This window comes from Paludibacillus litoralis (genome assembly GCF_037646705.1).
GTDB classification, from domain to species: domain Bacteria; phylum Pseudomonadota; class Alphaproteobacteria; order Rhodobacterales; family Rhodobacteraceae; genus Pikeienuella; species Pikeienuella litoralis.
Genome location: NZ_JBBHER010000004.1, coordinates 115344 through 170386, shown reverse-complemented (window position 1 = coordinate 170386; position 55043 = coordinate 115344). Strand labels below are relative to the sequence as shown.

At 66.9% G+C, this 55043-nt stretch carries 55 protein-coding genes (2 of these 55 cut by a window edge); 23 read left to right on the top strand and 32 right to left on the bottom strand.

Annotated elements, in window-relative coordinates:
• Positions 1 to 322 carry the beginning of a TRAP transporter small permease subunit gene (locus tag WG921_RS07680; protein ID WP_340108633.1) on the bottom strand. The gene continues 656 nt to the left of window position 1, outside the view, so 322 of the gene's 978 nt are visible here — the first part of the coding sequence; its start codon is at positions 320 to 322; its stop codon lies beyond the left edge, outside the window.
• Between the two features lie 150 nt (positions 323 to 472).
• Entirely contained in the window at positions 473 to 1558 is a 1086-nt protein-coding gene (locus WG921_RS07675) for a TRAP transporter substrate-binding protein (RefSeq protein WP_340108632.1), read from the bottom strand.
• Positions 1559 to 2020: 462 nt separating this feature from the next.
• Here WG921_RS07675 and WG921_RS07670 point away from each other — a divergent pair, with 462 nt between their 5' ends.
• A complete protein-coding gene (locus WG921_RS07670; RefSeq protein WP_340108631.1) occupies positions 2021 to 3238 on the top strand; it encodes a patatin-like phospholipase family protein in 1218 nt (405 codons plus the stop codon).
• Positions 3239 to 3362: 124 nt separating this feature from the next.
• Here the strand turns inward: WG921_RS07670 and WG921_RS07665 are convergent, their stop codons facing one another.
• Positions 3363 to 4196 carry a universal stress protein gene (locus WG921_RS07665; RefSeq protein WP_340108630.1) on the bottom strand — a complete coding sequence of 278 codons (834 nt, stop codon included), beginning with the start codon at positions 4194 to 4196 and terminating at the stop codon, positions 3363 to 3365.
• 203 nt (positions 4197 to 4399) lie between these two features.
• On the opposite strand from WG921_RS07665, the gene WG921_RS07660 reads away from it, so the two are divergent.
• The 5 genes from WG921_RS07660 (at position 4400) to WG921_RS07640 (ending at position 8367) form a co-directional block, all read left to right on the top strand.
• Complete coding sequence (locus WG921_RS07660) at positions 4400 to 5695, top strand: MFS transporter (protein WP_340108629.1); 1296 nt, start codon at positions 4400 to 4402, stop codon at positions 5693 to 5695.
• Positions 5696 to 5834: 139 nt separating this feature from the next.
• On the top strand, positions 5835 to 6044 hold the full coding sequence (locus WG921_RS07655; protein WP_340108628.1) for a twin-arginine translocase TatA/TatE family subunit: 210 nt from the start codon (positions 5835 to 5837) through the stop codon (positions 6042 to 6044).
• Between the two features lie 33 nt (positions 6045 to 6077).
• Complete coding sequence (gene tatB / locus WG921_RS07650; protein WP_340108627.1) at positions 6078 to 6539, top strand: Sec-independent protein translocase protein TatB; 462 nt, start codon at positions 6078 to 6080, stop codon at positions 6537 to 6539.
• Positions 6540 to 6544: 5 nt separating this feature from the next.
• The gene (gene tatC / locus WG921_RS07645; protein WP_340108626.1) at positions 6545 to 7471 is read left to right on the top strand and encodes a twin-arginine translocase subunit TatC; all 927 of its coding nucleotides are present in this window, start codon (positions 6545 to 6547) and stop codon (positions 7469 to 7471) included.
• Entirely contained in the window at positions 7468 to 8367 is a 900-nt protein-coding gene (locus WG921_RS07640; protein WP_340108625.1) for an ATP-binding protein, read from the top strand. Before tatC ends, WG921_RS07640 begins: the two co-directional genes overlap by 4 nt.
• Before the next feature lie 48 nt (positions 8368 to 8415).
• Here WG921_RS07640 and WG921_RS07635 read toward each other — a convergent pair whose 3' ends face one another.
• From WG921_RS07635 to serS, 4 genes are all read right to left on the bottom strand, one after another.
• Entirely contained in the window at positions 8416 to 9486 is a 1071-nt protein-coding gene (locus WG921_RS07635; RefSeq protein ID WP_340108624.1) for a LysM peptidoglycan-binding domain-containing M23 family metallopeptidase, read from the bottom strand.
• A 2-nt stretch (positions 9487 to 9488) separates the two neighbouring features.
• A complete protein-coding gene (locus WG921_RS07630; protein WP_340108623.1) occupies positions 9489 to 10151 on the bottom strand; it encodes a protein-L-isoaspartate(D-aspartate) O-methyltransferase in 663 nt (220 codons plus the stop codon).
• Positions 10148 to 10924 (bottom strand): 5'/3'-nucleotidase SurE, encoded by a 777-nt coding sequence (gene surE, locus WG921_RS07625; protein WP_340108622.1) that lies wholly within the window; start codon positions 10922 to 10924, stop codon positions 10148 to 10150. Before surE ends, WG921_RS07630 begins: the two co-directional genes overlap by 4 nt.
• A 75-nt stretch (positions 10925 to 10999) precedes the next feature.
• The gene (gene serS / locus WG921_RS07620) at positions 11000 to 12292 is read right to left on the bottom strand and encodes a serine--tRNA ligase (protein ID WP_340108621.1); all 1293 of its coding nucleotides are present in this window, start codon (positions 12290 to 12292) and stop codon (positions 11000 to 11002) included.
• Between the two features lie 175 nt (positions 12293 to 12467).
• Here serS and WG921_RS07615 point away from each other — a divergent pair, with 175 nt between their 5' ends.
• Positions 12468 to 13607, top strand: a complete 1140-nt coding sequence (locus WG921_RS07615) for a polysaccharide biosynthesis/export family protein (protein ID WP_340108620.1) — start codon at positions 12468 to 12470, stop codon at positions 13605 to 13607.
• Positions 13608 to 13635: 28 nt separating this feature from the next.
• On the opposite strand, the gene ribD is transcribed toward WG921_RS07615, so the two are convergent.
• The 3 genes from ribD to glyA form a co-directional block, all read right to left on the bottom strand.
• Positions 13636 to 14763: a bifunctional diaminohydroxyphosphoribosylaminopyrimidine deaminase/5-amino-6-(5-phosphoribosylamino)uracil reductase RibD gene (gene ribD, locus WG921_RS07610; RefSeq protein WP_340108619.1), complete on the bottom strand. Its 1128-nt coding sequence runs from the start codon at positions 14761 to 14763 to the stop codon at positions 13636 to 13638.
• A 1-nt stretch (position 14764) separates the two neighbouring features.
• Entirely contained in the window at positions 14765 to 15232 is a 468-nt protein-coding gene (nrdR, locus tag WG921_RS07605; protein WP_340108618.1) for a transcriptional regulator NrdR, read from the bottom strand.
• A 159-nt stretch (positions 15233 to 15391) separates the two neighbouring features.
• Positions 15392 to 16687 carry a serine hydroxymethyltransferase gene (gene glyA / locus WG921_RS07600; RefSeq protein WP_340108617.1) on the bottom strand — a complete coding sequence of 432 codons (1296 nt, stop codon included), beginning with the start codon at positions 16685 to 16687 and terminating at the stop codon, positions 15392 to 15394.
• Positions 16688 to 16887: 200 nt separating this feature from the next.
• Here glyA and WG921_RS07595 point away from each other — a divergent pair, with 200 nt between their 5' ends.
• From WG921_RS07595 to WG921_RS07575, 5 genes are all read left to right on the top strand, one after another.
• Positions 16888 to 17661, top strand: coding sequence for an NAD kinase (locus tag WG921_RS07595; protein WP_340108616.1), 774 nt, complete (start codon positions 16888 to 16890; stop codon positions 17659 to 17661).
• 46 nt (positions 17662 to 17707) lie between these two features.
• Positions 17708 to 18787, top strand: a complete 1080-nt coding sequence (locus WG921_RS07590; RefSeq protein WP_340108615.1) for an AI-2E family transporter — start codon at positions 17708 to 17710, stop codon at positions 18785 to 18787.
• Complete coding sequence (locus tag WG921_RS07585) at positions 18784 to 19458, top strand: HdaA/DnaA family protein (protein ID WP_340108614.1); 675 nt, start codon at positions 18784 to 18786, stop codon at positions 19456 to 19458. The genes WG921_RS07590 and WG921_RS07585 overlap by 4 nt, the downstream gene beginning before the upstream one ends.
• 64 nt (positions 19459 to 19522) lie before the next feature.
• Positions 19523 to 21703, top strand: a complete 2181-nt coding sequence (locus tag WG921_RS07580) for an RNA degradosome polyphosphate kinase (protein ID WP_340108613.1) — start codon at positions 19523 to 19525, stop codon at positions 21701 to 21703.
• A 78-nt stretch (positions 21704 to 21781) separates the two neighbouring features.
• Positions 21782 to 23275, top strand: coding sequence for a Ppx/GppA phosphatase family protein (locus WG921_RS07575; protein ID WP_340108612.1), 1494 nt, complete (start codon positions 21782 to 21784; stop codon positions 23273 to 23275).
• A 124-nt stretch (positions 23276 to 23399) separates the two neighbouring features.
• Here WG921_RS07575 and WG921_RS07570 read toward each other — a convergent pair whose 3' ends face one another.
• Positions 23400 to 23522 (bottom strand): hypothetical protein, encoded by a 123-nt coding sequence (locus WG921_RS07570; RefSeq protein ID WP_340108611.1) that lies wholly within the window; start codon positions 23520 to 23522, stop codon positions 23400 to 23402.
• A gap of 145 nt (positions 23523 to 23667) precedes the next feature.
• Positions 23668 to 24978 carry an adenylosuccinate lyase gene (gene purB / locus WG921_RS07565; protein WP_340108610.1) on the bottom strand — a complete coding sequence of 437 codons (1311 nt, stop codon included), beginning with the start codon at positions 24976 to 24978 and terminating at the stop codon, positions 23668 to 23670.
• Positions 24979 to 25356: 378 nt separating this feature from the next.
• Here purB and WG921_RS07560 point away from each other — a divergent pair, with 378 nt between their 5' ends.
• The gene (locus WG921_RS07560) at positions 25357 to 27636 is read left to right on the top strand and encodes a M10 family metallopeptidase (RefSeq protein WP_340108609.1); all 2280 of its coding nucleotides are present in this window, start codon (positions 25357 to 25359) and stop codon (positions 27634 to 27636) included.
• A 6-nt stretch (positions 27637 to 27642) separates the two neighbouring features.
• Here the strand turns inward: WG921_RS07560 and WG921_RS07555 are convergent, their stop codons facing one another.
• The 8 genes from WG921_RS07555 to guaA all read right to left on the bottom strand — a co-directional run bounded on the left by WG921_RS07555 (position 27643) and on the right by guaA (position 35339).
• The gene (locus WG921_RS07555; protein WP_340108608.1) at positions 27643 to 28437 is read right to left on the bottom strand and encodes an arginyltransferase; all 795 of its coding nucleotides are present in this window, start codon (positions 28435 to 28437) and stop codon (positions 27643 to 27645) included.
• A 54-nt stretch (positions 28438 to 28491) separates the two neighbouring features.
• Positions 28492 to 28935 (bottom strand): RDD family protein, encoded by a 444-nt coding sequence (locus WG921_RS07550; RefSeq protein WP_340108607.1) that lies wholly within the window; start codon positions 28933 to 28935, stop codon positions 28492 to 28494.
• A 68-nt stretch (positions 28936 to 29003) separates the two neighbouring features.
• A complete protein-coding gene (ppk2, locus tag WG921_RS07545) occupies positions 29004 to 29867 on the bottom strand; it encodes a polyphosphate kinase 2 (RefSeq protein ID WP_340108606.1) in 864 nt (287 codons plus the stop codon).
• A 115-nt stretch (positions 29868 to 29982) separates the two neighbouring features.
• Positions 29983 to 30894 (bottom strand): homoserine O-succinyltransferase, encoded by a 912-nt coding sequence (locus WG921_RS07540; RefSeq protein ID WP_340108605.1) that lies wholly within the window; start codon positions 30892 to 30894, stop codon positions 29983 to 29985.
• Between the two features lie 65 nt (positions 30895 to 30959).
• On the bottom strand, positions 30960 to 31829 hold the full coding sequence (locus WG921_RS07535) for an ATPase (RefSeq protein WP_340108604.1): 870 nt from the start codon (positions 31827 to 31829) through the stop codon (positions 30960 to 30962).
• Between the two features lie 35 nt (positions 31830 to 31864).
• The gene (locus WG921_RS07530) at positions 31865 to 33070 is read right to left on the bottom strand and encodes an MFS transporter (RefSeq protein WP_340108603.1); all 1206 of its coding nucleotides are present in this window, start codon (positions 33068 to 33070) and stop codon (positions 31865 to 31867) included.
• Positions 33071 to 33145: 75 nt separating this feature from the next.
• Positions 33146 to 33682 (bottom strand): inorganic diphosphatase, encoded by a 537-nt coding sequence (gene ppa / locus WG921_RS07525; protein ID WP_340108602.1) that lies wholly within the window; start codon positions 33680 to 33682, stop codon positions 33146 to 33148.
• 94 nt (positions 33683 to 33776) lie between these two features.
• A complete protein-coding gene (gene guaA / locus WG921_RS07520) occupies positions 33777 to 35339 on the bottom strand; it encodes a glutamine-hydrolyzing GMP synthase (protein ID WP_340108601.1) in 1563 nt (520 codons plus the stop codon).
• Between the two features lie 161 nt (positions 35340 to 35500).
• Between guaA and WG921_RS07515 the strand changes: the two genes are divergently transcribed.
• Entirely contained in the window at positions 35501 to 37051 is a 1551-nt protein-coding gene (locus WG921_RS07515; RefSeq protein ID WP_340108600.1) for a trimethylamine methyltransferase family protein, read from the top strand.
• 12 nt (positions 37052 to 37063) lie between these two features.
• On the opposite strand, the gene WG921_RS07510 is transcribed toward WG921_RS07515, so the two are convergent.
• Entirely contained in the window at positions 37064 to 37324 is a 261-nt protein-coding gene (locus WG921_RS07510; protein ID WP_340108599.1) for a DUF6477 family protein, read from the bottom strand.
• A 199-nt stretch (positions 37325 to 37523) separates the two neighbouring features.
• On the opposite strand from WG921_RS07510, the gene WG921_RS07505 reads away from it, so the two are divergent.
• A complete protein-coding gene (locus WG921_RS07505; RefSeq protein ID WP_340108598.1) occupies positions 37524 to 38648 on the top strand; it encodes a DUF6456 domain-containing protein in 1125 nt (374 codons plus the stop codon).
• On the opposite strand, the gene tpiA is transcribed toward WG921_RS07505, so the two are convergent.
• From tpiA to WG921_RS07490, 3 genes are all read right to left on the bottom strand, one after another.
• The gene (tpiA, locus tag WG921_RS07500) at positions 38621 to 39364 is read right to left on the bottom strand and encodes a triose-phosphate isomerase (RefSeq protein WP_340108597.1); all 744 of its coding nucleotides are present in this window, start codon (positions 39362 to 39364) and stop codon (positions 38621 to 38623) included. The genes WG921_RS07505 and tpiA overlap by 28 nt on opposite strands.
• 129 nt (positions 39365 to 39493) lie before the next feature.
• The gene (locus tag WG921_RS07495) at positions 39494 to 39859 is read right to left on the bottom strand and encodes a HesB/IscA family protein (protein WP_340108596.1); all 366 of its coding nucleotides are present in this window, start codon (positions 39857 to 39859) and stop codon (positions 39494 to 39496) included.
• 349 nt (positions 39860 to 40208) lie between these two features.
• Positions 40209 to 40559 carry a DUF59 domain-containing protein gene (locus WG921_RS07490; RefSeq protein ID WP_340108595.1) on the bottom strand — a complete coding sequence of 117 codons (351 nt, stop codon included), beginning with the start codon at positions 40557 to 40559 and terminating at the stop codon, positions 40209 to 40211.
• 69 nt (positions 40560 to 40628) lie between these two features.
• Between WG921_RS07490 and tgt the strand changes: the two genes are divergently transcribed.
• From tgt to WG921_RS07465, 5 genes are all read left to right on the top strand, one after another.
• Positions 40629 to 41756, top strand: a complete 1128-nt coding sequence (tgt, locus tag WG921_RS07485) for a tRNA guanosine(34) transglycosylase Tgt (RefSeq protein WP_340108594.1) — start codon at positions 40629 to 40631, stop codon at positions 41754 to 41756.
• 71 nt (positions 41757 to 41827) lie between these two features.
• Positions 41828 to 42217 carry an NADH:ubiquinone oxidoreductase subunit NDUFA12 gene (locus WG921_RS07480; RefSeq protein ID WP_340108923.1) on the top strand — a complete coding sequence of 130 codons (390 nt, stop codon included), beginning with the start codon at positions 41828 to 41830 and terminating at the stop codon, positions 42215 to 42217.
• A 1-nt stretch (position 42218) separates the two neighbouring features.
• A complete protein-coding gene (mlaD, locus tag WG921_RS07475; RefSeq protein ID WP_340108593.1) occupies positions 42219 to 42662 on the top strand; it encodes an outer membrane lipid asymmetry maintenance protein MlaD in 444 nt (147 codons plus the stop codon).
• A 2-nt stretch (positions 42663 to 42664) separates the two neighbouring features.
• Complete coding sequence (locus WG921_RS07470; RefSeq protein WP_340108592.1) at positions 42665 to 43414, top strand: class I SAM-dependent methyltransferase; 750 nt, start codon at positions 42665 to 42667, stop codon at positions 43412 to 43414.
• A complete protein-coding gene (locus WG921_RS07465) occupies positions 43411 to 43881 on the top strand; it encodes a DUF2155 domain-containing protein (protein WP_340108591.1) in 471 nt (156 codons plus the stop codon). Before WG921_RS07470 ends, WG921_RS07465 begins: the two co-directional genes overlap by 4 nt.
• Here the strand turns inward: WG921_RS07465 and aat are convergent.
• The 6 genes from aat to WG921_RS07435 all read right to left on the bottom strand — a co-directional run bounded on the left by aat (position 43839) and on the right by WG921_RS07435 (position 49536).
• Positions 43839 to 44501 carry a leucyl/phenylalanyl-tRNA--protein transferase gene (gene aat, locus WG921_RS07460; RefSeq protein WP_340108590.1) on the bottom strand — a complete coding sequence of 221 codons (663 nt, stop codon included), beginning with the start codon at positions 44499 to 44501 and terminating at the stop codon, positions 43839 to 43841. The genes WG921_RS07465 and aat overlap by 43 nt on opposite strands.
• A 43-nt stretch (positions 44502 to 44544) precedes the next feature.
• Positions 44545 to 45882, bottom strand: coding sequence for an acetyl-CoA carboxylase biotin carboxylase subunit (accC, locus tag WG921_RS07455; RefSeq protein WP_340108589.1), 1338 nt, complete (start codon positions 45880 to 45882; stop codon positions 44545 to 44547).
• Between the two features lie 16 nt (positions 45883 to 45898).
• Complete coding sequence (accB, locus tag WG921_RS07450) at positions 45899 to 46387, bottom strand: acetyl-CoA carboxylase biotin carboxyl carrier protein (RefSeq protein WP_340108922.1); 489 nt, start codon at positions 46385 to 46387, stop codon at positions 45899 to 45901.
• A 126-nt stretch (positions 46388 to 46513) separates the two neighbouring features.
• The gene (locus WG921_RS07445; protein ID WP_340108588.1) at positions 46514 to 47260 is read right to left on the bottom strand and encodes a DsbA family protein; all 747 of its coding nucleotides are present in this window, start codon (positions 47258 to 47260) and stop codon (positions 46514 to 46516) included.
• A gap of 25 nt (positions 47261 to 47285) precedes the next feature.
• Entirely contained in the window at positions 47286 to 48641 is a 1356-nt protein-coding gene (locus tag WG921_RS07440) for a M48 family metalloprotease (RefSeq protein ID WP_340108587.1), read from the bottom strand.
• 145 nt (positions 48642 to 48786) lie between these two features.
• Positions 48787 to 49536, bottom strand: coding sequence for a sterol desaturase family protein (locus tag WG921_RS07435; protein ID WP_340108586.1), 750 nt, complete (start codon positions 49534 to 49536; stop codon positions 48787 to 48789).
• A gap of 97 nt (positions 49537 to 49633) precedes the next feature.
• Here WG921_RS07435 and dnaE point away from each other — a divergent pair, with 97 nt between their 5' ends.
• The 3 genes from dnaE to WG921_RS07420 all read left to right on the top strand — a co-directional run bounded on the left by dnaE (position 49634) and on the right by WG921_RS07420 (position 53819).
• A complete protein-coding gene (dnaE, locus tag WG921_RS07430) occupies positions 49634 to 53065 on the top strand; it encodes a DNA polymerase III subunit alpha (protein WP_340108585.1) in 3432 nt (1143 codons plus the stop codon).
• Between the two features lie 83 nt (positions 53066 to 53148).
• The gene (gene mce, locus WG921_RS07425; RefSeq protein WP_340108584.1) at positions 53149 to 53553 is read left to right on the top strand and encodes a methylmalonyl-CoA epimerase; all 405 of its coding nucleotides are present in this window, start codon (positions 53149 to 53151) and stop codon (positions 53551 to 53553) included.
• Positions 53550 to 53819, top strand: a complete 270-nt coding sequence (locus WG921_RS07420) for a DUF1467 family protein (RefSeq protein WP_340108583.1) — start codon at positions 53550 to 53552, stop codon at positions 53817 to 53819. Before mce ends, WG921_RS07420 begins: the two co-directional genes overlap by 4 nt.
• A 17-nt stretch (positions 53820 to 53836) precedes the next feature.
• On the opposite strand, the gene WG921_RS07415 is transcribed toward WG921_RS07420, so the two are convergent.
• Positions 53837 to 54538 carry an EI24 domain-containing protein gene (locus tag WG921_RS07415; protein ID WP_340108582.1) on the bottom strand — a complete coding sequence of 234 codons (702 nt, stop codon included), beginning with the start codon at positions 54536 to 54538 and terminating at the stop codon, positions 53837 to 53839.
• Positions 54538 to 55043, bottom strand: the 3' portion of a protein-coding gene (locus tag WG921_RS07410) for a nitroreductase family protein (RefSeq protein WP_340108581.1). The gene runs 73 nt beyond the window's last position; only the last 506 of its 579 coding nucleotides appear in the window; the start codon falls outside the window, past its right edge; its stop codon occupies positions 54538 to 54540. The genes WG921_RS07415 and WG921_RS07410 overlap by 1 nt, the downstream gene beginning before the upstream one ends.

Below are 55043 nucleotides of genomic sequence, written 5' to 3'. Positions count from 1 at the left end.
CCAGGCCGACCATCAGCACCGCCCAGAACAGGGAGCGCACGAGATAGGCGTTGAAGGCGGTGATCCGCGCCGCGTCGCGCCTCAGCGACCGGGACGGCCCGATGAGGACATAGCCGAACGCCGCGGCGACGCAGACGACGTAAAGCGCGGTCGAGGCCTTGCCGCCGCCATGCAGGATGGCGCGGGCGCCCTCGAACTGGAACCAGACGACGAGCACGTTCTCGATCAGGAACGCGGCGAGGACGCCAAGCATCCCCCAACCGAAAAGCCGCAGCAAAGGCGCCGGCTCGCCAGCGTCGATCGGATTCGCATTCATGTTCATGGTTGACATGACGCTCCCTGTTTCAGCGCGCATGATGGCGTCTGACGTCTTTTTGTTTGTTGCGTCCGCGCCGCGTTCCGGCGCCGACCGGGAGTTTCAATCGGGCGGCGCAGAAGCGCCGCCCGCAGATGCGCCTGGGTGCTCGCCGCCTTACGTGAGGCCGAGAACCCGGTTGCGCTGACGCACGAATGTGTATTCGAACTTGTCCATGAAGCCGCCGATCTGCCGGAGATAGGACTGGTAGGCGTCGTCGATCCGCGCGGCGATCTCGGAATGCTCCCGGACTTCTTCGAACGCTTCCTCCGCCGCGTCGCCGAACGCGTCCCAGGTGTCGTCGTTGAAGTCGCGGACCTGAACGCCGTGTTCCTCGATCAGCTTCTTCAGGTAGACGCCGTTGTTCGCCTGGGTCTCCTCGTAGGAGTTGGCGTTCTCCTCCGTGCACGCGGCGCGGATGACGTTCTTCTCCCACTCGCTCAGCGAGCCGTACCAAGAGGCGTTCATGCCGAGGCAGGCCGAGGCGTTCGGCTCGTGCATGCCGGCGGTGTAGTAGTATTTCGCCGCCTCGTGGAACTTCATGAAGTAGTCATTGTAGGGGCCGATCCATTCGGCCGCGTCGATCGTGCCGGAGACGAGGTTCTCGTAGATCTGCCCGCCCGGCAGGACGACGGTGGAGGCGCCGAGCTTCGACAGCGCCACGCCGCCGAGGCCGGCGATGCGCATCTTGAGGCCCTTGAAGTCGTCGGCGGAATTGATCTCCTTGTTGAACCAGCCGCCGGCCTGGGTGCCGGTGTTGCTGCAGAGGATGCTCTTGATTCCGAACTGGCCCGCGAGCTCGTCCCAGAGCTCCTGACCGCCGCCGAACTTGATCCACGCGTTCGATTCCGTCGTCGTCATGCCGAACGGGACCACGGTGAAATAGGCGTAGGCCGGGTGCTTGCCGGTGAAATAGTATTCGCTGGCGCAATAGGCCTGGCTGTTGCCGGAGGCGACTTCATCGAAGACGTCGAACGCGCCGACGCGCTCGCCCGCGGCGTAATATTCGGTTGCGATCTTGCCGTCGGAGATCTCTCCGATCCGCTGCACCAGCCGCTGGATGGAGATCCCGACACCCGGGAAATCGCGCGGATAGGCCGAGACGATCGTCATCTGCCGGCGCTGCTGCGCGATCGCCGGCGCGGCCAGAGCGCCGCCGGCCCCGACAAGAGCCGCGCTGGAAAGGAATGTGCGTCGTTTCATTTCAAACTCCCTGTAATGTGCGCTTTGGATATGCGCCGTCACGTTGGCGCACCGCGCCGTCTGCAGGTAAAAGCATAGCGACGCCAAAGCCAAGCGGGAACAGTCGGATTGCCGCCGTTCCGGGGCGATAACCTCATAATCGGGGATTCGAGAAGGCGCGGCGCGAGCGCAGGGCGAGTTGGGGGAATACGTTTCGCGCAATGGTGGTGGGGCGCCGGCCAGACCAGGCGAGCCGAGGCTCACGATCCCGCCGGGCGGGGTCGACGGCCGCCTCTTGAGCTCGCAGGCGATGAACCCGAGAGGCCGCTCACGCACGAATGGCGCGCCAACGCCTCGCGGTTCTGGTATACGCGCAAGTGGTGAGGGCTTGGGAGCGCCGCTCAGGCGCGTCGGCGTCGGCGCAGGGCCGTCTCCGGACGATCGAATGACGCGATACAACCGAACGAGAAAGACGTGAACCCCATGCGACCATGCTCATATCGCCGACGCTCGCTGGTCCTGGCGCTGGCGGTCCTGCTCAGCGCCTGCGCGCCGAGCCTTGTCCGCAACCCGGCGCCCGAGGCCATGCTCGGCCAGGCGCACCCGCTCGGCGTTCCGGGCCTGCGGTCCTGGGGGGACGCGCTCAGCCCGGAGGATGTGGACGCCTTCGTCGAGAGACGGGGCGCCATCATGAAGGCCGCCTACGGACCGGAGATCGCGGCGGGGCGGACGCCCACGCTCAATTATCTCGCGCTTTCCGGCGGCGGGCAGTGGGGCGCTTTCGGCGCCGGCGTTCTGCGCGCCTGGTCCGACAGCGGCGCGCGGCCCGTGTTCGCCGGCGTGTCCGGCATCTCGACCGGCGCCATCATCGCGCCTTTCGCCTTTCTCGGGCCGAAATACGACCATGTCCTCGAGGAGATATACACCGGCTACAGCACCGAGGACCTGATCGAGCCGACGATCTTTTCGGGCCTGGTTTCAGGCGCTTCGCTCGCGGACACATCGAAGCTCGAGGCGATCATCGCCGAGAAGGTGACGCCGGCGCTGCTGGCCGAGGTCGCCGAGGAGCATCGCAAGGGACGTTTCCTGTTGGTCGGCACGACCAATCTCGACGCGGGCCGGCCGATGATCTGGAACATGGGCGCCATCGCCGCCTCGGGCCTCCCGGGCGCGCCGCATCTTTTCCGGCAGCTCATTCTTGCCTCCGCGTCGATCCCGGTCGCCTTTCCGCCGGCGATCATCAAGGTCGTGGCGCCGGATGGGCGGGTCTACGATGAGCTTCACGTCGACGGCGGCGCGACCTCGCAGGTGACCTTCGTCGCGCCTGACGTGCCGATCCGGGACGTGACCGTCGCCGCGCTCGGCCGAAATCTGGACCGGCGCCTCTATCTGATAATGAACAACGATCTTGCGCCGCCATATGCCCCGGTCCGGCCGCGCATCGGCGACATCGGAGGCGCGGCCGTCAGCGCGCTTATCCGCGGCAGCGGGACCGGCGACCTCTACAAGATCTATCTGATCGCCGAGCGCGACGAGATCGCCTTCAAGGCCGGCTGGATTCCCGCCGAACTGCCCTGTTCGGACCCGCAGGAAGCGTTCGACAAGGTGTTCATGAGTTGCCTCTACAAGGTCGGCGCCGATCTCTTCCGCTCGGGCGAATTGTGGCGTGATCTGCCGCCGAATTTCGTGCTTGAGCCCTGAGGATCCGCAGAGAGGAACGCATGAGGCGCGGGTTCGGGGCGGGCGCCGCCGTCGACGCTATCGACGGCTGACGCCGGATGGAGGTCTCAGCCCCATCAGCCCCGGACCTGGCCGCGCGGGGTGGTTAGCGCCGCGCGATCAGAAGGTCGCAGGGCGGATCCCGCAGAAGTTCTTCGGTGAAGCTTCCGAGCCGGGTCGGCGACAGCGCGGCGCGGCCATGCGCGCCCAGCGCGAGGAAATCAGGCTTCTCGCGCGCGATCGCGGCGCGCAACGCTTCGCCGACGGCGGCTTCGACCAGGTCGACGTCGCCCAGATCCTCGGGCAGGTGGGTGCGCGCCTTCCATTCCTCCAGCTCCGCCTGGGCGGCCGCACGAAAGAGGCCTCGCCCGCCCTCGGACGGATGATCGCCGCCGATGAAGCCCCTGAACGGAACCGAATAGGCGTGAAAGGCGTGGATCTTCGCCTTCGGAGCCACCAGCCGCGCGATCCGGAGCGCCGCGGCGGAAGCGGGCGAGAGGTCGACCGCCGACACCGCTCGCTCATAGGGCCGATCGGCGAGGCCGCAGGTCAGCAGCACGGGCACGGACGCGACGCGCACGATCTTCTCGACCGTGGTGGAGACGAAAAGGTCCATGAACGGCCGCAGCCGGTGCCGCCCGACCACGATCAGGTCCGCGCCGACTTCGTCCGCGACGCGGTTGATGTCCCGGATCGGATCGCCGAAGACGACCATCTCCTCATGGGCGACGTCGTTGTTCTGGCGCAGCGTCTCGCAAAGCGCGGAGAGCCGCTCGCGGGTCTTCTCCATCACCGTTTCGGCTAACGGCTCCGGCAGATCCTCGTCGACGACGGCCAGCGCGATCAGCCGCGCGCCGGTTTCCGCCGCAATCAGGAACGCGCGGGCCATCGCGCGGTCGGAGCGATGCGACAGGTCGGTCGCGACAAGGATGGCGTGCATAAATTTGCGCCTCTCTGGACTCTGCGATGTCGGCCGCCAGAAGTAGCGTTGGCGCGGGCGCTTTGCAACATGGGCGCGCGCGGGAAAGGGGCGCCGCCGAATGCTCAGGCGCCATCCGGCGTTTCCTGATAGCGTCCCGGCGGATCCGAGAGGGGGACGGAGAAATGGCGGCGAGGGGCGGGCGAAGGGCGGTCTTGGGCTGGATGTTCTACGATTGGGCGTCGCAACCCTTTCACACCCTGATCCTCACCTTCGTCTTCGCGCCCTATTTTGTCGCCATGGTGGCGGAGACGCCGGCGAAAGGGCAGGAGATCTGGGGCTACGCCGTCGCGATCGGCTCGGTGCTGATCGCGGTCTCGGCGCCGGTTCTCGGCGCGATCGCGGATTCGGCCGGGCCGCGCCGCCCCTGGATTCTGAGCTTTTCTGCGCTTTATGTCATCGGCGTCTCCGGGCTCTGGTTTGCGGCGCCGGGGGCGCAGAATCCGGCGGCGATTCTGATCTTCTTCGTGATCGGGCTGATCGGGGTGGAGTTCACGGCCGTCTTCACCAACTCGCTGTTGCCGATGCTGGCGCCGAAGGCGGATCTCGGCCGGATCTCCGGCTCCGGCTGGGCGCTGGGATATTGGGGCGGGCTTCTGGCGCTCGCCCTCGTTCTGGGCTTCCTGGTGCCGGGCCCGGGGGGCGAGCTGACGCTGTTCGGCCTGCGACCGGCCTTCGGGCTGGATCCGGCGCTGGGGGAGGGGGCCCGGGCCACCGGCCCACTCAGCGCGCTCTGGTATGTCGTTTTCATGATCCCGTTCTTCCTCTGGGCGCCGGACGCGCCTCGAAAGGCGGGCAGGGCGATGGACGGCCTCCGCCAGCTTCGCCAGACCCTCGCCAGCCTGCCGCGCGAGCCGAGCTTCTTCGCCTTTCTCGGCGCGTCGATGTTCTATCGCGACGCGTTGAACGGGCTCTATGTGTTCGGCGGCGTCTTCGCCGCCGGCGTTCTCGGCTGGGGCGCGTTCCAGCTTGGCGTGTTCGGGATCGTCGCCGCGCTGGCCGGCGCCGTCGGGGCCTGGGCCGGAGGGCGGGCGGATTGGCGCTTCGGGCCGAAGCCGGTGATCGTCGGCGGGGTCGTCGCGCTCATCCTTGTGTCCTGCGCCGTCGTCGCGACCGGGCGGAACGAGGTGTTCTTCATCGGCGTCGGCGCGCCCGACGCGCCGTCGAGCCTGCCATCGGTCGTGCTTTATGTCAGCGGCGCGGTGATCGGCGCGGCGGGCGGCGCGCTGCAATCGGCGTCCCGGACCATGCTGGTGCGTCAGGCCGCGTCGGGGCGGGTGACGGAGGCGTTCGGCGTCTACGCGCTGGCGGGAAAAGCCACCAGTTTCCTCGCGCCGTTCTTCATCGCGCTCGCGACCGGCGCCACCGGAAGCCAGCGGGCCGGCGTCGCTCCGGTGATCCTGTTGTTCATCATCGGCCTCGCATTGATGGCGCTGGTGACGCGAAACGGGCGGGAGTGAGCGCGGCGCGCGGCGCCGGCCAGAGGGCCTCCGCGTAAAAAACCCCGCGATCCGCTCTTTCCGCGCCGCATCTATTCCCATATGAGAGAGAGGAAGAGCGTGCGCTCAAGCCGCGCGCGACCAGATAAGGGAGAGTGCCATGGTTCCCGGTTGGATGCAGATCGCCCTCGTCGTGCTGCTCGCCGTCCTGCTGTTCGGCGGCCGCGGAAAGATCTCGTCGATCATGGGTGACTTCGCGAAGGGAATAAAATCCTTCAAGAAGGGCATGAAGGACGAGGACGAAGTCCAGCGTGTCGAGCGCGGCGACGGAGACCCGATCGACGTGACGCCACGGAAAGAGAAGGTCTGATCCCGGCGCGCCCGCGCGTGAGCGGATGACACCATGCTCGACATCGGTTTCATGGAGATTCTGGTGATCGGCGCCTTGGCGCTGATCGTCGTCGGCCCGAAGGAGCTTCCGGGCCTGCTTCGGACTGTCGGGCAGTTCATGGCCAAGGCGCGCGCGATGGCGCGCGACTTCCAGCGGACGATGGAGGACGCCGCGCGTGACGCGGATCTTGGCGATGTCGCCGACGTGGTGAAGAAGGGCGGCAAGCTGAACAAGCTGCCTTTTGACAATCAGGTCGTGAACAGCCTCAAGGATTTCGGCCAGACGGTGAAATCCGAGATGAACGCCGTCTCCCGAGCCGGGGAAGGCGCGATGGCCTCCGGCTCCGCGGCCCAGACCAAGACGCCGGCGCCCGCCGCCGCGGCGCCAAAGCCCGAAGCGCCCGCGCCGGCCGCGGCGCCCGCGCCTGAGACGCAGCCGGGGCCCGGCCCGGATACAACAGAAAAAGACGGTTGAGCCCGATGAAGGACGCCGATGGCGACGTCGCCGATGACGACGACGACGAGATGGAGGCGAGCCGCGCGCCGCTGATCACGCATCTCACCGAACTCCGCGATCGCCTGATCAAGGCGCTCATCGTGCTTTCGATCGCCGTGATCGTCTGCTTTTTCTTCGCGACGCAGCTTTTCGATCTTCTCGCCGCGCCGCTGCGCGGGGCGTTGACCGCGCGCGGGCTGGAGTCGAAGCTGATCTACACGGCGTTGCAGGAAAAATTCTTCACCGACATGAAGCTCTCGCTTTTCGGCGGGTTCTTCATCGCCTTCCCGTTCATCGCCATGCAGCTCTGGCGCTTTGTCGCGCCCGGGCTTTACCAGAATGAGAAAAAGGCGTTCTGGCCGTTCCTGCTGGCGACGCCGGTGCTCTTTCTCCTCGGGGCCAGCCTCGTCTACTTTTTCGTCGCGCCGCTCGCTTTCGGGTTCTTCCTCGATTACGGGAACAATACGGCGGGGGAGGTCGGAACCTCGACCCAGTTCCTTGGGCGGGTCCGGGAGTATCTCGGGCTGATGATGACCTTCATCCTGGCGTTCGGGATCTGTTTTCAGCTGCCGGTTCTGTTGACCCTGCTCGGCCGCGCCGGAATCGTCAGCGCCGACGGGCTCGCCCGGAAGCGGAAATACGCCATTGTCGGCATCGCCGCGGTGGCGGCGATCCTGACGCCGCCCGACCCGATCAGCCAGCTCGGGCTCGGCATTCCGATCTATCTGCTCTATGAGATCTCGATCCATCTCGTCCGCGCGTCCGAACGCCGCCGCGAGCGGGAACTGCGGGCCGCCGGGCTTTGGGTCGACGACGACGAGGAAGACGAAGACGACGACGAGGATGAGGAAGACGAGGGCGACCGAGCGGAGGACGAGGGCGCCCGCGAGACCGAACGGGAACCGAAATGAAAGACATGAAGACATCCGAGTTCGATCAGAGCGCCGCTGCGCTGGAGCGGATCGCCGACGCGTTGGAGCGGATCGCCCCGGCGCCGCGCCCCGCGCCGGATTTCGCCGCCGCCGACGCGTATGTCTGGCGCACCGACCCTGACCGGCTCGACCCTGCCCTCCGCGTCTCGCGCGTGCCGATCGGCCTTCTGGTCGGCGTCGACCGGGCGCGCGACACCCTTCTCGACAACACCAGACGGTTCGCCCAGGGGCTGCCGGCGAACAATGCGCTGCTCTGGGGCGCGCGCGGGATGGGCAAATCCTCGCTGGTCAAGGCGGCCCACGCCGCCGTGGCCGCCGAAGCGCCGGGCCGCCTCGCGCTGATCGAGATCCAGCGCGACGACATCCCCTCCCTCGACCGGCTGATGGCGCTACTCCGCGGCGCCGAGCATCGGTTCCTGCTCTTTTGCGACGATCTTTCGTTCGACAAGGATGACAGCCATTACAAATCGTTGAAGGCGGTTCTTGACGGCGGAGTCGAGGGCAGGCCGGAGAATGTGATCTTTTACGCCACCTCGAACCGGCGGCATCTCATGCCGCGCGACATGATCGAGAATGAGCGCTCCTCCGCGATCAACCCGTCGGAGGCGACCGAAGAGAAGGTTTCCCTCTCGGACCGTTTCGGCCTCTGGCTCGGCTTTCATCCCTGCGGGCAGGACGAGTTTCTCGCCATCATCCGCGGCTATTGCGACGCGCTCGGCCTCGACATCGACGATGAGGCGCTCCGCGCCGAGGCCATCGAATGGCGTCAGACCCGCGGGGCGATCTCCGGCCGCGTCGCCTGGCAATTCGTCACCGATCTCGCCGGCCGGATGGGCCGCAAGATCGATTTCGACGAGGCGTCGGCCCGGGCGTAAGCCTTCGGCGGCGTCACGCCCCGGGCGCGCCCGGGGCCGCCTGGCCCCTCAGAGATAAGGTGCGGGGTCGATGCTCTCCGCGCCGCGGCGCACTTCATAATGCAGAGACGGCCCCTGCGGCGGAGCGAGATCGGCGACCTTCGCGATCACCTGACCCTTCTTGATGCGGTCTCCCTTGGCGACGGTGACATCGGCGACCCGGCCGTAAACGGTCAGATAGTCGTTGTCATGCCGGATGAGGATGATGGTCCCAAGGCCGCCCAGCGACTCGGAGATCAGCGCCACCGTTCCATCGCCCGCCGCGCGCACCGGATCGCCCGCCTTGGTCGCGAAATCGACGCCGTCGTTCCGATCCGGTCCCGCCGCGCGCGAGAACGGACGGGAGACCTCGGCGTCCACCGGCCGGACGAAGCCGCTCGGCCCGCTTTTCTTCGCCGCCGCCGCGGGCGCCTGCGCCGGAGTCGGCTGTGTGTTGGCGGCCGTAGTGGCGGTTTCTGGTTTCGGTTCCGGTTCCGGCGCCGGTTTCGCCTCCGGCGGCATGAGCGGCGCGGCTTCGACCTTGGGTTGGGCGGGCTCCTCGCCAATCGCCGCGCGCGCGCGCTCCGCCGACCAGACTTCGCCACTCGCGGCCGCGGCGCCGGGGCGGGCGGGCGCGGACGGCTCGTATCCCGGCGCGGCCGCCTCCACCGTTGGGCTGGCGGAGGCCGTCACCGTCCCCTGATAGCGCCCGGGTTTCGCCGGCAACACCAGTTCGTCGCCCTCGCGCGGGGTGTATTGCGTCGAAAGCCCATTATAGGCGGCCAGTTCGGAGCCGGTGAGGCCGACCCGCGCCGCCATGCTGTCGATGCTGTCCCCGGCCCGGGCGCGTATGGATTCGTAGCCGTCATAATAGACGACCCCCCGCGAATCCGCCTGGCCGGAGGGCACCGGCGAAGGGGCGGCCAGAGGCGCCGCTTGCGAGGGCTGCGCCTCGGGCCGCGCCGTCGGCGACGGCGAGACCGGCGTGCGATAGGTGATCGGCGCCGGCTCGCGCGGCTCGCCCGCGCAGGCGGCGAGGATCAGCGCCGCCGCGGGCAGCAGAAGCGTCGTTGGACGAAGCGTCTTTTGTGTCAACGGCATCTTCAATCTCCTTCATCCTTCGCGACATCGGGCAGAAGGGGTACGAAACGAACGTCGGCCAGTTCCTGATAGTCGAGTCCCGCGTCGGTCTTCACGATTCTGATCAGTTGCTGCATCTCGTCCGATTGGCCGACCGGCAACACCATAACGCCGCCGACGCGGAGCTGGTCAAGAAGCAGCCGCGGCGGATCCTCCGCCGCCGCTGTGACGAGAATGCGGTCGAACGGCGCCTGCTCCGGCCAGCCGAGCGCACCGTCCCCGGTCATGATCGAGACGGTGGAGAGCGCCAGCGCCTCGATCCGCGCCCGCGCCTGGCGCGCCAGCGGGCGATGGCGCTCGATCGCGTAGACCCGCCGCGCCAGCCGCGCCAGCACCGCCGCCTGATAGCCCGAGCCCGCGCCGACCTCCAGCACCTTGCAGCGCGGCGTCACCTGCAGCGCCGCCGTCATCAGGCCGACGACGGACGGCTGGGAGATGGTCTGTCCGCAGGCGATCGGGAGAGGGATGTCCTCGAAGGCGCGGTCGCGGAACGCCCGGTCCAGAAAAAATTCGCGCGGGGTCTTTTCGATCGCGTCCAGGACCCGCGCATCGGTGATCCCCTTCTTGCGGAGCGAAAAGACGAGCCGCATCATGCCTTCGGTTCGCGCCTCCGGGCTGAGGCTCATTCCGTGGCCTTGAGCGAGGCGCGCGCCTCGGCCAGAATCGCGTGGTCGGTGAGATCGGGGCGCATCGGCGTCGCGGTGATCCACCCATTGGCGCAAAGCGTGAAATCCACCCCGAGCCCCGGCTCGGCGTCGCCGCTGGCGCGCGCCAGCCAGAAATAGCGGCGCTGGTTGGGCGCGATCGTCTCCTGAACGTGGAATGCGCCGCCGCGCGTGCCCTGCGCCGCGAGGGTGAACCCCTTCACGTCGGCGGGCGCCAATGGCGGAAAGTTCACGTTGTAGAAGACATGGACATCGACCGGCAGCGTCAGAACCTTGCGCACGGTCTCCGCGCCGTGCGCGCGCGCGGCGGCGAACGGGTCCTTCGGCGCGCTCGGCCCCGTCCCGAAATACTGGCTGAGCGCAACCGCCCTGACGCCCTGTATCGCGGCTTCCTTCGCTCCGGCGATGGTTCCGGAATAGACCGCGTCCTCGGCCACGTTATGGCCCCGGTTGACGCCGGAGAGCACGAGATCCGGCGCGTCCGGCAGGAGCTTCACGATGCCGGCGATGGCGCAGTCGGCGGGATAGCCGTCGATGCAGAAGCGGCGCTCGCCAAGCTGCGTGACCCGCATCGGCGCGGTGTAGGAGACGCAATGCGCGGCGCCCGAGCGCTCGGTCTCCGGCGCGACGACCCAGACCTCGCCGTCCGGCCCCGCGAGTTCGGCCGCGATCTCCTCGGCCACGCGCAAGCCGGGAGCGTTGATGCCGTCGTCATTTACAACAAGAATTCGCATGCCCACCCCGTTCCCGAATTGAGTGGTGTAAAGCGGCGGGCTCTGCGCGTCCACTCCCGTTGCGCTCCGCGCGGATCAGATAAGCGCGCCTTCCGCCGTGATCCGCGCGGCGCCCCGCATGTACGGGCGGAGCTTTTCAGGGATGATGATCCCGCCGTCCGACTCCTGAAAATTCTCCATCACCGCGATCAGCGCCCGCCCGACCGCGAGCCCGGAGCCGTTCAGCGTGTTCACGAATTCCGGCCGCGCCTCCGGGCCGCGCCGGAACCGCGCGTTCATCCGCCGGGCCTGGAAATCGCCGCAGAACGAGCAGGACGAGATCTCCCGATAGGTGTTTTGCCCCGGCAGCCAGACCTCGACGTCATAGGTCTTGCGCGCGCTGAAGCCGGTGTCCCCGGTGCAGAGAAGCAGCGTCCGGTAGGGGATCTCCAGCGCTTCGAGCACGCCTTCGGCGCAGCGGCGCATGCGCTCCAGCTCCGCCTCGCCATCCTCGGGGCGGGTGATGGAGACCATCTCGACCTTCTCGAACTGATGCTGGCGGAGCATGCCGCGCGTGTCCTTGCCGGCGCTGCCGGCTTCGGAGCGGAAACATTGCGTATGCGAGACCATGCGGCGGGGCAGGGCGGAATCCTCGAGAATCTCCCCCGCAACGGTGTTGGTCAGCGTGACCTCGGCGGTGGGGATCAACCACCAGCCGCCGTCGGTGCGGTAGCTGTCCTCCGCGAATTTCGGCAGCTGCCCGGTGCCGACCATCGCCTCGTCCCGGACCAGAACCGGCGTCCAGACCTCGGTGAGGCCGTTGTCGTAGACATGCATGTCGAGCATGAACTGCGCCAGCGCCCGGTGCAGCCGGATCAGCGCGCCGGTGAGGACGACGAACCGGCTGCCGGAGAGTTTCGCCGCCAACCCGAAATCCATGAGGCCCATCGCCTCGCCGATCTCGAAATGCTCTCTCGGCGGAAAGGTGAATTCGCGCGGCGCGCCCCAGCGGGCGATCTCGACGTTCTCGCTCTCGTCGGCGCCGTCGGGCGTGTCGCTGAGCGGCGAATTGGGGAGGGCCATCAGCGCGGTCTGAAGCCGCTGATCCTCCGCCTTCGCCTCTTCCTCGAGCCGCGCGATCTCGTCCTTCTTGGCGGCGACGACGGCGCGAAGCCGCTCGAATTCGGCGTCGTCGCCCTTCGCCTTCGCCGCGCCCACCTGTTTCGAGGCCGCGTTCCGTTCCGCCAGCGCCGACTCGGCCGCGGCGATCTTTTCGCGCCGCGCGGCGTCGAGCGCGAGAATGTCGGCGGAGCGCGGCTCCAGCCCCCGGCGGCGCAGCGCGGCGTCGAACGCTTCGGGATCTTCGCGGATCAGGCGGATATCGTGCATGATGTTTGCCCTCGGTTTTTCGCGGAGCGTTATGCATGAGCGGCGCGGGAGAGGCCAGAGCGCTCTCCGGCCGCTTTTTCGCAACTGGCGGCTGGCGTGGGCGTGTTTTCTGCTTTACGGTTCCTCCCAAGTCGCGCAGGCAAGGTCGACGAACCGAGGGATCGAGGGGACTGGAATGCAGGATCGGCTTCGCAAGGGAGCGCGCCTCGTCGCGATTCTCGCGCTGTCAGGAGTCGTCGCGGCCTGCGGGCTGCCTCGTTCGGGTCCCTATTACGAAGATCTGCGCTACAGTCAGGAGCAGCGGGACAATGTCGATCCCGGCTTCGATCTGATTCCCGTCACCCCCGAGATCGTCGAGACCATCAACGTGGCGGCGCCGCTCGGCTTTTCGCTCAACCTCATCGACGCGCAGCCGGAGAAGACCGCGGTGCTTGGCGTTGGAGACGTGGTGCAGATCACCGTCTGGGAACGGGGCGAGAACGGCCTCTTCTCGCCGATCGGCGGCGCCACCTCGCTCGTCTCCGAGATCGAGGAGAGCGGGAACATCTATCTCCCCTATGTCGGCGACGTCCGCGCCGCCGGGCGCACCGCCGCGGGGCTCCGCAAGCGCATCCGCGAACTTCTCGCCGACAAGACGCTGGATCCGCAGGTCGAGGTCGCGCGCAAGACCGGCGATTCGAAATCCATCACCATCACCGGCACCGCCGGAGTGGCGGGCGTCGTGCCGATCGAGCGGACGACGCGAAGCCTGCTCAGCCTTCTCGCCAAGACCGGGTTCGCCGTTCCCGATCCGGAGGTGATCCGCGTCACCGTGCGCCGCGACGGCGCCGAGGGCTCGATCTGGATGCGGGACCTCTTCGAGAATCCGGAGTTCGACGTGCCGGTCAGGGCCGGCGACGTGATCTTCCTGAACAAGGACACCCGCTATTTCCGCTCGCTCGGCGCGGTCGGGCAGGCGCGCGTGCCGTTCCCGACCCGGGACATTTCGGTGCTTGACGCGATCGCGCTTGTCGGCGGGCTGCAATCCAGCGCCTCGGACCCGTCGGGCGTGTTCGTCTTCCGGAAGGAATCTCCCGCCATCTCGGAGCAGATTTCGGAATTCGCGACCCCGGGCGAGCCGCGCAACATCGCCTATCTCCTCGACCTGACGGAAGGGAGCGGCATGTTCCTCGCGGACCAGATGCTGATGCGCGATGGCGACGTGCTCTATGTGACCGACGCGCCGTTCACCCGCTTCCAGAAGGTCGCCGGCTCCGTCGCGTCGATCATCGGCTTCGCCGGCACCAGCGCCGCCGCGGCGACCATCATCCCCTGAGCCGAGGGCCGCGCCCGGGCGGCGCGGCTCAGCGGGCTCTCGGCCGCCAGATGCTGATCACGTCCTCGCCGGCCCGCTCGACGCCCTGAAGCTCGAAGCGCGGCGCCTCCGACAGCGCCTCGATCTCGAGCGGGCCGAGCGCCGCCGCGCCCGAAGCGCCGATGGCGGCGCCCGCCGTCATCCAGACGATCTCATCCACCAATCCGGCGTTCAGAAGCGCCGCCGCGAGGCGGCCGCCCCCCTCGCAAAGCACGCGCGTAAGCCCCCGCGCGCCAAGCGTCGCCAACATGGCGGCGAGATCGAGCCGGCCATCCGCGCCCGCCGCCACCGGAATCAGGGTTCCCCATTCGGCCGCCGGCGCCGCGCCGGGCAGGTGGAGTCGCCATGTCGGCCCGGCCGGCCCCGGCGCCGCCAGCCGCAAGCCCGCCGGCAGCGAAAGGTCGGGCTCGGCGACGAGCCTGAGCGGCGCGCGGGCCTCAAGTCCGGGCAAGCGGACATCCAGCGCCGGATCGTCGGCGCGCGCCGTCGCCGCGCCCACCAGAACCGCGTCGCTCGACGCGCGGATGAGATGCGCGCGGGCGCGGGCGCCCGGGCCGGTGATCCAGCGGCTTTCGCCGGAGGCGGTCGCGATCCGCCCGTCCAGCGTCGCCGCCATCTTCAGCGTGAGAAACGGGCGCCCCGCGCGCTGGCGGAGCAGAAAGCCCCGATTGACCTCTTCGGCCTCGGCCGCCCCCAGCCCGATCTCGACCGCGACCCCGGCCGCGCGGAGCCGCGCGAATCCGCGCCCGAGAACCCGCGGATCCGGATCCTCCATCGCCGCGACCACCCGGGCGATCCCGGCGTCGATCAGCGCGTCGGCGCAGGGCGGCGTCCGGCCGAAATGCGCGCAGGGCTCCAGGCTGACGAAGGCGGTCGCGCCGCGGACGTCCGCGCCCGCAGCCGCCGCGGAGGCGAGGGCTATGGTCTCCGCATGCGGTCGGCCGCCGGCCTGGGTCCAGCCCCGCCCGAGAAGCCGCCCGCCGCGCGCGATGACGCAGCCGACCGCCGGATTCGGCCAGACCCCGCCGAGCCCCCTCCGGGCAAGCGCGAGCGCCATCTCCATCCAGCGTCGGTCGTCGTCGTCGTCGACCCCGGAGCCGACCCCGGATCCGGCCATCTCATTCCTCGTTCTGAAGGGGCGGGCGCAATTCGGCGACGAAATCCTCGAAATCGTCCGCTTCCTGAAAATTCTTGTAGACGCTGGCGAAGCGGACATAGGCGACGGTGTCGATCCGCGCGAGGCTCTCCATCACGATCTCGCCGATCGCTTCCGAGCGCACGTCGCTCTCTCCCGTGCTCTCCAGCCGGCGCACGATGCCGGAGATCATCTGATCGATCCGGTCCATCTCGATCTGGCGTTTCTGCAGCGCGATCCGGATCGAGCGCGCCAGCTTGTCGCGGTCGAAATCCTCCCGCCGGCCGTTCTTCTTCACGACCGTCAGATCCCGGAGCTGCACCCGCTCATAGGTGGTGAACCGGCCGCCGCACGCCGGGCAGAGCCGGCGCCGCCGAATGGTGACATGGTCTTCCGCAGGGCGGCTGTCCTTCACCTGTGATTCCGTGTCGCCGCAGAATGGACAGCGCATCTTGATCCCTCTCTCCCATTTTCCGGCGCCATTATAGGCGCGCCGCGAAGGGAAGGGTAGGGCGCGCGGCGCGGCGCCAGATATGGCCCGTGCGGCGTTTCGCGCCGGAAGAAGGAGGGGCGGCCGGGGGCGCCTGATCCGGCGCGCCCGGTCAGCCGGTCAAAGCCCGTCGTAGATCGGGAACCGCTCGGTCAGCGTCTTGACGCGGGCCTTCACCCGCGCCTCGACCGCCTCGTCGCCCGTCCCGCCGCTGGCGGCGAGCCCGTCCACGACCTCGACGATCATGTCGCCGATCTCGCGGAATTCCGTCTCGCCAAACCCGCGCGTCGTGCCGGCCGGCGCGCCGAGCCGGACGCCGGAGGTCACCGTCGGCTTCTCCGGATCGAACGGGATGCCGTTCTTGTTGCAGGTGATGTTGGCGCGGCCGAGCGCCTGTTCCGTCGCCGCGCCGGTCACGCCCTTCGGCCGGAGATCGACAAGAAGGAGATGCGTGTCGGTGCCGCCGGTCACGATGTCGAGCCCGCCCTTGATGAGCTGATCCGCGAGGGCCCGCGCGTTGGCGACCACCGCGGTCTGATAGGCGCGGAACTCGGGCGTCAGCGCCTCGCCGAAGGCCACGGCCTTCGCCGCGATCACATGCATCAGCGGCCCGCCCTGAAGCCCCGGGAAGATTGCGGAGTTGAACTTCTTCGCCAGCGCCTCGTCATTGGTCAGGATCAAGCCGCCGCGCGGGCCGCGAAGGGTCTTGTGCGTCGTCGTCGTCGCGACATGCGCGTGCTCCAGCGGATTGGGATGGACCCCCGCCGCCACCAGCCCGGCGAAATGCGCCATGTCCACCATGAGATAGGCGCCGACGCTGTCCGCGATCTCGCGGAATCGCGCGAAGTCGATCCGCCGCGGGACGGCCGAACCGCCCGCGACGATCAGCTTCGGCTTGCGCTCCTCGGCCTTCGCCTGGATCTCGTCGTAATCGATCAGATTGTCCTGCCGACGGACGCCGTAATCAACCGCGTCGAACCATTTCCCGGAGAGGTTCGGCTTTGCGCCATGCGTCAGGTGCCCGCCGGCGGCGAGGCCCATCCCCATGAACGTGTCGCCCGGCCGCAGCAGCGCGAGGAACACCGCCTGATTGGCCTGCGAGCCGGAATTCGGCTGAACGTTGGCGAAGCCGCAATTGAAGAGCCGCTTCGCCCGCTCGATCGCGAGCGTCTCCATCACGTCGACATGCTGGCAGCCGCCGTAATAGCGCCGCCCGGGATAGCCTTCGGCGTATTTGTTGGTGGCGACCGAGCCCTGCGCCTCCATCACCGCGCGGCTGACGATGTTTTCGGAGGCGATCAGCTCGATCTCGTCGCGCTGGCGGGTCAGCTCGGCGCCGATGGCGGCCGCGATCTCCGGGTCGCGCTCGCTGAGCGGTTCTGTGAAAAAGCGCGTGGCGCGTGCGTCGGCGGTCATGGGCGTCCTCTCTCTTCGGCGGCCGGCGTGGCGGGTCGCGGCCCGCCATGGATGGCGTCGCCGCCGCTCATATAGCGCCTAAGCGAGCCGACGGAGAGATTCAACGCCGCGCGGCCGATAAATCAGGCCCGGCGCGCAGTCCTGCGATTGCGCCCCGGCGAAAACCCCGGCAAGGTCCGCGCGAAATAGAGGGCTCTCGCATGACGCCGGACAAGATCCATTTCACCGCATCGAGCGCGCCGGTCGCGCAGGACGCCTTCGCGAAGATGACCGCGCGCTACGGCCAGGTCGCGGCGAGCGAGGCCGACGTCATCGTCGCGCTCGGCGGCGACGGCTTCATGCTTCATACGCTGCACGAGACGCTCCATCTCGCCGCGCCGGTCTATGGGATGAACCGCGGCTCGGTCGGCTTCATGATGAACGAATACGCCGAGGACGATCTTCGCGCCCGGCTGAGCGAGGCGGAGCTGGCGACGATCCATCCTCTGCTGATGAAGGCGACCACTGTTAACGGCATGGTCACCGAATCTCTCGCGATCAACGAGGTCTCGCTCCTCCGGATGACGTTCCAGGCGGCCAAGCTGCGGATCAGCGTCGACGGGCGCGTGCGCCTGCCGGAGTTGATCTGCGACGGCGCGCTGATCGCGACGCCGGCGGGCTCCACCGCCTATAATCTCTCCGCGCACGGGCCGATCCTGCCGATCGAAAGCGGGCTGATGGCGTTGACGCCGATCTCCGCGTTTCGGCCGCGGCGCTGGCGCGGCGCGGTGCTGCCGCATGACGCGACCGTGACGATCGAAGCGCTGGAGGAAACGAAACGCCCGATTCTCGCCGTCGCCGACTCGACCGAGGTCCGTCAGGTCTCGAAGGTCGAAGTGTCCTTCCACCGCGAGATCGAGATCAATCTTCTCTATGACGCCGGCCACGGGTTGAACGAGCGGATATTGAAGGAACAGTTTCTCGGAGACAATTGATGGCCGTTGTTGACCCGCGCGTGAACTCGACGCATCAACCGATCCCATGACGTTCAGCGAACAGGCGCGGTGGTGGGGGGTGGGGCTTTTGCTCCTCATCGGCGCTCTGGTGCTTCTCTCGGATGTTCTGCTTCCCTTCGTGCTGGCGGCGGCGATCGCCTATTTCACCGACCCGCTGGCGGACCGGCTGCAGCGGCTCGGGCTGTCGCGCGTGCTCTCCACGGTCATCATCACCGCCGGCGCGTTCTTCACCATGGCGATGTTCCTGATGGTGCTGATCCCGGTTCTGATCAACCAGATCAGTCTCGCGGTGGACGCGGCGCCGGCGTTGATCGACGCAGCGAGGTCCTTTCTTCAAGCAAGGGTGCTGCCGCTGTTTGGCGAATCCGGCGCGTTCGGCGTCACCGTCACCGAGGCGCTCGGCCAGATGAAGAGCCAGATCAAGGAGATTTCCTCCAGCCTCCTTCAGGGCGCCTGGTCGGTCGGCCTCGCCGGGTTCCAGGTCGTCACGCTGGCGGTGCTGACTCCGGTGGTGGCGTTCTATCTCCTGCTCGACTGGGACCATATGGTCGCGCGGATCGATGAATTGCTGCCGCGCGAACATGCTGACACGATCCGCGGGCTCGCCCGGCGGGTCGACCGCGTTCTGGCCGGCTTCGTGCGCGGGCAGTTGACGGTGTGCCTCATCCTCGGCGGGTTCTACGCGGCGGCGCTGGTCGCCATCCAGCTGCCGTTCGGGCTTCTGGTCGGCATCTTCGCCGGGTTGATCTCCTTCATCCCCTTCGTGGGCTCCACTCTCGGCGGCGCGCTCTCGATCGGCATCGCGCTGGTCTATTTCTGGTCGGATCCGCTCTGGATCGTGGCCACTGCGGCGGTCTTCGCCATCGGGCAGGTCGTGGAGGGCAATTATCTCACTCCGAAACTGGTCGGCGGGTCGGTCGGGCTGCATCCGGTCTGGCTGATCTTCGCCCTGTCGGCGTTCGGGGCGTTGTTCGGATTCACCGGCTTGCTGGTCGCGGTGCCGGCGGCGGCGGTGATCGGAGTCTTCCTCCGCTTCTCGATCGAACAGTACAAGAGCGGCCCGCTCTATCGCGGCGAGGGTGGCGCGGGCGGCGACGGCGCATGAGCGCGCAGCTTCCGCTCGCCCTTCCTCTCGCCGCCCGCCCGGCGCGGGGGCGGAGCGCGTTCCACGTCTCGGCCTCGAACGCCGACGCCGTGGCGCTGATCGACGCCTGGCGGTGCTGGCCCGGCGGGCTCTTCGTCCTGACCGGGCCGGAAGGGGCGGGAAAGACCCATCTCGCGCATGTCTGGTCGGACATGGCGGCGGCGGAGCGCGTCGCGGCGTCGGCGCTCGAGCCGGCGGACGCGCCCGCCATCGTCGCCGCCGGGGCCGCGGCGGTGGAGGACGCGGACCGGATCAGCGGCGACGAGGTGGCGGAGGCCGCGCTCTTTCATCTCATCAACCTTGCGCGGGCCGAGGGCGCCGCGGTGCTCGTCACCGGCCGCGGCGCGCCGTCCGGCTGGGGCGTCGTCACGCCGGATCTCGCGTCGCGCCTGTCGGGCGCGATGACCGCCGCGCTGGAGCCGCCGGACGAGGCGCTTCTGGCCGCGCTCCTCGCCAAGCATTTTCGCGACCGTCGCCTCGTGGTCGGCGACGAAGTCCCGCACTTTCTCAGCCGCCGGATCGAGCGCTCCGCCGCCGCCGCCGCGCGGATGGTCGAGCGGCTGGACGCCGCGGCGCTGGCGGAGCGGCGCGCGATCACGCTGCCCTTCGTGAAGGAGGTCACCGGACTCTGAACGGCGCGGCCTTGCAAGACGGCGCCGCCCGGCGCCATATCGTTTGTTCATGACGGGAGCGACGATGCGCGCGGATTTTCTCAACCTGCCTCTTCAACCATTCGCGCCGGAGCGGATTCCGGAGTTCGACCACGCCGCGCCGGAGCGGTTCTTCAACCGCGAGCTTTCCTGGCTCGCGTTCAACGGCCGTGTGCTCGAGGAGGCGGAGAACCCGCGCCATCCGTTGCTGGAGCGGGTGCGTTTTCTCTCGATCTCCGGCGACAACCTCGACGAATTCTACACCGTGCGCGTCGCCGGCCTCCGCAGCCTGGTGAAGGCCGGCGCGACCCGGCCGAGCGCCGACGGGCGGAGCCCGGCCAACCAGCTGGCCGAGATCGCCGCCGAGGCGCGCCGGCTCATGGCCGCGCAGGACGCCGTCTGGACCGATCTGAAGGCGGAGCTCGAGCGCGAGGGCATCGTCCTCGTGCGGCCCGATCAGCTCACGGACGACGACCACGCCGCGCTGGAGGCCCATTTCTCGGAGAACGTCTTTCCGATCCTCACCCCGCTCGCGGTCGACCCCGCGCATCCGTTCCCGTTCATCCCCAATCTCGGCTACGCGCTGGCGCTGCAGCTGAAGCGGCGCCGCGACGGCGAGTCGCTGGACGCGCTCCTGCCGATCCCGCCGCAGATCGACCGGTTCTTCCGCATGGAGGACCGCGACGGCGAGATCCGCTTCATGCCGCTCGAGACCCTGCTGGAGCTGCACCTCGCGCTGCTCTTTCCCGGCTATGAAGCGGTCGGACGTTGCGAGTTCCGGGTGCTCCGCGACAGCGATCTCGAGATCGAGGAGGAATCCGAGGATCTGGTTCGCGAGTTCGAGACCGCGCTGCGCCGCCGCCGCCGGGGCGAGGCTGTGCGCCTCCAGATCACCACGGACGCGCCGCCGGCGCTTCGGGCGCTGATCGTCGACGCGATGGGCGTGCATGACAACGAGGTGATTCCGGTCGACGGGATCGTCGGCGTCTCCGGCCTCTCCGAGCTCGCGAAGGTGGATCGCTCCGATCTCCTCTGGCCGCATTACCAGCCGCGGATGCCCGAGCGGGTGCGGGACCACAAGGGCGACATCTTCAGCGCGATCCGCCAGAAGGACATGCTGCTGCACCACCCCTACGAGAGCTTCGAGATCGTGGTCCGCTTCATCGAACAGGCCGCGCGCGATCCCGACGTGCTCGCGATCAAGCAGACCCTCTACCGGACCTCCCGCGACAGCCCGATCGTCAAGGCGCTTTGCGTCGCGGCGGACGAGGGCAAGTCGGTCACCGCGCTGGTCGAGCTGAAGGCGCGCTTCGACGAGGAGGCCAATATTCGCCTCGCCCGGCAGCTGGAGCGCGCGGGCGTGCAGGTCGTGTTCGGCTTCGTCGAATGGAAGACCCACGCCAAGGTCTCCTCCGTGATCAGGCAGGAGGGCGGAAAGCTGGCCGCCTACACCCATTTCGGCACCGGGAACTACCACCCGATCACGGCGAGCTATTACACCGACCTCAGCTTCTTCACCTGCGATCCCGCGCTCGGCCGCGACGCGGCGAAGCTTTTCAACTTCATCACCGGCTACGCCGAGCCGCAGGGGCTGGAGCGGCTGGCGCTCGCGCCGCTGACCCTGAAGAAGACCATCCTCGAAAACCTCGAAGCCGAGGCCGCCCATGCGGCGGCGGGGCGCCCCGCGACGGTGTGGATCAAGTGCAACGCCGTGATCGACCCTGTGCTGATCGACGCGCTCTACGCCGCGTCGCAGGCCGGCGTGCGGATCGACATGGTGGTGCGCGGCATCTGCGGCGTCCGGCCCGGCGTGCCGGGGCTTTCCGAGAATATCCGCGTGAAATCGATCATCGGCAGGTTTCTCGAACATTCCCGAGTTCTCTGTTTCGGCGGCGGGGAGCCGATGGGCGGGGCTCGCAATCGCGTCTACATCGCCTCCGCCGACCTGATGGGCCGCAATCTCGACCGCCGCGTGGAGGCGCTGGTCGAGATGGTGAACCCGACGGTGAAGGATCAGATCATCGAACAGGTGATGGCCGCGAACCTCGCGGACGAGGCCCAGAGCTGGGTTCTCGGGCCGGATGGGGTCTACACGCGCGGCGCGCCGCCGACGGACGGCCCAGGCTTCGCCTGCCATGACTTTTTCATGGCGAATCCGTCGCTTTCCGGGCGCGGCCGGGCCGGCATCGGCGATGCGCCCCGCCTGGTGCGACGAAAAACGGCCTGAGATCCGACGATCTCCGCTTGACCCGGCGCTCCGCGGCGAGCTTAAAGCGGGCGGGCCGCGCCGCCACGGAGATCGCTCTTGACTGCGCCAGTTCAGTTTACTCCCTCGCATGCCGGGCTCCACCTCACGCCGGGGCTGGTTGGAGTCGTCGACATCGGCTCGAACTCGATTCGCCTGGTGGTGTTCGAGGACGGGGTGCGAAGCCCGGATTATTTCTTCAACGAGAAGGTCATCTGCGGCCTCGGCCGCGGCCTCGGCGAGACCGGGCGGCTCGACCCGGAGGGAAAGGTCTCCGCGCGGGCGGCGCTCCGCCGGCTCGTCGCGCTCTCGCGCCGGATGGGGGTCTCCGATCTGATCGCCTTCGCCACCGCCGCGCTCCGCGAGGCGGAGGATGGCGCCGAGTTCTGCGCCGGGCTCGCCGCGGAGCTCGGCCTTCCGATCCGCGTCGTCACCGGAGAGGAGGAGGCGCGGCTGGCCGCCGAAGGCGTGCTGTTCGGCTGGCCTTCCGCGCATGGCGTCGTCGCCGACCTCGGCGGCGCGTCGCTGGAGTTGGCCACCGTCGCCGATGGCGCGGTCGGCCGCGTCGCCTCGGTCCAGGCCGGCCATCTTCTGCTGGCGGAGGACGGGCCGCTCGCCCGGCGCGCCATGCAGGCGCTGAGCGCGGCGGCGGCGCCTTTCGCGCATCGCGCATCGCGCCTGATCCTCGTCGGCGGCGCCTGGCGGGCGCTGGCCAAGGCCGGCATGGCGAAGGCCAGGTATCCGTTTCATGTCCTCCAGGGGTTCGAGATGACGCCGGCGGAGGCGCTGAGGCTCTGCGACTGGGCGCTGACGAAGGAGCCGCCGGCGATCAAGAAAACCGCCGACGTCTCCCTCTCGCGCGTCCCCGCCATGGTCGCGGGCGCGCGGGCGCTGAAGCGCCTGCTTGAACATTTGAAACCCGAAAGCGTGGCCATCTCCGCCTTCGGCGCCCGCGAGGGCGTGATCTACGAGCGGATGCCGCAACCGATGCGGAACGAAGAGCCGCTGATCGCCGCGGCGGCGGCGATGGAGGCGCGGGGCGCCCGTTGCCCGGGCTTCGCCGCCGAGCTGATCGCCTGGATGCGCCCGGTTCTCCAGGGGCTCAGCGCCGATCGCGCGCGTCTCGCGGAGGCCGCGTGCCTGCTTCATGACGTGAACTGGCGGGCGCATCCCGATTTTCGCGTCACCGCCTGTTTCGGCACCGTCAGCCGGGCCAATCTCGGCGGCGTCGGCCACCGGGGCCGGCTTTTCCTCGGCGCGGCGCTGATGCATCGCTACAAGGGCTCGCTCCTTGCGGCGGAGGCGGAAGCGGTCGATCTTCTCTCCGCGAGCGCGCGCAGGGAGGCCGAGATCACCGGCCGCGCCATCCGCCTCGGCGCGATGCTCTCCGGTTCGGCGCCCGGGGCGCTGGCCCATTGCCCGCTCCAGGTGGCCGATGGGCGCCTCACGCTCCGCTTCGCCCCTGAAATCGCCGATCTCGCGGGCGAGCGGGTGGGGCGGCGCCTCGACGCGCTCGCCGGTGCGATGAAGCTGAAACCGGAGCTCATCGTCTGAATTCTCATTCCGATCTGGGTCGCCCGCAGAGGCGTGCGCGCGGAAAGGCTCGCGGTGAGCCGGAGGCGATTTTCAATGCTCAGGGGGGCGAGCCGGCGGCCGCGCCGCCGCGCCTTTCACGTCATTAGCCGTTGAACGCCGCGCCCAGCGTCAGCGCGATCCAACCGGCGCCCGCGCCGACGCAAAGCACGACATAGAGCGCGGCGAGGATCGCGGGCGTAGGGCGGAATGGTCCGTTGTCATCCATCATCATCTCCGGCGCCGCGAGGGGCGCGTCATCTGTCTCGATGAAGATTGGATGGACGTGGAGAGGGCCTGGGGCGCGTGATAACGCGAATGTGATGGCCGGCAAGGGAGCGCGCCGCGCTCCCCGGCGAGGGGCGGCGCGCCGGTTACGCCTCTTCCGGCCCGAACACCCGCGCGAAGATCGTATCGACGTGCTTCGTGTGGTGGGCGAGGTCGAAATTCGCTTCGATCTCCGCCTCGCTCATGACGGCGGCGACCTCCGGGTCGGCTTTCAGTTCGGTCATGAAGTCGGCGCCGCGCTCCCAGACCCTCATCGCGTTTCGCTGGACGAGGCGATAGGCGTCTTCCCGGCTCACGCCCTTCTGCGTGAGCGCCAACATCACGCGCTGCGAGTGCACGAGTCCGCGGAACTGGTTCAGGTTCCGCTCCATGTTCTCGGGATGAACGATGAGCTTTTCGATGACGCCGGTGAGCCGGGCCAGCGCGAAATCGAGCGTGATCGTCGCGTCGGGGCCAATCATCCGCTCGACCGAGGAGTGGGAGATGTCGCGCTCATGCCAGAGGGCGACATTCTCCATGGCCGGCAGCGCGTAGGCGCGGACCATCCGCGCGAGGCCGGTCAGATTCTCGCTCAGCACCGGGTTGCGCTTGTGCGGCATCGCCGAGGAGCCCTTCTGCCCCGGGGAGAAATACTCCTCCGCCTCCAGCACTTCGGTTCGCTGAAGATGCCGGATTTCGATCGCCAGCCGCTCGATTGACGAGGCGACGACGCCGAGGACCGCGAAGAACATCGCGTGGCGATCGCGCGGGATCACCTGGGTCGAAACCGGCTCGGACTCCAGCCCGAGTTTCGCGGCGACATGGGCCTCGACCGAAGGGTCGATATTGGCGAATGTGCCGACGGCCCCGGAGATCGCGCAGGTCGCGACCTCCGCCCGCGCCTGAGCGAGCCGGCAGCGATTGCGGTCCATCTCGGCATAGGCCTGCGCGAGCTTGAGGCCGAACGTGGTGGGCTCCGCGTGGATGCCGTGGCTGCGGCCGATGCAGATCGTATCCTTGTGCTCGAGCGCGCGGCGTTTGAGCGCCGCGCAAAGATCGTCCATATCGTCGAGCAGGATGTCGGCGGCGCGCGTCAACTGCACGTTGAAGCAGGTGTCGAGCACGTCGGACGACGTCATGCCCTGGTGGATGAACCGCGCCTCCGGCCCCACGAACTCTGAGAGATGCGTCAGGAAGGCGATGACGTCGTGTTTCACCTCGCGCTCGATCTCGTCGATCCGCTCCACGTCGAAGACCACGTCCTTCGCCTTCCAGGCGGCCTTCGCGGCGCTCTCTGGGATGACGCCAAGCGCGGCCTGCGCATCGCCGGCGTGCGCTTCGATTTCGAACCAGATGCGGAATTTCGTTTCCGGAGACCAGATCGCGGTCATTTCGGGGCGGGAGTAGCGGGGGATCATGGGGCGCCTGCGCTCAGAGGATGGAACGGCGACGTAGCATCGGGCGCCGGGATTGGCAATGTGCGCGAAATTGGCGCGACGCCGTCGAAATGCCATAATTATCGTCTGTACGGGAAAGCGTGCGCGGGTTCGCCCGCATGGAGCGCGAGGGTTGGATCGGGACGGAGGACGGGCCGGGGCGCCGGCGGCGCGGCGCGCGCGCCGGGCTTTCGCATCTGTTCCCAATTTTAGAAGTAAACAACTTTAAGTGTATCAAGTAACATCATGAACAACTTGATATAATCATGACGGTGATGATCCCGGTATTCTCGGTAATTATGGTTTGTCCCTGATCGATCCGCGCTCTATTGAAATGCGTTGTGTGGGGCGGAGTTGTTGATGTTGACGCGAGAGACCAGTCAGATGATTGGCCATGTGAAGGCGGAATCCCGGAGTCATGAACTGCACGCCGGCGCGCCGCATGCGGCGCAGGCCGCTGTCGCGTCAGAGCGGCACGTCGACTCCAATCTCCTTGATCCGGATCAGAACATCGATGCGTTGATGTCGGGGCTGATCTGGACCACGAAAACGTTGAGCTACAGCTTTCCTGACAGCGCCTCCGATTTCAGTTACCGCGGCCATCTGAATGTCCGCGACACCTTCGCGCCAGTGATGGCGGCGCACGCCAATGCGGTTCGGGCCGCGCTTGGCGGGATCGAGGATGTGAGCGGCCTTCGGTTTGTGGAGCTGACCGGCGCCGCCGACCGGTCGGCGGATCTGATGTTCGCGCGGTCGGCCGCGCCCGAGACCGCATTCGCCTATCTTCCGTTCAACGACGACAAGGGCGGCGATGTCTGGTTCGGAATGCAGCATTACAACGCTCCGATCGCCGGCAATTACGCGTGGGCGACCACGCTCCATGAAGTCGGGCACACGATCGGGTTGAGACATGGCCACGAGGGCGGCGGGCCGGGGCCGCTGAACGCGTCATTCGACAGCCATGAATATTCGCTGATGACCTACAGGTCCTATGTCGGCAGCAACGAGAACGCCTTCACCAATGGCCCCGCCAGCGGTCCGCAAACGCTGATGATGTTTGATATCGCGGCGATCCAGGACCTCTACGGCGCGAATTTCGCGCACCGCGCCGGCGACGATGTCTACCGGGTCACGCCGGAGAGCGGCCGGATGGCGATCAACGGAATTTTGCAGGAGCAGACCGCCGGGAACGTCATCCTGCGGACGATCTGGGACGGCGGCGGCGAAGACACTTATGACTTCTCCGCCTATTCCCGAGATCTGGCGGTGGATCTCTCGCCGGGCGGCTATATCGATCTCGATGTGGGCGGGAACGCGCAGCGCGCGTATCTCGGCGGCGGCGTTCACGCGCGGGGGCACATCTTCAACGCGCTTCAATACGAGAATGACGCGCGCTCGCTGATCGAGAATGCGATCGGCGGATCGGGGAACGACTGGATCGGCGGCAACAGCGCCGACAATCACCTTGAAGGCGGCGGCGGGCGCGACACTCTGGAAGGGTTCGCGGGCGACGATGTGCTGATCGGCGGCGCCGGCGCGGACAGATTTGTTTTCGACCTGAGCAATCTTGGCGACGGGGACGCCGATCTGATCCTGGATCTGGACTTCGCCGAAGGCGATCAGATCTGGTTCGAGGGGTTTGGCGTCGGCGTGTTGTCGGATGGTCTTCTGGCCGGGAACGCGCTGTCCACGACCGTCGACGGCGCCCATATCGGCAGCCTGGCCGACCTCAATGAAGTCGGTCGCTCCTCGCAGATCAATCTGGCCGAGGGCCCCGGCCAGGCGGTGGTGCTGAACATCGTCGACGCGTCGGTCACGGCGGCGATCACGCTGGCTTCCATTGGTTGGGATGAGTTGGCCTCATCTTTCGGATTTGCGGCGGACGCGGCCGCGTTGCGCGCGGCCGATCCGCAATCGGCCGATGACGCCCCGCCCGCTCTCACGCGGGTCGGCGGCGGCGGGAACGACGCCTTGGCGGGCGGCCTCGGAAACGACATTCTGCGGGGCGGCGGCGGCGACGATGTCCTGCGGGGCGGCGGCGGCGATGACAGTCTCCATGGCGGCCGGGGCGCCGATATCCTGAGAGGCGGCGGCGGAGACGATCTTCTCGTCGGCGGCGTCGGCGGCGATGTGCTCCGGGGGGGCGGCGGCGATGATCTCCTGAAAGGCGGCGCCGGCGACGATGTGCTCCGGGGCGGCGGCGGAGACGACACCTTGAAAGGCGGCTCCGGCGACGATTCCTTCTTTGGCGGCATGGGAAGCGACCGCCTGTTTGGCAATGCGGGCGATGATCGGCTTTTGGGCGGCGGCGGAGACGATTTTCTGCACGGCGGCCTCATGGACGATGTCCTTGTCGGCATGCGGGGCGCGGACACGTTGTTCGGGGGGCCCGGCGACGACACGTTGAGCGGCGGCCAGGGGCCAGACGTGTTCGTTTTCGGCCGCGGGCACGGCGACGACGTGATCCGCGACTTCGATCATGGCCTCGACAAGATCGAGATCGGCGCCGGCGCGAACAGGTTTTCGGATCTCGATATTCGGGACGCGGGCGCCTCCGCCATGATCCATTTTGCGAATGTGTCGATCCGGGTGAACAACGCCGACGCGTCGGATTTTCATGCGTCGGATTTTCTGTTCTGAGCGTGGTCAGCCCAGTGGAACCGGCGATGTGTCCGGTTTCCGAAGTTCATCGATCGGCAGGGTTTCCGGGGCGTCGGTCCGCCGCCATTCGCCGCCGCGGAAAAACTCGAACGGCGTGAAGCGGGCCTTGTAATCCATTTTCCGGGACCCGGGCACCCAGTACCCCAGATACAGATACGGCAAGCCCGCCTGGCGGGCGATGGCGAGGTGATCGAGGATCATGTAAAGCCCGAGGCTGCGCCGCGCCAGTTCGGGCCTGAAGAAGCTGTAGACCATGGAGAGCCCGTCGGTCATGACATCGGTCAGGCAGGCGGCGACGAGGCTTTCGTCGGGCGCGGCGTCGGGGGCGTGGTATTCGATGATGCGGGTGCGGACCGTGGTCTCCTCGATCATCGAGGCGAATTCGCAGATATCCATCTCCGCCATGCCGCCATCGGCGTGGCGCGACCGGAGATAGGTGCGGAAGACCTCGTATTGCTCCTCCGTCGCCCAGGGGGCGCAGGTGCGCCGCTCCAACCCGGCGTTTCGTTTCATGATCCGGCGTTGTGAATGGGACGGCGTGTGGGCGGCCACAGGGATGCGCACCGAAAGGCAGGCGCCGCAATCGGCGCAGGCCGGGCGGTAGGCCACCGACTGGCTGCGGCGAAAGCCGCGCAGACTGAGCGAGTCGTTCACCTCCCGCGCGTCATGTCCACGCAATGTGGTGAACAGCTTTCGCTCCTGCCGGTCCGGCAGGTAGGGGCAGGGCTGGTTCGCGGTCAGAAAGAACTGCGCTGTGATCTTCTGGTTTAGATGGGTCATCGCAAGCTGGTGGAATATATGATTGCGCGAGCGTAGCAACGCTTCGGCGCGCTGTCACTCGGGAGAATTGATCATCGTTGAGCCGAGCGGGATATCGTGAAGTCCGCGCCCCATCGCGGAGCCCGCCATCAGCACCACCGAGATCAACTGGAGAACGATGAAACTGCATGCGATGTAAAACAGGATCGTATGAGCGAGCGCGTCGCCGAGATTGAATCTCCCGCCATCTCGCCGACGAAGCTCCACGCCGACGAGGCGCATGCCGAGGGTCGCCGACCGGTTGGAGATCGTCGTCACGCGGTAGACGAAGTCCACCGCGAAGATGATGAATCCGAGCATCAGAAACCCGATTCCGAGAGTCAGCACGCCTATGGCCAGCGCCATGCACCATACGAGAACGAAATCGATGATGAAGGCGAAGAGCCGGCGCGCCGGAACCCCGTCGTAAAACTGGGCGTCCCTCTCGGGGTCGGGAAGGGCGCCTGGCGCATGGTTCATGATCATCTCCTGCGGCACTGGCGGGACATGGGCGCCGCGGCGGCTCCCCGCAAGGCGGCGGCGCAAGCTCAGGACAAGGCGAGCGGAACCGTTCCCAGCGGCCCGCAGATCGCCGGATCGGGCGGCGAGGCGGCGTCCTCGCTCCGGTTTTCATAGGGAGTGGCGGACAGGACCGCGCGAATGGCCGCGATCCGCGCGCGCCGCTTGTCGTCGGCGCGGATCACCGTCCAGGGCGCGTGAGGCGTATGGGTGCGGGCGAACATCTCTTCGATCGCCTCCGTATATTCGGACCAGCGGGAGAGCGACTGATCGTCGATCGGGGACAGCTTCCATTGCTTGAGCGGGTCTCGCTTCCGAGCGATGACCCGGCTGATCTGTTCGGAACGCCCGATCGACAGCCAGAACTTGAAGAATCTGATTCCATCATTGACCAGCATGTCTTCGAATTCGGGGGCCTGATGGAAGAAAAGCTCGCGCTCGGAATCCGAGGAGAACCCGAAGACCCGCTCCACCACCGCCCGATTGTACCAGCTCCGGTCGAAGAACACGATTTCTCCGGAGCTGGGCAGGTGTTGGATATAACGCTGAAAATACCATTGGCCACGCTCGACGTCCGAGGGTTTCGCGAGCGCGACGACGCGGGCGCCGCGGGGATTCAGGTGTTCGCGGAATCTCTTGATGGTCCCGCCCTTGCCGGCCGCGTCCCGCCCCTCGAAGACAAGCACGAACCGCTCTCCGGTCTCGCGGACCCAGGACTGGAGCTTGACCAGCTCAATATGAAGCGTCTTCATTTCGGCGTTGTAATCTTTGCCGTTCATGCGTTCGGGGTAGGGATATCCGGGGTCGAGAAAGTTCTCCTTGGGCGTCGTCTCGATCGCCTTCCGCACGTCTTCAAACGTTTTCGATTTCAAAAATGCGGCGATCTCGTCCATTCATCGCCTCCGGGCGTCGCATTTCATCAAGTTGGGTCTCGGCCCGGCCGCGCCCGGCCGGCTCTGCGGCGCGCCTGAAGGGGCTGACCGACAGGGCGCGCCGGCGCTCGGACCCTCAGAGGCCGATCGCATCGAGATCGAACGGAGTGGTCTGGTAAATCTGGTTGATCCAGTTGCCGTAGAGGAGATGGCCATGGCTCCGCCATCGGTTCCGGGGCGCGGCGGCCGGGTCGTCTCTCGGGAAATAGTTCACGGGGAGCATGATCCGCGCCCCGGCGGCCACGTCGCGGTCGTATTCCTGCTTCAGCGTGTCGGCGTCATATTCGAGGTGGTTGAACATGTAGAGCGCGTTCAGCGCCTCGTCCCGCAAGAGGCAGAGGCCGGTCGCGTCCGAGCGGGCCAGAACCTTGACGCCATGCTTCACGACGTCTTCCTCGCGGGTGTCGGTCCACCGGCTGACCGGAGCGACGAAGCGATCCGAGAATCCGGATGTGAACGGGGAGACGGCGGTCAGTCTCTGCTCGAAACAGCCGAAACGCTTGCCGTCCAGCTCGTGTTTCGGAACGCCGTAAAAATGGTGCAGCATCGCTTGCCCGCCCCAGCAGACGGCGATGGTGGAGTGGACATTGGACCGGGTCCACTCGAAAACCTCGGTCAACTCGCCCCAATAGTCCACATCCTCGAACGGCAGATGTTCGATCGGGGCGCCGGTGATGATCAGGCCGTCAAACTTTCGCGTCTTCGCCTTGGCGAAGGGTTGATAGAACGCCTGCATGTGCGCGGGAGGGGTGTGGCGCGTCTCATGCGCCGTCATCCGGATCAGCGTCAACTCGATCTGAAGCGGCCCGGCGCCAATCAACCGCGCGAACTGGGTCTCGGTCTGCACCTTTTTCGGCATCAGATTGAGCATCGCGATCTGGAGCGGCCGGATGTCCTGCCTGAGCGCCGCATCTTCGGTCATCACCATCACGCCTTCGCGCGTCAGGACGTCGTGGGCGGGCAGGGCGGCGGGGATCTTGATCGGCATCGTCTCGTTCCTTTGCGACCCTCCGAACTTAGCGTCGGCGCGGCGGCGCGCAAGCGATGCGCCGTTCAGCGCGCCCCTTGTTCGGCCAGCGCCGCGGCGACAAGGTCGATGAAGTCTTCGCGCGTCTCGACCGCGGCGATATCGGCCGCCTCCACGGTGACGCCCCACTTGTCCGCGATCGCCTGATAGCGGGGGCGGCGATGCGCCAGAAGCCGGACAAAGCCGTAGCGGATGAAGGCGTCCGGATCGACGGTCTCCGCGTCCGCGCCGGTTTCGGCCAGAAAATCGGCCCAGACCGCCTTCAGGAAGGCCTCTTGATAATACATCGGCTTTGGCGCGCGGTCGAAGCGCGCCTTCAGCGCGTCCTCATGCGCTTCGGTCCCGCGGATCAGCACCGGGAGCATGGTCCGGCGCATCGCAGTCAGCACCGGATCGTCCGGGTCGTCCGGGTCAACCACCTCGCAGATCGAGCCCGAGGTGTCGCAGATGAAATTATTGTAGCGATAAAGTGTACGCGCCTTGCCGATGAATATGCGCGCGTCCAGCATCGCGGCGATCTCCGCCGCCCGGTGCAGGCGCTGCCGTTCGATATAGGCGTCGAAGGGAATGCCTCCCTTCGCCGGGTCGCCCGGCTTGCCGAGCCATGTGGAGAGCGGCGTCAGGTTGTGAAAGGACAGGTTGGAGGAGATGGAGATGGAATCCGATAGAAGAAGGTCCCGCAGGTAGGGGTTTTTCATCGCCTCGTGCTTGAAATCGTCGGTGATCTCTTCATTCAGGTATCGCGTGCCGATCCGGTAGTCGACCGAGTAATGGAACCAGTCGCCCGCTTCACGCAAAAGGGCGCTGATCCGGGTCTTGCCCACGCCGGACATCCCGATCAGGGCCACCGCCCTGCGGGGCGCGTTCACCCAGTCTTGCGCTGTTTCGTAAATCATGGTCGCGCTCCTGCCTTGCGGCGCTGCGGTTAGCGTCAATGCGGGCCGGTTTCAATCCATGCGGCGCTGCGGCGCGCGGCGGCGAGCAGGAAAAGCCCCGCGACAACCATGCTGACCGCGGCCGCCAGCATCAGGTCATAGCCCCCGGCGCGCCAGAAGAGCGCGGCGAGAAAAGGCGCGGCGGCGAAGCCGGAGATATAAGGCACGGCGAGCGCGCCCGATATGCTCCCGAACCCCGTGCGGCCGAGAAGCTCCGCGATCGCCACCGGCCGCGCGATCGAGTTGATCCCGTTCGCCGCTCCGATGGCGATGATCGCGGCGAAAAGGCCCCAGTTTGGCCCGCCGATGAACAGGAGGGCGAGATAAGCCGCCCCGGTGACGGCGTAGGCCATCAGGATCAGCGTCGCTCCGCTGGCGCGCCGGGCGATGACCATGATGAAGACGCGCCCGAACACCTGCGCCGGCCCGATCAGCGACGCCGCCAGAATGGCGGACCGCCCGATGGCGCCGCGGGTTTCGAGGATCGGCATCAAATGGCTGAGCAGCATCCCGTGGGTCAGCGCGGTGAGCGGAAGCGCGGCCGCCAGAAGCCAGAACGCCGGGCGCCGGCGGGCGGCGCGGGCGGCGCGGCGTTCGGCGTCGCCCGCCTCCCGCGTCGGTCGCCGCGGCCCGCTCGCCGTGAGCCGGCGCGCCGACCAGAAGAACAGCGGCGCGGCGATGAAAATCGCTCCCGCCGCGAACACCCTGAGCGCGGCGCGCCAGCCCGCTTCGTCGGCGACAAGATCGGCGAGCGGGAAGGCGATGGTCGAGGCGAATCCGGCGATAAGGGTGACGAGCGTGATCGCGCTTCGGGCGCCGCCGCCCTGGGCGCGCGTGATGAAAGCGAAACAGGGTTCGTACAGGCAGAATGCGGACGCGGCGCCGATCACCGCCCAGAGCGCGAAAAACGCGGGGCGCGCATCGACGAGCGACAATCCGAGCAGCCCGAGGCCGCCCGCCGCCGCCGCCAGCGGCAACATCGCCGCGCCATACCCCGTGTCGATGATTCTGCCCGCCAGAGGCGCGAAGAGAGCGGACGCGGCCAGAGAGATGGTGAAGGCGAGCGCGATCACGTCGCGGCCCCAGCCGAAGTCGCTCTCCCAGCGCAGCAGGAGGACCGGGAAAGTATAAAACAACCCGGCCCAGACGATGGTCTCGGCGACCGCAAGCGCGATCATCGGCGGATAATCGGCTCGCTTCACCCGCGCGGCGCCGCGCGGGCGGACCTCCGCAGAGGCGAGGCCGCCGGCGCGTCGATGTTCAGCCGGCGGCGCGACTCACTTCGCGGCGGCGTCAATCGAGTTCTGGAGGATCGCCTCCGCCTCCGCCTTGTCGCCCCAGCCGATCACCTTCACCCATTTGCCGTCTTCGAGATCCTTGTAGTGCTCGAAGAAATGTTTGATCCGGTCGCGGGTCTTGGGCTCGATGTCGTCCAGTTCCTGGACATGCGCCTGAAACGGGTCGGTCTTTTCATGCGGGACGGCGATCAGCTTGTCGTCCATGCCGCCGTCGTCCTCCATCTTCAGGACGCCGACCGGGCGGCAACGGATCACGACGCCGGGTTGAAGCGTGAAATCGCAGATGACGAGCACGTCGGTCGGGTCTCCGTCGGCATGGAGACTGTTCGGGACGAAGCCGTAATTGCAGGGGTAGAACATCGCCGTGTTGACGATCCGGTCGACGAAGACGGCGCCGGAGGCCTTGTCGATTTCGTATTTGATAGGCTGCGCGCCGTTGGCGCCGCCGGTGATTTCAATCACGACGTTGATATCCGAAGGTGGATTCTTCCCGGCGGGAATCGCCTCGATGTTCATTAGCTGTCTCCTTGAAAATCAGCGCCGCCTTAGCACCGGCGGAGATGGCGGGAAAGAGCGCCATGCGTGGCCGCGTCGTCGGCCCGCGTGTCGATCATTCCCACTCGATTGTGCCGGGCGGTTTTGATGTGATATCGTAAGTAACCCTGTTGATACCTTTGACTTCATTTATAATTCTTGTCGATGTCTCGCCGAGAAACTCATGCGAGAACGGGTAGTAGTCCGCCGTCATCCCGTCGACCGAGGTCACGGCCCGGAGCGCGCACGCGTAATCATAGGTGCGCCCGTCCCCCATTACGCCGACGGTGCGGACCGGAAGCAGCGCGACAAAAGCCTGCCAGATTTCATCGTAAAGGCCGTGTTTTCGGATCTGGTCGATGAAAACGGCGTCGGCCTGACGCAGAATCGCCAGCTTTTCCGGAGTGATCGCGCCGGGGCAGCGAATCGCCAGGCCCGGACCCGGAAAGGGATGGCGGCCGACGAAACTCGCGGGAAGGCCGAGCTCCTCGCCGAGGGCGCGCACCTCGTCCTTGAACAATTCGCGCAGCGGTTCGATCAGCTTCATGCCCATCCGCTCGGGCAGACCGCCGACATTGTGGTGGCTCTTGATCGTGACCGATGGCCCGCCGGAGAAGCTGACACTCTCGATCACATCCGGATAAAGCGTCCCCTGCGCCAGAAATTTGGCCCCGCCGACGGACTTGGCGTGTTTCTCGAAGACTTCAATGAAAAGCCGGCCGATGGTCTTGCGTTTGATCTCGGGGTCGGAGACGCCGGTCAACGCGCCGACGAAAAGATCCTGCTCATCGGCGTGAATCAGCGGAATATTGTAATTGTCGCGGAACATGCTGACGACTTCATCGGCCTCGCCGGCGCGCATCAGGCCGGTGTCGACGAATACGCAGGTCAACTGATCCCCGATCGCCTCATGGACCAGCACCGCCGTGACGGAGGAATCGACGCCCCCGGACAGGCCGCAGATCACCTTCTGATCTCCAACCCGCTCGCGGATCGCGGCGACGGCCTGATCGCGATAGGCGGCCATGGTCCAGTCGCCGGTGAACCCCGCGATGCGGATGAAATTCTCGAGGAGGCGCCGGCCGTTCGGCGTGTGATGAACCTCCGGGTGGAACTGGACCGCGTAAAAGCGGCGCTCGGTGTCGGCGGTGACCGCGTAAGGCGCGCTCGGCGACGCGCCATAGACCGCGAATCCCGGGGCCAGCCGGGAGACGTGATCGCCATGGCTCATCCACACCTGCTCGCGCTCGCCCTCGAACCACCCTTGCAGAAGGTCGAGCGGCGCGCCGGCCCGGCTGACGAAGGCGCGGCCGAACTCCGCCGTGCCGGCCCCCTGTTCGACGAGGCCGCCAAGCATCCGCATCATGACCTGCTGGCCGTAACAGATGCCGAGAACCGGAACGCCGAGCGTGAACACCGTCTCCGGCGGCTGGGGAGCGTCGGCCTCGGTCACGCTGGCGGGGCCGCCGGAGAGAATCACCGCTTTTGGCGCGAAGGCGGCCAGAAACGCGTCATCGACCTTCTGAAAGGGATGAATCTCGCAATAGACGTTCAACTCCCGCAGCCGCCGCGCGATCAATTGAGTGACCTGGCTGCCGAAGTCGATGATGAGAAGACGGTCGTGAATATCGGTGCTCATGGGGAGCGTGATTAGGGGGGAGGGTGGATTCGCGCAAGCGGGCGCATGACGGCGCGCGGCGGATGTCGCTCATCGCCCCTGCGGCGCCGATAACGACCGCACCGTCCTGGCCGCCGGGCTCTATCGTTGCTCGCAGACTTGGCGGAATGCGGGAGGTGGCGATGCCTGATGTCGCGCAAACGGGAGCGCGCCGGCGGGCGCGGGGCGGGGGCGCCGCGCGGCGCGCGGAGAGAACCGCGGTCCGGTTCGAGACCGCGCGTTTCATCGAGCGGAAGATCCCGACGATGGAGATTCTTTCCGAGGAAGCGCTCCAACTGATCGAACACAACGCCGAGACCGTCCTGGAGGAGATCGGAGTCGCCTTCACCGACAATCCCGGCGCGCTCGCGCTCTGGCGGGAAGCCGGCGCGGATGTCCAGGACGAACGGGTGCGTATTCCGCGCGGGTTGGCGCGGCGGCTCTGCGCCACGGCGCCGTCCAGATTCACCCAGCATGCGCGCAACCCGGACCGCAGCGTGGAGATCGGCGGCAAGAGCACGGTCTTCGCGCCGGTGTACGGCCCGCCCTTCGTCCGCGACGCGGAAGGCGGGCGCCGCTATGCGACGATGGCGGATTTCGAGGCGTTCGTGAAGCTCGGCTACATGTCGAAATGGCTTCACCATTCCGGAGGCACGGTGTGCGAGCCGACCGATGTCGCGGTCAACAAGCGCCATCTGGACATGATCCACGCGCATATGCGCCTGTCGGACAAGCCGTTCATGGGCTCCGTCACCGACCCTGCGCGCGCCGCCGATTCGGTCGCCATGTGCGAGATTCTGTTCGGCAAGGACTTCATCGCGCAGAACACTGTGATGACGTCGCTGATCAACATCAACTCGCCGCTGACGCTGGACGGGGTGATGATGGGGGCGCTCGAGGTCTACGCCCGCGCCAATCAGGCCTGCATCATCTCTCCCTTCATCGTCGGCGGGGCGATGGCGCCGGTCTCCGTCGCGGGGACGCTGGTTCAGGTTCTGGCCGAGGTTCTGGCCGGCGTCGCCTATTCGCAGCTTGTGCGCCCCGGCGCGCCGGCGATCTTCGGCGCCTTCGTCTCGTCGATCGACATGAACTCGGGCGCGCCAACCTTCGGCACCCCTGAAGCGACGAAGATCCTGTGGGGCGCAGGGCAACTCGCGCGCCGGCTGGGGCTTCCGTTCCGCTCGGGAGGCGGGCTTTGCGGCTCCAAACTGCCCGACGCGCAGGCGGGCTATGAAAGCGCGAACACGCTGAACGCCGCGCTTCTCGGCGGCGTCAACTTCATGCTGCACGCCTGCGGCTGGCTGGAAGGCGGCCTCGTCTCCTCATTCGAGAAATTCGTGCTGGACGCCGATCAGCTCGGCGCGCTTCACGCCGCCGCGTCGGGGATCGACATGTCCGATGACGCGCTGGCGATGGACGCGATCCGTGAAGTCGGCCCGGGCGGGCACTATCTCGGCTGCGCTCACACTCAGGCGAATTTCAAGACGGCGTTCTGGCGCTCCGAGGTGTTCGACTACAAGCCGTTCGAGACCTGGGCGGAGGAGGGCGCGCGGGACTCGCAGGCGCTCGCATCCTTGCGGGTGAAGCGCATGCTCGGCGATTATCAGCCGCCGCCGTTGGACGAGGGCGTCGCCGAGGCGCTTCGCGACTTCATCGCGGCGCGAAAGGCGGCGGAGCCGGACGCGTTCGTCTGACCCCGCCCGCGCTCAGGCCCGGTGGGACGGGCGGGACTCGGCGACAAGCGCCGACAGCAGGCTCACATGATGCGCGACCGAATAGGTGGCGGCGCCGGCGCGCCGCTCGGTTTCGCAATGGGCCTCCGCCGCCATGATCGCCGGCAGGACGCCAACGTCCTTGCCGAACATCTTCGGAAGAATTCGGGCGAGGTCGCGGTCGCGCTGATAAAGAGCGGCGCCAGCGCGGGCGGCGCGGCTCAGAAGACGGGGTCGGCGGATCGTGTCGGTCATTCGGCGCCTCATGGGTTTGGTTGACGCCCGACCTCATAATACACGTTATGCGGGTGTTGCCGACTTCATGTCATGAGCGCTCTCCATTGATTAAGATACTATAAACAAACGATTAAACCGAGTCTGATTAAGTTTATGTTCATCAGACTCCGGTAGCGAGGATTCGTCTAAAATTGTTCTCGCTATCAGGACGACAGGTATGAATGGACATCAGGACACGCTTCTCGCCTGCGAAAAACACGCCAGAAGCGTCTTCACCGGCGCAAACGGAAAGCGGGCCGCCGACGTGGCGGTTTATCTCGCTCATGTCGGCGCCGGCATGACGATGCGGGCGATCGCGAGAGCTCAGGGGCGCCAGCCTTCCACGGTGATGCGAGCGGTGCGCCGTGTTGAAGCGCTTCGCGACGACCCGCTCGTGGAGGCCGCGCTCGCGTCGCTTGAGGCGGCGTCTCCGAACACCCCCAAAAAATCGAAGGACTCGTCGATGCCGAATCCCACGTCTTTCCAGGCCCGCGCGGCGAAATTGACCAATATGGAGCGGATCGCGCTCGAGCGGCTGGCTGAGCCCGATGCGTTTCTTCTGGTGGCCAATGGCGCGGAGAAGGCTGGCGTGTTCTGCGCCAAGAACGCGTTCAGGAAGCCGCTTTCGATGATCCCCGTGGCGACGGCGACGCGGTTCCTGGCCGAGGATTGGGTCAAGTGCGCGCGTCGGGGCGAGCATTCCACGCGCTACGTGATGACGACGACGGGGCGGGCGATGTTGCGCCGTCGCAGCATCGCGGCGAAACCGCAGCCCCAGATGGGGCTCGCCGAGGCGCCGGGCGTTTTCGCCGGTCAGCACCAGGCGGTCGGCGAGCGGCGGATCGCCAACCCGCGCTCGGGCGAGATCGACACGGTCCAGGTGAACCTGGGCGAATCTCCCCTTGGCTGGCTTGCGCGGCGCCGGGACGGGAAGGGCGCGCGTCTGCTGAGCCCGGACGAGGTCGAGGCGGGAGAGAGGTTGCGCGAGGATTTCGAAATGGCGCAGATCGGCCCGAAGGTCGGGCAGGACTGGCGCCGGTTCCTGGCGCCGATCGACGGATCGTCGGGGCCGGGCCGGACCCCCTCTGAAGGCCCGCTCTTTGCGCGAGAGCGCTTCGCCAAGGCGGTGGAGGCGCTGGGGCCCGGGCTCGCGGACGCGGCGATCCGGATCTGCTGTTTCCACGAAGGATTGGAGGCGACCGAGCGGCGCATGGGCTGGTCCGCGCGCTCGGGCAAGGTGGTGTTGAAGCTGGCGCTACAACGGCTGGTCGATCATTACGGGCTCATGCGCCGCGCCGCCTGAGCCGCAATCTCCAGAAAGTCGGCGGCGGCGAGGCTGGCGCCGCCGACCAGCCCGCCGTCGACATCCGGAACGCCGAGGATTGTTCCGGCGTTCCGCGGGTTCATCGACCCGCCATAGAGAATGCGCATCGCCGCGCCTTCATCGCCAAACCGCCGGGTGAGCTCGGCGCGGATCGCGCTATGCGCCTCCTCGATCTCGGCGGCGTCTGGCGTGCGCCCCGTGCCGATCGCCCAGACGGGTTCGTAGGCGATCACGGTCGAGGCGGCGGCGGCGCCCGGGGGGATCGCGTCGGCCATCTGGCGCAAGATCACGGCGAGCGCGTCTCCCGCGTCGCGCTCCGCCGCCGTCTCCCCGACGCAGATGATCGCGGCGAGGCCGCCGCGCCATGCGGCCAAAACCTTTTTCCTCACGATCTCATCGGTCTCGCCATGATCGGCGCGGCGCTCGGAATGACCGAGGATCACCGCGACCGCGCCGGCGTCGGCCAGCATCTCGGCCGATATGTCGCCGGTATGGGCCCCTGATGCGGCCTCGTGGCAATCCTGCCCGCCGATGGCGACGCCGCGCCCCGCAAGGCGGCTGATGAGGGTCGCGGGGGGGCAGATCAGAAGGTCGGGGCCGGCCGGGGCGTTCGCCGCGATCGCTTCTATCTCGGCCTGGGCTCCGGCGAGGCCGTTCATCTTCCAGTTTCCGACGATCAGCGCGCGGCGGCCCATCGCACCCTCCTCAAATCGATGATTGGGACGTAACAAACCCGGACCTGCCGCGCCAGAGCGTCCGCCGCGGCGCCCCGACGAGGGGCCGGTCCATCTCGCCCTGAATCCAGAGCGCTCATACTTCTGAGGTCAGGCCTCTTCGCCGACCTTGAAGCTCACCGATTCGCCGCACCCGCACGCTTCGGAGACGTTCGGATTGTTGAACACGAATCCGCTTTCGAGGAACGATGTGCGGTAGTCGATCTCGGTGCCGAACAGGAACATCTGCGCCATCGGCGCGATGAGAACGCGCGCGCCGTCCTGCTCGACCACCTCGTCGTGCGGATCCACGGTCTCGGCATAGGCCATGGTGTACTCCATGCCCGCGCAGCCGCCCTTCTTCACGCCGAGTTTGAGCCCTTTTACGCGCCCCTCGGAGCCTTCCATCAAGGATTTGATCTGCGCGATCGCTGACGAAGTGAGCGTGACAGCCTGTTTTCCGGGTATGGCGAACATGAGCGCTCCTTTCTTCCGCAAATCTAGTGTCGTCCGGCCCCGATAACAACCGGAGACGCGGCGCCGCGCGGAGGCGGGCGCCGCGCGTGACAAAAAAAATGGCCGCCGCCGACAAAGCCGGGGCGACCAGTCAAGCCTCGGCGCGGCAAGCCGGCGGAGGCCCAGGGAGAAACTGTCGTCCGACGCGGAAAGGCGCGTCGATTGCGGCGCGAAGATGCGATGGCGCTTGCGACCGGGCTGCAAGACCGCGCCTGAGTCAGGTCGCCAAGTGCGTGAACCTCCACACCGACGGATTTAAGCATCTATCGTTAAGGTTGTATATGACAATCAGGAGTTGACCGAGATTTTCTCAGATGAAACCCAACTCGAGCCGGGCCTCGTCCGAAAGCATGTCCATGCCCCAGGGCGGATCCCACACCAGCCGCACTTCGGCCTTCTCGACGCCGGGAACCGCCTCGATCGCGTCGACCAGCCAGCCGGGCATCTCGCCGGCGACCGGGCAACCCGGGGAGGTGAGGGTCATGTCGACCTCGACCGCGCCCGACTCGGAGATCACGATCGAGTAGACGAGTCCGAGGTCATAGATGTTCACCGGGATCTCGGGGTCGTAGACCGTGCGGCAGGCGTTGCAGATCTGCTCGTAAAGCGGATGATCCTCACTCGACGCCTTGATGAGGGGCTCCCCCATTCCATCGTCCATGACACTCTTCCTTTCCCGGTTTCTCACTCTGATATATGGCTCATCCCGGACGCCGTCTAGGGATTGGGAATGCGACGATTCAGCTTTGAAGTGACAGCCCGAGACGGGCGTGCGCGCCGCGGTGCGATCCGGACGCCGCACGGCGAGATCCGGACACCCGCGTTCATGCCGGTCGGCACCGCCGCGACGGTGAAGGCGATGATGCCTGAAAGCGTCGCCGCGACCGGCGCGGACATCCTGCTCGGCAACACATACCATCTGATGCTGCGCCCGGGCGCGGAGCGGGTGGCGCGGCTCGGCGGCCTGCATCGCTTCATGGGATGGACGCGGCCCATTCTCACCGATTCCGGAGGGTTTCAGGTGATGAGCCTCTCCGGTCTCAGGAAGCTGAACGAAGACGGCGTGCGGTTCAAATCTCATATCGACGGGGCGGAGCACTGGCTGACGCCGGAGCGCTCGATGGAGATCCAGCGTCTGCTCGGCTCGGACATCGTGATGTGTTTTGACGAATGCACCGAATTTCCGGCGGAGGAGGCGGCCGCCGCGGCGAGCATGCGGCTTTCGATGAGATGGGCGGCGCGCAGCCGGGACGCGTTCGGCGACAGACCGGGCCATGCGCTGTTCGGGATTCAGCAGGGGAGCGTCTTCAAGGATCTGCGCGAAGAATCGTCCGCGGCTCTGAAAGAGATCGGTTTCGACGGCTACGCCATCGGCGGCCTCGCGGTGGGCGAGGGGCAGGCGACGATGTTCGATGTGCTCGACTATGCGCCGGGAATGCTGCCGGCCGACCGGCCTCGCTATCTGATGGGCGCCGGAAAACCGGACGATATCGTGGGCGCGGTGCTGCGCGGCGTCGACATGTTCGATTGCGTGCTGCCCTCCCGCTCCGGGCGGACCGGCCAGGCGCTGACGCGGCGGGGCGCGATCAACATCAAGAACGCGCGGCATGCGGACGACCCGCGCCCGCTCGACGAGGCCTGCGTCTGCCCCGCCTGCCGGACGTATAGCCGCGCCTATCTCCATCACGTGTTCAAGGCGAAGGAGATCATCTCCTCCATGCTGCTGACCTGGCACAACCTGCATTATTATCAGGACCTGATGAACGGACTTCGCGGCGCGATCGAGACCGGGACCCTGGAGGAGTTCGTCGCCCGGTTCGCATCCGAGCGCGCCGCAGGGGATATCGACCCGCTCTGAAAGGGCTCCGCATTCAAAGACGGGGCTGGACCGAAGGCCGGGCTGTGATAGAAGCCGTTGACCGCAACCGGATGGGCGTAGCCATGAGCTTTTTGAGCCAGTTGTTCACATGGTGGAACGGAGCGACTTTCGGCACGCATGTTTTCACCTCCCGCTTCGGCGAGAAGGTGGGCGAAGACGAGGCCGGCAACACATTTTATCAGAGCGCGGGCGGCGAACGGCGCTGGGTGATTTATGATGGCGTCGCCGAGGCGAGCCGGGTCGCGCCAGAATGGCATGGCTGGCTGCACCACACCTGGGATGAGCCGCCGACCGAAGCGCCGGTGATCCGCAAGGCGTGGGAGAAGGATCACAAGGCGAATCCGACCGGCTCGGAAGCGGCCTATGCCCCGCCCGGCAGCATGCGATCCCCGGAAAGCCGGCCGCGCGTCGGCGGCGACTACGAAGCCTGGAGCCCCTGACATGGCGTCCAACGCGGCGGAGACCCTGATCGGCGCGGCGGTTCTCGCGGTTGCGGGTGGGTTTCTCGTCTATGCGGCGCAGACCGTGGATGGCGGCGGCGTCGGATCCGGCTATTACGAAGTGACGGCCAGTTTCAGGAAGGCGTCCGGCATCGACAGCGGCGCCGATGTGCGCGTCTCCGGCGTCAAGGTGGGCACGGTCTCCGGCCTCACGCTCGACCTCGAGACCTACCGCGCGATCGCGTCGCTTTCGATCCGCGACACGGTGAAGATCCCCGAAGACAGCGTGGTGACGATCACCTCCGACGGGTTGCTCGGAAGCTCCTATATCGCGGTCGACCCCGGCGCTTCGGACTTCGTGGTGGAGGCGGGAGGCGAATTGACGAACACGCAAGGCTCTATCGATCTGATCGAATTGCTGAGCAAAGCCGTCGCTGGAAATTGACCATGGCGGAAGACCATTGGAGCGCGTCGCGCTATGAAGCGAACGCCAGGTTCGTCACCGATCTCGCCGGCCCGGTGGTCGCGCTGCTCGATCCTCAGCCTGGCGAGAGGATCCTCGATCTCGGGTGCGGCGACGGGCCGCTGACCAGGGCGCTGGCCGAGCGGGGCTGCGACATGGTCGGGATCGACGCCTCTGCCGACATGGTGGCGGGTGCGAGAGCCCGCGGCGTCGCCGCGGAGGTGATGGATGCGCATGCGCTCCCCTTCGTGCGGGAGTTCGATGCGGTCTTCTCCAACGCCGCGCTGCATTGGATGACCCAACCCGAGAAAGTGATCGCCGGCGTCGCGCGCGCGCTCAGGCCCGGCGGGCGGTTCGTCGCGGAGCAAGGCGGTCTTGGCAACATCGCCGCGATCCGCACCGCGCTGATTGCGGTTCTGGGGGAAGAAGGCGTCCAGACTGATTTATCCGAGATCTGGTCTTTCCCTTCGGCGGCGGAGCAGACGCGGCGGCTGGAGGCGGCGGGGTTCCGGGTCGAGGAATGCGCCGTTCATCCGCGCCCGACGCCGGTGGCGGCGGGGATGGAGGCGTGGCTGGAGACGTTGGCGGCGCCGGCGCTCGCGCTGTTGCCCGAGGCCGCGCGCGCTTCGGCGCGCGCCCGCGTGGCGACGCTGGTCCGCCCGGCGCTTTGCGATGCGGACGGCGCCTGGACCGCCGATTATGTCCGGCTGCGGTTTCGCGCGGTGATCGAATGAGGGCGTTCGCGCTTTTGATCGCGCTGATGATGGCTGCGCCGCTCGCCGCGCAGGAGACGCCGGAGGCGAAATTCGTTCCTGCGCCCGATGAGGTGATCCATGGCGGAGCGGCGCCGGCCCCGGGCTATATCGAAGAGCTGATCGAAGCGGAGCGGCCGAAATGGCGCTCCGAGGAGCGGCCGGTCGCGATCCTTCGCGGGCTGGACAAGATCGCGGGCCGGGTCGCGGATATCCGCGTGAAGGTCGGCGAAACCGCAACCTATGAGCGGTTGCACATCACGGTGGAGGAATGCCGCGTGCCGCCGGCCGGCGAGGTTCCGGACGCGTTCGTGTTCCTGAAGGTCGTGGATGGGAACGAGGGAGTGGAGCCGGTCTTTTCCGGCTGGATGTTCGCCTCAAGCCCGGCGCTGAGCGCGATGGATCATCAACGATACGATCTCTGGGTGCTGAGCTGCGCGACCTCGTGAGGCGGCGTATCCCGGGGGAGCGCGTCAAAATCCGCTGATGTCGAGATCGCGAGATCCAGAAGATCGCGGTAACGCCGGCGGCTGATCGCGCAGGCGCCGAACTGCGCCAGGTGCTCCGTGACGAACTGGGTGTCGAGCAGTCGGAATCCGCCAAATTTCAGGCGCGCGACGAGATACACCAGCGCGATCTTCGATGCGTCGGGCGCGGTGCTGAACATGCTTTCGCCGAAGAACGCGGCGCCGAGCTTCACGCCGTAAAGGCCGCCCACAAGCGCGCCCTCGCGGCGCACCTCGACGGAATGCGCGTAGCCCATGCGATGAAGCGCAATATAGAGGCGCCGGATTTCATCGTTGATCCAGGTCGACGACCGGGCGGCGCAATGATCGATCACCGCTTCGAAATCACGGTCCACATCAACCTCGTGGCCGCCGCGCCGGACAGTTTTCAGCAGGCTTCTGGACGCATGGAAGCCGTCGAGCGGAATGACGCCGCGAAGGTCGGGTTCGATCCACAGAATCTCACTGGAATCGGCGGAATCCGCCATTGGAAACACCCCCGCCGCGTAGGCGCGGAGCAGGAGAGACGGCGTTACCTCGAGTGGCGCGGCTCTGTCGGACATGGTCGGATTGTCGTCCGGCGTGCGCGCCGGAGCAAGTGGGCGCTCACTCCTTGAGCCAGTTTTCCAGCCAATGAATGTTATAGGCGCCGGATCGGACATCCGGCTCCGCCAGAAGGCGCGTGAAAAGCGGGCCGGTGGTCTGCACCCCGACGACGACAAGCTCGTTCAGCGCGCGGTCGAGCCGGTTGATGGCCGTTTCACGATCCGATGCGTGGACGATCAGCTTGCCGATGAGGCTGTCGTAATAGGGCGGGATCGAATAGCCGGCGTAGATGCCGCTATCCATACGCACGCCAAGCCCGCCCGGCGCGTGATAGGCGGTGACCAGGCCGGGGGATGGCGCGAAATTGGGCAGGGATTCCGCGTTGATGCGCGCCTCGATGGCGTGGCCGCGCACGATCAGGTCCTTTTGCGCGAAGCTGAGTCCGAGACCGGAGGCCACCCGGATCTGCTCCCGGACGAGGTCCACGTCGAAGATCGCTTCGGTCACCGGATGTTCGACCTGAATGCGCGTGTTCATTTCGATGAAGAAGAACTCGCCGTTCTCATAGAGAAACTCGATCGTTCCGGCGCCCCGGTAGCCCATCTTCGCCACCGCATCGGCGCAGAGGCCGCCGATCCGGGCGCGCGTGTCGGGGTCGATGGCCGGCGAGGGGGCTTCCTCCAGCACCTTCTGGTGGCGGCGCTGAAGCGAGCAGTCCCGTTCGCCGAAATGCACCGCGTTCCCTGCGCCGTCGCCAAAGATCTGCACCTCGATATGACGCGGCCGCCCGAGGTATTTCTCCAGATATACGGTGTCGTCGCCGAAGGCCGCTTTCGCTTCTGAGCGCGCCGCGCCGAAGGCGACATCGATCTCACCGGCGTCCCGCGCCACCTTCATGCCCCGCCCGCCGCCGCCGGAGGCGGCTTTGACAAGCACCGGATATCCGATCTCTTCGGCGGCGCGGCGCGCCGCGTCGAGCGTGGCGACGCCGCCCTCGGAGCCCGGAACGCACGGCACGCCGAGCCGGCGCATCGTGTCCTTGGCCGTGATCTTGTCGCCCATCAGGCGGATATGTTCTGCGGTCGGGCCGATGAAGGTGAGGCCGTGCTCCTCGACGATCTGCGCGAACGCGGCGCTTTCCGAGAGAAAGCCATAGCCGGGATGGATCGCGTCGGCGCCTGAAATCTCGCAGGCGGTGATCAGCGCGGGAATGTTCAGATAGCTTTGCGCGGCGGCGGGCGGCCCGATGCAGACGCTTTCATCGGCGAGGCGCACATGCATCGCATCGGCGTCCGCGGTGGAATGGGCGGCGACGGTCCGGACGCCAAGTTCACGGCAGGCGCGCTGGATCCGGAGCGCGATCTCGCCGCGATTGGCGATTAGAACCTTCGAGACCATGGCGCGCCCCTGTTGATTATTCGATGATGACGAGTGGAGCGCCGAATTCGACGGCCTGGCCGTTGTCGACCATGATCCGCTTGACGACGCCGCTGAAAGGAGAGGGAATCTGGTTCATCGTCTTCATCGCCTCGACGATGAGGAGGATCTGCCCCTCTTTCACCTGATCGCCGACATTCACGAAGCTGGGGGCGCCCGGCTCCGGCGAGAGATAAACCGTGCCGACCATCGGCGAGGTGACTGCGCCGGGATGCTGCGCGGGATCTTCGGGGGCGCTCGGCGCGGCGGCGGGCGCGGTCAGAGACGGAGGCGCGGCCGGCGCGGCGGCGGGCTGAGCCTGCGCCGGCGCCTGCGCCTGAACGAACTGACGCGTCAGACGCACCTTCAGGTCGCAGTGTTCGCCCTCTTCCCGGGTGACGTCGATTTCGGTGAGGTCGTGTTCGCGCAAGAGACGCGCCAGCGCCTCGATAAACGCGACATCGGCGTCGTGCTGCTTCGCCATGATGACTCCTCTCTCTCGCCCGTCGCCCCGGGGGTCGTCTTGTCTGCCGATAGGATTTTCAGTTTACGCGGGGCGTGCGCGCGTTATACGACGTCGGCTTCTCCGGTCAATCATCGGCGCGCGCCGGGGTCAACCCGGCCGGCGCGCCTCCTCGACCATTTCCCGAAGCCGGTCATAAGGAACAAAACCGCGGACGACCTGATCGCCGATGATGAATCCCGGCGTCCCGTTGATCTCCAGCCGCCGCGCGAGCGCATATGTGGCGCGGATGTTCTCCGCGATGCCAGGGTCCTCCATGTCGGCCTTGAGGCGGTCGACGTCGAGGCCGGTCTCCCCGGCGATCGTGAAGACGGCCCGCTCATCCAGAGCGCCGCGATGCGAGAGCATGGCGTCGCTATACGCCCAGTAGAGGTCGTCGCCCTGCCTCCGGGCCGCCATCGCCGCGCGGCTGGCGAAGGTGCTCCTCGGACCGAGGATCGGAAATTCCTTGAGGATGACGCGGACGCCGTCGTCGGCTTCGAGCAGGGACTTCAGGCTTTCATGGGCGCGCTTGCAGTAGGGGCATTCATAATCGAAGAATTCGATCACGGTCACATCGCCGTTCGGATTGCCGGCAACCCCGCTAAAGCCGTCATCGAAGAGCTCGCTCCGGGCGGCGGCGATCTTTTCCCGGTCGGCGGAATTCGCCTGCTCGCGCTGGCGCTGCTCCAGAACCTGCATCGCCTCGACGATGACTTCCGGGTTTTCGAGAAGATAGGCGCGGATCTGATCGTTGATCGCGGCCTGCTCGGCGTCCGAGAACTCCGCAGCGCCCGCAGGCGCCATGACGGAAAGCGCGGAGAGCGCAAAAAATGTGGCCACGATCAGGCGGGTCATAGAGCGGTCCTTTTCATATTGCGGCTCAGTTATCACGCAACGACTGTTCGGCGACAGCCCGAATATCGTCGGCTCTCAGCCAGCCGGGAGAGCCGACCGGCAGCTGATCGAGCGCGCGCGTCGCATGGCGAAGCGCGTCGCGCGGCGCGCCGGCCAGGGCGAAGCGCTGAGCGGTGGCGAGCGCGGCCTTGCCGTCGTCCCCCGCGCGCGCATAGGCGAGCGCGAGATCGCGCAGCACGGAGGGCTCCTCGGCGCCGCCGAGGGCCGCTTGCTCCAGCGTGGTCAACGCCTCGGCGTTGAAGGCGGGATCGTCGAGCGCGAGGAGGGCGCGGCCAAGTCCGCCGCGAATCAGCGCCTCCTTCGGCGCGAGCGCGACGGCGCGGCGGTAGGGCTCCACCGCCGCCGCGCCGCGCCCGCTTTCGAACAGGATCTGGCCCTTCAGCTCCCAATAGAACGGGTCGTCGGGGCGAAGCGCGATGAGTTGATCGACCGCCTTCAGCGCGCCGGCCGGATCGGGCAGGCGATGAAGCGCGATCGCGCGGCGAAGCGTGTTGATCTCGCTCGTCGGGTCCGGCGCCATCTCGAGCGAGGAGAGCGTTCGCTCCGGTCGATCCGTAAAGGCCGTGAGCTTCGCGCGCATGCGGGTGTGCCAGTAGGCGAGCTCGGGGCCGGCCGACTTCCCTTTCGCGGGGCTTTTCGCGGCCCTGTCCTCCAGCATGGCCATCCGCGCGCTGCTCAATGGGTGGGTGATCGCGTAGGGATCGACATTCGCGGCCTGGAAAACCTCCTGATCGCGGAAGATCTTCAGCACGTCGAGCACATAGGCGGGGTCGACGTCGGCTTTCTCCAGATACGTCGCGCCGGCCTGATCGGCGCTCGATTCCTCGGATCGGGAATAGGCCATGAAGCTGCGCTGAAGGGCCGATTGCGCGCCGAGCGCGCCAGCCATCGCGACTTGCGGCTCGCCGGACGCGGCGCCGGCCAGCGCCGAAAGCAACAGGCCGAGAGCCATCGGGCCCTGCATGTCCCGCATGTGGATTTCGCGCCGGGTCAGGTGCCCGCCGGAGATATGGCCGGTTTCATGCGCGATCACGCCCATCAGCCCTTCCGGCTGCTTGATCTCGGCGAGGAGGCCCGTGTGAAAGACCATGTTGCGGCCGCCAAACACGAAGGCGTTGAGCGTGGGGTCTGAGAGAATGAAGAAATGAACGCTGTCGGGCGCGAGTCCCGCCGCGTTGAAAATGGGCGTCGACAGCTTCTTCAGCGTGGCCTCGATCTCGGCGTCGCGGATCAGGCCCCCCGCGAGCACGGGCGCGGCGACGGCGACGGACATCGCCGCAGCGGCGGCGGTCGCGGCGAACCAACGGGCGATGCGTCTCACGTGCTCCGGGCCTCCGTCGCTCTCGGCGGGCTGCGCGCAATCCTGCGGCGCGGCCGCCGCTCACTCCATAGTAAGGCTGCGCGCGCCTCGCATTTCAAGGTGGACGCGGCTGCTGATCTCCGCTTCGTGATGGCGCGCGGCGGCGTCATTCCGCTTTTGCGGTCTTTCTTTCCCGCTCGGCGACGAGTCGATCGTAATCCGGGTGCATCGTGCCGTGGAGCCGATCCCAGATCGAGGTGAAATTCCCGTAATTCCACCGGTAAAGCTCATGGTGCTGATCATGATACGTGACGCAAACCATGGGCGAGGGGAAGCGCGTGCCGCGGTCGGCGAAGAATTCGTAACCGCAATGGCCGAGCTGGCCGTTGAAATGATCGTAGAGCCGGTGAAGCACGATGGCGAGAGGCGGGATCGGCAGGAGCACCGCCGCCCAGATCATGAAGCTCTGAAGCATCAGCGTCTCCACCAGCGATTGGCTGTCGGAGGACCAGACCGTCGGCGCGCGGGACTGATGATGCCAGCGGTGATACCGGATCAGCGGCTTGGTGTGCAAAAGCCTGTGAGCCCAGTAGAAATAGAGATCGTACCCGACGATGAGAATCGCGGCGCCCGCGATCACGCCGAGCCAGCCCGTCATCGGCGCCCAGAGCGTATGGCCGAAGACGCTGAGCGTGATCGCCAGCGCCATGCACGCCGAAGTGGCGGCGATGGAGCGCAGGCTCTCCATGATTTCTTCTCGCGCCCGGTGCGCGCCATCGGCGTTCGCCTGGATCTTCCGCTCGGAGCGGCGCGCCGCATAGGCGAGGATCGCCCAGCCTCCGAGAAAATAGAGCGCGGTGTTGATCACCCAGATCACAACGGTCAGCGCGAGGAAATGAACGGCGAAGGCGAGCATCGAGGCTCCTCTGGTCTGTTCGCCGCACCATAAGGCCGCCGGGCCGGTTTCGCCAGTCGGGCTGGCGCGGCGGATCGCCCTTCTCTAGCGTTGGCGCATGACCGACTCGCCCTTCATCCATTTGCGCCTCCATTCGATCTACTCGCTGCTCGAGGGCGCGGTGCCGGTGAAGACGCTGCCAAAGCTCTGCGCCGCCGCGAATATGCCGGCGGTGGCGATCACCGACACCAATAACCTCTTCGGCGCGCTGGAGTTTTCCGAAACCGCCGCGAAGGCGGGCGTGCAGCCGATCATCGGGTGCCAGCTGGACCTCGCCTATGCGCCGGCGCCGCAACCGGGGCAGCGGCCGGCGCCGCCCGCTCCGGTCGTGGTTCTGGCGCAGACGGAGACGGGGTACCGGAACCTGATGGCGCTCTCCTCCAGCGCCTATCTGGAGGCGGGGGACGCGCCGCATCACGTCACGCTCGAGACGCTGAGCGACCGCGCGGAGGGCTTGATCCTGCTCACCGGCGGCGCGCTCGGCCCGCTCGGCCGGCTGGTGCTGGGCGGCAAGGCCGCCGACGCCGGCGCGCTGCTGGACCGGCTCGCCGAGCGTTTCGGCGACCGGCTTTACATCGAGATCCAGCGGCACGGAGCCGAGGGCGCGCTGAGGACCGAGGAGGAGGAGGCGACGGAGCGCTGGTTCGTCGAGGAAGCCTATCGGCGCGGCGCGCCGCTGGTCGCGACGAACGATGTCTATTTCCCCGGCGCCGACATGTATGAGGCGCATGACGCCTTTCTCTGCATCGGGCAAGGCGCCTATGTGAATCAGGAGGCGCGCCGGCGTCTCACCCCCGAGCATCGGTTCAAGTCCGGCGAGGAGATGCGTCGTCTTTTCAGCGACTTGCCCGAAGCGATCGAGATGACGGCGGAGATCGCGCGGCGCTGTCACTGGCGACCGAAGCCGCACGAGCCGATCCTGCCGAAATTCGCCGATGACGAGGTTGAGGAATTGCGCTCTCAGGCGCGGGCCGGCCTGGAGGCGCGGCTTTCCGTCATCCCGCTCGCCGCGACGGCGGAGGCGTACAGGGAGCGGCTGGAGTTCGAACTCGGCGTGATCGAGGGCATGGGCTTCCCCGGCTATTTCCTGATCGTCGCCGACTTCATCAAATGGGCCAAGGAAGCCGGGATCCCGGTCGGGCCGGGCCGCGGCTCCGGCGCGGGCTCTCTGGTCGCGTTCGCGTTGACGATCACCAATCTGGATCCGTTGCGTTACGGCCTTTTCTTCGAGCGCTTTCTTAATCCGGAGCGTGTGTCGATGCCGGATTTCGACATCGATTTCTGCATGGATCGGCGCGAGGAGGTGATCGCCTATGTCCAGCGGAAATACGGCCGCGAGCGCGTGGCGCAGATCATCACCTTCGGCGGCATGCTCTCGAAGGCGGCGGTGCGCGACGTCGGGCGGGTGCTTCAGATGTCCTATGGGCAGGTGGACAGGCTGTCCAAGCTGATCCCGATGGAGGGCGTGAAGCCGATGTCGGTGAAGCGCGCCCGGGCGGAGGAGCCGCGCCTGGCCGAGGCGGCCCGCGAGGAATTCGTCGTCGGGCAGCTTCTGGACATCGCCGAGAAGGTGGAGGGGCTGCTTCGGAACGCCTCGACCCACGCCGCGGGGGTCGTGATCGGCGACCGGCCGTTGGTGGAGCTGGCCCCGCTCTATCAGGATCCGCGGTCGGACATGCCGGCGACGCAGTTCAACATGAAATGGGTCGAGGCGGCCGGGCTGGTGAAGTTCGACTTTCTCGGCCTGAAGACGCTGACGGTGATTCAGGGCGCGCTCGACCTGCTCAAGGCGCGCGGCGTCGAGGTGGATATCGACGCGATCCCGCTCGACGATGAAAAGACATATGCGCTCTATGGCTCGGCGAACACCGTCGCGGTGTTTCAGGTGGAGAGCCAGGGGATGCGCGACGCGCTCCGGCAGCTTCAGCCGACGACGATCGAGGATATCGTCGCGCTGGTCGCGCTCTATCGGCCGGGGCCGATGGAGAACATCCCGAAATACTGCAACGTCAAGAACGGGCGGGAGAAACGCGGCTCCATCCATCCGCTGATCGACGATGTCCTCGACGAAACGCAGGGCATCATCATCTATCAGGAACAGGTGATGGAGATCGCCCGGAAAATGGCGGGCTACACGCTCGGCGGCGCGGATCTTCTGCGCCGGGCCATGGGCAAGAAGATCCAGGAGGCGATGGACGCCGAGCGGCCGAAATTCCTCGACGGGGCGGCGAAGAACGGCGTCGACAAGGCGAAGGCGCAGGAGGTCTGGGATCTTCTGGACAAGTTCGCCAATTACGGCTTCAACAAGAGCCACGCCGCCGCCTACGCCGTCGTCAGCTATCAGACCGCATGGCTGAAGGCGAACCACCCGGTGGAGTTCATGGCCGCGGTGATGAATTGCGACATGCATCACACCGACAAGCTCGCGATCTACAAGCGCGAGGTCGATCGGCTGGGGATCGAGACGATCCCGCCTGACGTGAACCGCTCTGACGCCTTCTTCACCGTGGATGGCGGGCGTCTGCTTTATGCGCTCGGCGCGCTGAAGAACGTGGGAGCGGAGGCGATGAAGTTGATCGTCGCGGCGCGCGCGGCCGGCGGCCCCTTCACGGATCTTTTCGATTTCGCGCGCCGGGTCGACTGCAAGCGGATCGGCAAGAGGCCGCTCGAGATGCTGGCGCGGGCGGGCGCGTTCGACGGGCTCGAACCGAACCGGCGGCGGGTGTTGGAGAGCGTCGACATGCTGACCGCCTATTCGGCCGCTTCGATCGAAGCGGCGAGTTCGGCGCAGGTGTCTCTCTTCGGCGATACGGGGCAGGGGCTGCCGCCGCCGCGCCTCGCCGCGCCCGAAGATTGGCTGCCGACGGAACGGTTGGCGGAGGAGTTCTCCGCGGTGGGGTTCTATCTGTCCGGCCATCCGCTGGATGATTACGCCGGGCCGCTGAAGCGCAAGAGGGTGCAGACCTACGCCGAGATCGTCGCGGGCGGCCGGAGCGGCGTCTCCACCCGCATCGCCGGCTCGGTCATGGCGCGCCAGGAGCGAAAATCCGCGCGGGGCAACAGGTTCGCCTTCGTAAGACTGTCCGATCCCACCGGCGTCTATGAGGTCACGGTCTTCTCCGACGTGCTGACCCAGCATCGCGACGATCTCGAGCCGGGAAACAATCTGGTGCTTACGGTCACCCCCGAGATCGACGGCGATCAGGTGAAGATGCTGGTGGACGCGGTGCAGCCCATTGACGACGCGGTCCGGGACGCGGCCCCGGCCGGGCTCCGGATTCATGTGACCGAGATGCGCGCGCTTGAGAGCATCCGCGCGCGCCTCGATGAGGCGAAGGGCGCGCATGGCGGGCCGGTGCGCCTCGCCTTCACGCTTCCGGAGCTTGGCCGCGAGGTTGAAGTGGCGCTGCCCGGGGAGTATCCGGTCACGCCGGCGATCAAGGGCGCGATCAAGGCGGCGCACGGCGTCCTTTATGTCGACGAGTTCTGACCGGGGCCGGCGATGGGCGCTATCGCCGCCTTGACCCCGCCGGGGAGCTGTGGCGGAGTCGACCGGAAAGAGTGGAGATGCCGATGATCGGCCGTTTGAATCATGTGGCGATCGCGACGCCGGATCTGGCCGCGGCCGCGGCGCTGTATCGCGACACGCTCGGCGCGAAGGTGGGGCCGCCGCAGGATGAGCCCGATCATGGCGTCACCGTCGTGTTCATCGAGTTGCCGAACACCAAGATCGAGCTGCTGCATCCGCTGGGGGAGGGATCGCCCATCGCCGGGTTCCTGGAGAAGAACCCGGCCGGAGGCATCCACCATATCTGTTATGAGGTCGATGACATCATCGCCGCGCGCGACCGGCTGAAGGCGGCTGGCGCGCGCGTTCTCGGAACGGGAGAGCCGAAGATCGGCGCCCATGGAAAACCCGTCCTGTTTCTCCACCCGAAGGATTTTCAGGGCGCGTTGCTGGAACTGGAGCAGACATGAACATCACCTCGGCCCTCGTGCTTTACGCGCTGCTCTGGTTCATGGCGTTGTTCATGCTCTTGCCGCTGTTCATCCGAAGTCAGGAAGAGGCGGGAGAAGTGGCGCCCGGAACCTCGGCGGGCGCGCCCGAGAATCCGATGATGCTGAAGAAGATGCTCTGGGCCACGATCGCATCCGCGGTGGCGTGGCTGATCGTCTTTGGCGTCATCATGAGCGGGATCATCACGCTCGCCGATATTCAGGCGGTGTTCGGGCGGCCGACCTGACTTCGATGCGGGCGCGCTCAGCGCGCGCCGGCTCGCCCGGTCTTGCGATGGTAGAGATGGACGAACGCCGCGACGCCGACCAGCGGCGCGACGATGTTGAGGATCGGAACGGATAGCGGCGCCGCGAGCAAAGTCCCCGCGATCCAGATCGACGGCAGATGGCGGCGGCGGAGCGCTTTCGCCGCATCCTCGTCCATCCGCCGCATCGCGACCACTTCGAAATATTCCCGGCCAAGCAGGTAGCCGTTCACGATCCAGAAAATGAACGGCGCGAGCGCGGTGGAGAGAATATAGATGATCAGCGCCGCGAAATTGGCGGCGACGAGCACGAAGGCGAACTTCACGCCCTGCGCGATCACCTCTCCCAGCCCTTGCTTGCGGGGCGGCGGCAGGCCCGGATAGTGCCGGGCCTCGACGGCGTCCGCGATCTCGTCGAGAAACAGGCCGACGAAGACGGCGGCCACCGGAAACATCAGCATCATCGACAGGATCACGATCAGCCCGATCGACGCCGTGGCGGCGACCTCATCGGCGAAGGTGACTTCGAATCCGGTGAATGGGATGACGAAGTCGATCGATGGCAGGAAGCCGATGGCCCAGATCGCCAATGCGATCAGCGCCGCGAGCAACAGGAGCGTCAACCCGATCGATTTCAGCAGAATTCCGAGAAACCGCCGGTCGAAGATCTGCGCCAGCGCGAGCGAGATATCGTTGAGCATCAGCTCCCGATCCAGGAGGTGATCGCGGCGATGTCGGGGCGGGGGCGGTCGGCGGGCGTGATCGTCTCGCCGCCGATATGAATGAAACCCGCCACGGATTCATGCGGCGCGAGGCCGAGGTCGGTCTCCAGGAAAGGGCGGCACTCCGCGGCCGCGCCCGTCAGCCAGTTGGCGCCCCATCCCATGGCGAGCGCGGCGTTCAGCAGCGCGAGACACGCCCCGCCGGCGGAGAGGTGCTGCTCATGCTCAGGCACCTTCTTTGGCGGCCTGGGGGAGAAGACGACAACCACGATGGCGCCGCCATGCAAAAGCCGGCCCGCGTGTTTTTCAATATTGTCAGGCGTTTCTCCGTCAGTCCTCATATGGGATGCGAGGGCCTCGGAAAGGCGGGACCGCGCCTCGCCCCGAATGACGATGAAGCGGAACGGCTCCAGCTTGCCGTGATCCGGCGTCCGCGCCGCGGCCGTCAGCATCAGATTCAGGTCGGCGGTGGACGGCGCGGCGG

What these genes read in the sequence shown, in the direction of transcription:
- WG921_RS07675 (WP_340108632.1), bottom strand. Translation starts at nt 1,558, where the DNA reads ATGAAACGACGCACATTCCTTTCCAGCGCGGCTCTTGTCGGGGCCGGC.
- WG921_RS07670 (WP_340108631.1), top strand. Translation starts at nt 2,021, where the DNA reads ATGCGACCATGCTCATATCGCCGACGCTCGCTGGTCCTGGCGCTGGCG.
- WG921_RS07665 (WP_340108630.1), bottom strand. Translation starts at nt 4,196, where the DNA reads ATGCACGCCATCCTTGTCGCGACCGACCTGTCGCATCGCTCCGACCGC.
- WG921_RS07660 (WP_340108629.1), top strand. Translation starts at nt 4,400, where the DNA reads ATGTTCTACGATTGGGCGTCGCAACCCTTTCACACCCTGATCCTCACC.
- WG921_RS07655 (WP_340108628.1), top strand. Translation starts at nt 5,835, where the DNA reads ATGGTTCCCGGTTGGATGCAGATCGCCCTCGTCGTGCTGCTCGCCGTC.
- tatB (WP_340108627.1), top strand. Translation starts at nt 6,078, where the DNA reads ATGCTCGACATCGGTTTCATGGAGATTCTGGTGATCGGCGCCTTGGCG.
- tatC (WP_340108626.1), top strand. Translation starts at nt 6,545, where the DNA reads ATGAAGGACGCCGATGGCGACGTCGCCGATGACGACGACGACGAGATG.
- WG921_RS07640 (WP_340108625.1), top strand. Translation starts at nt 7,468, where the DNA reads ATGAAAGACATGAAGACATCCGAGTTCGATCAGAGCGCCGCTGCGCTG.
- WG921_RS07635 (WP_340108624.1), bottom strand. Translation starts at nt 9,486, where the DNA reads ATGCCGTTGACACAAAAGACGCTTCGTCCAACGACGCTTCTGCTGCCC.
- WG921_RS07630 (WP_340108623.1), bottom strand. Translation starts at nt 10,151, where the DNA reads ATGAGCCTCAGCCCGGAGGCGCGAACCGAAGGCATGATGCGGCTCGTC.
- surE (WP_340108622.1), bottom strand. Translation starts at nt 10,924, where the DNA reads ATGCGAATTCTTGTTGTAAATGACGACGGCATCAACGCTCCCGGCTTG.
- serS (WP_340108621.1), bottom strand. Translation starts at nt 12,292, where the DNA reads ATGCACGATATCCGCCTGATCCGCGAAGATCCCGAAGCGTTCGACGCC.
- WG921_RS07615 (WP_340108620.1), top strand. Translation starts at nt 12,468, where the DNA reads ATGCAGGATCGGCTTCGCAAGGGAGCGCGCCTCGTCGCGATTCTCGCG.
- ribD (WP_340108619.1), bottom strand. Translation starts at nt 14,763, where the DNA reads ATGGCCGGATCCGGGGTCGGCTCCGGGGTCGACGACGACGACGACCGA.
- nrdR (WP_340108618.1), bottom strand. Translation starts at nt 15,232, where the DNA reads ATGCGCTGTCCATTCTGCGGCGACACGGAATCACAGGTGAAGGACAGC.
- glyA (WP_340108617.1), bottom strand. Translation starts at nt 16,687, where the DNA reads ATGACCGCCGACGCACGCGCCACGCGCTTTTTCACAGAACCGCTCAGC.
- WG921_RS07595 (WP_340108616.1), top strand. Translation starts at nt 16,888, where the DNA reads ATGACGCCGGACAAGATCCATTTCACCGCATCGAGCGCGCCGGTCGCG.
- WG921_RS07590 (WP_340108615.1), top strand. Translation starts at nt 17,708, where the DNA reads ATGACGTTCAGCGAACAGGCGCGGTGGTGGGGGGTGGGGCTTTTGCTC.
- WG921_RS07585 (WP_340108614.1), top strand. Translation starts at nt 18,784, where the DNA reads ATGAGCGCGCAGCTTCCGCTCGCCCTTCCTCTCGCCGCCCGCCCGGCG.
- WG921_RS07580 (WP_340108613.1), top strand. Translation starts at nt 19,523, where the DNA reads ATGCGCGCGGATTTTCTCAACCTGCCTCTTCAACCATTCGCGCCGGAG.
- WG921_RS07570 (WP_340108611.1), bottom strand. Translation starts at nt 23,522, where the DNA reads ATGGATGACAACGGACCATTCCGCCCTACGCCCGCGATCCTCGCCGCG.
- purB (WP_340108610.1), bottom strand. Translation starts at nt 24,978, where the DNA reads ATGATCCCCCGCTACTCCCGCCCCGAAATGACCGCGATCTGGTCTCCG.
- WG921_RS07560 (WP_340108609.1), top strand. Translation starts at nt 25,357, where the DNA reads ATGTTGACGCGAGAGACCAGTCAGATGATTGGCCATGTGAAGGCGGAA.
- WG921_RS07555 (WP_340108608.1), bottom strand. Translation starts at nt 28,437, where the DNA reads ATGACCCATCTAAACCAGAAGATCACAGCGCAGTTCTTTCTGACCGCG.
- WG921_RS07550 (WP_340108607.1), bottom strand. Translation starts at nt 28,935, where the DNA reads ATGAACCATGCGCCAGGCGCCCTTCCCGACCCCGAGAGGGACGCCCAG.
- ppk2 (WP_340108606.1), bottom strand. Translation starts at nt 29,867, where the DNA reads ATGGACGAGATCGCCGCATTTTTGAAATCGAAAACGTTTGAAGACGTG.
- WG921_RS07540 (WP_340108605.1), bottom strand. Translation starts at nt 30,894, where the DNA reads ATGCCGATCAAGATCCCCGCCGCCCTGCCCGCCCACGACGTCCTGACG.
- WG921_RS07535 (WP_340108604.1), bottom strand. Translation starts at nt 31,829, where the DNA reads ATGATTTACGAAACAGCGCAAGACTGGGTGAACGCGCCCCGCAGGGCG.
- ppa (WP_340108602.1), bottom strand. Translation starts at nt 33,682, where the DNA reads ATGAACATCGAGGCGATTCCCGCCGGGAAGAATCCACCTTCGGATATC.
- guaA (WP_340108601.1), bottom strand. Translation starts at nt 35,339, where the DNA reads ATGAGCACCGATATTCACGACCGTCTTCTCATCATCGACTTCGGCAGC.
- WG921_RS07515 (WP_340108600.1), top strand. Translation starts at nt 35,501, where the DNA reads ATGCCTGATGTCGCGCAAACGGGAGCGCGCCGGCGGGCGCGGGGCGGG.
- WG921_RS07510 (WP_340108599.1), bottom strand. Translation starts at nt 37,324, where the DNA reads ATGACCGACACGATCCGCCGACCCCGTCTTCTGAGCCGCGCCGCCCGC.
- WG921_RS07505 (WP_340108598.1), top strand. Translation starts at nt 37,524, where the DNA reads ATGAATGGACATCAGGACACGCTTCTCGCCTGCGAAAAACACGCCAGA.
- tpiA (WP_340108597.1), bottom strand. Translation starts at nt 39,364, where the DNA reads ATGGGCCGCCGCGCGCTGATCGTCGGAAACTGGAAGATGAACGGCCTC.
- WG921_RS07495 (WP_340108596.1), bottom strand. Translation starts at nt 39,859, where the DNA reads ATGTTCGCCATACCCGGAAAACAGGCTGTCACGCTCACTTCGTCAGCG.
- WG921_RS07490 (WP_340108595.1), bottom strand. Translation starts at nt 40,559, where the DNA reads ATGGACGATGGAATGGGGGAGCCCCTCATCAAGGCGTCGAGTGAGGAT.
- tgt (WP_340108594.1), top strand. Translation starts at nt 40,629, where the DNA reads ATGCGACGATTCAGCTTTGAAGTGACAGCCCGAGACGGGCGTGCGCGC.
- WG921_RS07480 (WP_340108923.1), top strand. Translation starts at nt 41,828, where the DNA reads ATGGGCGTAGCCATGAGCTTTTTGAGCCAGTTGTTCACATGGTGGAAC.
- mlaD (WP_340108593.1), top strand. Translation starts at nt 42,219, where the DNA reads ATGGCGTCCAACGCGGCGGAGACCCTGATCGGCGCGGCGGTTCTCGCG.
- WG921_RS07470 (WP_340108592.1), top strand. Translation starts at nt 42,665, where the DNA reads ATGGCGGAAGACCATTGGAGCGCGTCGCGCTATGAAGCGAACGCCAGG.
- WG921_RS07465 (WP_340108591.1), top strand. Translation starts at nt 43,411, where the DNA reads ATGAGGGCGTTCGCGCTTTTGATCGCGCTGATGATGGCTGCGCCGCTC.
- aat (WP_340108590.1), bottom strand. Translation starts at nt 44,501, where the DNA reads ATGTCCGACAGAGCCGCGCCACTCGAGGTAACGCCGTCTCTCCTGCTC.
- accC (WP_340108589.1), bottom strand. Translation starts at nt 45,882, where the DNA reads ATGGTCTCGAAGGTTCTAATCGCCAATCGCGGCGAGATCGCGCTCCGG.
- WG921_RS07445 (WP_340108588.1), bottom strand. Translation starts at nt 47,260, where the DNA reads ATGACCCGCCTGATCGTGGCCACATTTTTTGCGCTCTCCGCGCTTTCC.
- WG921_RS07435 (WP_340108586.1), bottom strand. Translation starts at nt 49,536, where the DNA reads ATGCTCGCCTTCGCCGTTCATTTCCTCGCGCTGACCGTTGTGATCTGG.
- dnaE (WP_340108585.1), top strand. Translation starts at nt 49,634, where the DNA reads ATGACCGACTCGCCCTTCATCCATTTGCGCCTCCATTCGATCTACTCG.
- mce (WP_340108584.1), top strand. Translation starts at nt 53,149, where the DNA reads ATGATCGGCCGTTTGAATCATGTGGCGATCGCGACGCCGGATCTGGCC.
- WG921_RS07420 (WP_340108583.1), top strand. Translation starts at nt 53,550, where the DNA reads ATGAACATCACCTCGGCCCTCGTGCTTTACGCGCTGCTCTGGTTCATG.
- WG921_RS07415 (WP_340108582.1), bottom strand. Translation starts at nt 54,538, where the DNA reads ATGCTCAACGATATCTCGCTCGCGCTGGCGCAGATCTTCGACCGGCGG.